General features: G+C 71.9%; 55 protein-coding genes (2 of these 55 only partly in view). 31 read left to right on the forward strand and 24 right to left on the reverse strand.

The genetic code is table 11. The features are described 5' to 3' along the window. Positions 1-134 carry the end of a sugar nucleotide-binding protein gene (locus Q0283_RS05035; RefSeq protein WP_298043441.1) on the forward strand. The gene continues 751 nt to the left of window position 1, outside the view, so the window shows 134 of its 885 coding nt (coding positions 752-885); its start codon lies off the left edge, out of view; the stop codon is at positions 132-134. 102 nt (positions 135-236) lie between these two features. Here Q0283_RS05035 and Q0283_RS05040 read toward each other — a convergent pair whose 3' ends face one another. Next, positions 237-896: a GntR family transcriptional regulator gene (locus tag Q0283_RS05040; RefSeq protein ID WP_298043443.1), complete on the reverse strand. Its 660-nt coding sequence runs from the start codon at positions 894-896 to the stop codon at positions 237-239. Between the two features lie 246 nt (positions 897-1,142). Then, the gene (locus Q0283_RS05045) at positions 1,143-2,480 is read right to left on the reverse strand and encodes an MFS transporter (protein ID WP_298043445.1); all 1,338 of its coding nucleotides are present in this window, start codon (positions 2,478-2,480) and stop codon (positions 1,143-1,145) included. Positions 2,481-2,669: 189 nt separating this feature from the next. Here Q0283_RS05045 and Q0283_RS05050 point away from each other — a divergent pair, with 189 nt between their 5' ends. Beyond that, positions 2,670-3,533: a transketolase gene (locus tag Q0283_RS05050; RefSeq protein WP_298043447.1), complete on the forward strand. Its 864-nt coding sequence runs from the start codon at positions 2,670-2,672 to the stop codon at positions 3,531-3,533. Then, entirely contained in the window at positions 3,530-4,561 is a 1,032-nt protein-coding gene (locus tag Q0283_RS05055) for a transketolase family protein (protein ID WP_298043449.1), read from the forward strand. Before Q0283_RS05050 ends, Q0283_RS05055 begins: the two co-directional genes overlap by 4 nt. A gap of 209 nt (positions 4,562-4,770) precedes the next feature. On the opposite strand, the gene Q0283_RS05060 is transcribed toward Q0283_RS05055, so the two are convergent. Continuing rightward, positions 4,771-5,544, reverse strand: a complete 774-nt coding sequence (locus tag Q0283_RS05060; protein WP_298043451.1) for an SDR family NAD(P)-dependent oxidoreductase — start codon at positions 5,542-5,544, stop codon at positions 4,771-4,773. Between the two features lie 77 nt (positions 5,545-5,621). After that, positions 5,622-6,446: a sugar phosphate isomerase/epimerase gene (locus Q0283_RS05065; protein WP_298043453.1), complete on the reverse strand. Its 825-nt coding sequence runs from the start codon at positions 6,444-6,446 to the stop codon at positions 5,622-5,624. Positions 6,447-6,922: 476 nt separating this feature from the next. On the opposite strand from Q0283_RS05065, the gene Q0283_RS05070 reads away from it, so the two are divergent. Further along, positions 6,923-7,981 (forward strand): M20/M25/M40 family metallo-hydrolase, encoded by a 1,059-nt coding sequence (locus tag Q0283_RS05070; RefSeq protein ID WP_298043455.1) that lies wholly within the window; start codon positions 6,923-6,925, stop codon positions 7,979-7,981. A 158-nt stretch (positions 7,982-8,139) separates the two neighbouring features. Beyond that, the gene (locus Q0283_RS05075) at positions 8,140-9,054 is read left to right on the forward strand and encodes a hypothetical protein (RefSeq protein WP_298043456.1); all 915 of its coding nucleotides are present in this window, start codon (positions 8,140-8,142) and stop codon (positions 9,052-9,054) included. Positions 9,055-9,201: 147 nt separating this feature from the next. Here the strand turns inward: Q0283_RS05075 and Q0283_RS05080 are convergent, their stop codons facing one another. The 3 genes from Q0283_RS05080 to Q0283_RS05090 all read right to left on the reverse strand — a co-directional run bounded on the left by Q0283_RS05080 (position 9,202) and on the right by Q0283_RS05090 (position 11,775). Continuing rightward, a complete protein-coding gene (locus tag Q0283_RS05080) occupies positions 9,202-10,407 on the reverse strand; it encodes a cytochrome P450 (RefSeq protein ID WP_183529771.1) in 1,206 nt (401 codons plus the stop codon). A gap of 92 nt (positions 10,408-10,499) precedes the next feature. Beyond that, positions 10,500-11,132 carry a GNAT family N-acetyltransferase gene (locus Q0283_RS05085; RefSeq protein WP_298043459.1) on the reverse strand — a complete coding sequence of 211 codons (633 nt, stop codon included), beginning with the start codon at positions 11,130-11,132 and terminating at the stop codon, positions 10,500-10,502. A 64-nt stretch (positions 11,133-11,196) separates the two neighbouring features. Then, a complete protein-coding gene (locus Q0283_RS05090) occupies positions 11,197-11,775 on the reverse strand; it encodes an NADPH-dependent FMN reductase (RefSeq protein ID WP_298043461.1) in 579 nt (192 codons plus the stop codon). A 210-nt stretch (positions 11,776-11,985) separates the two neighbouring features. Between Q0283_RS05090 and Q0283_RS05095 the strand changes: the two genes are divergently transcribed. From Q0283_RS05095 to Q0283_RS05105, 3 genes are read left to right on the forward strand one after another with little or no spacing between them, the layout of a single operon-like run. Further along, positions 11,986-12,702, forward strand: a complete 717-nt coding sequence (locus Q0283_RS05095) for a Pr6Pr family membrane protein (RefSeq protein ID WP_183529767.1) — start codon at positions 11,986-11,988, stop codon at positions 12,700-12,702. A 6-nt stretch (positions 12,703-12,708) separates the two neighbouring features. Beyond that, positions 12,709-13,905 (forward strand): glycosyltransferase, encoded by a 1,197-nt coding sequence (locus tag Q0283_RS05100; RefSeq protein WP_183529765.1) that lies wholly within the window; start codon positions 12,709-12,711, stop codon positions 13,903-13,905. A 47-nt stretch (positions 13,906-13,952) separates the two neighbouring features. After that, positions 13,953-15,035, forward strand: coding sequence for a glycosyl transferase (locus Q0283_RS05105; protein WP_183529763.1), 1,083 nt, complete (start codon positions 13,953-13,955; stop codon positions 15,033-15,035). A 54-nt stretch (positions 15,036-15,089) separates the two neighbouring features. On the opposite strand, the gene Q0283_RS05110 is transcribed toward Q0283_RS05105, so the two are convergent. The 4 genes from Q0283_RS05110 to Q0283_RS05125 form a co-directional block, all read right to left on the reverse strand. Beyond that, positions 15,090-16,136, reverse strand: coding sequence for an NAD(P)-dependent alcohol dehydrogenase (locus tag Q0283_RS05110; RefSeq protein ID WP_298043465.1), 1,047 nt, complete (start codon positions 16,134-16,136; stop codon positions 15,090-15,092). Positions 16,137-16,259: 123 nt separating this feature from the next. After that, positions 16,260-16,721 (reverse strand): MerR family transcriptional regulator, encoded by a 462-nt coding sequence (locus Q0283_RS05115; RefSeq protein WP_183529759.1) that lies wholly within the window; start codon positions 16,719-16,721, stop codon positions 16,260-16,262. 47 nt (positions 16,722-16,768) lie between these two features. Beyond that, a complete protein-coding gene (locus Q0283_RS05120) occupies positions 16,769-17,650 on the reverse strand; it encodes a glycosyltransferase family 2 protein (RefSeq protein WP_255459758.1) in 882 nt (293 codons plus the stop codon). Continuing rightward, positions 17,650-18,780: a glycosyltransferase family 1 protein gene (locus Q0283_RS05125; RefSeq protein ID WP_255459757.1), complete on the reverse strand. Its 1,131-nt coding sequence runs from the start codon at positions 18,778-18,780 to the stop codon at positions 17,650-17,652. The genes Q0283_RS05120 and Q0283_RS05125 overlap by 1 nt, the downstream gene beginning before the upstream one ends. Before the next feature lie 151 nt (positions 18,781-18,931). Here Q0283_RS05125 and Q0283_RS05130 point away from each other — a divergent pair, with 151 nt between their 5' ends. From Q0283_RS05130 to Q0283_RS05140, 3 genes are read left to right on the forward strand one after another with little or no spacing between them, the layout of a single operon-like run. Further along, positions 18,932-19,903 carry a WcbI family polysaccharide biosynthesis putative acetyltransferase gene (locus tag Q0283_RS05130; RefSeq protein ID WP_183529757.1) on the forward strand — a complete coding sequence of 324 codons (972 nt, stop codon included), beginning with the start codon at positions 18,932-18,934 and terminating at the stop codon, positions 19,901-19,903. Then, entirely contained in the window at positions 19,900-21,045 is a 1,146-nt protein-coding gene (locus tag Q0283_RS05135) for a hypothetical protein (RefSeq protein WP_255459756.1), read from the forward strand. Before Q0283_RS05130 ends, Q0283_RS05135 begins: the two co-directional genes overlap by 4 nt. Continuing rightward, positions 21,042-22,499 carry a glycosyltransferase gene (locus tag Q0283_RS05140; protein ID WP_298043470.1) on the forward strand — a complete coding sequence of 486 codons (1,458 nt, stop codon included), beginning with the start codon at positions 21,042-21,044 and terminating at the stop codon, positions 22,497-22,499. The genes Q0283_RS05135 and Q0283_RS05140 overlap by 4 nt, the downstream gene beginning before the upstream one ends. 67 nt (positions 22,500-22,566) lie before the next feature. On the opposite strand, the gene Q0283_RS05145 is transcribed toward Q0283_RS05140, so the two are convergent. Next, positions 22,567-22,932, reverse strand: coding sequence for a YciI family protein (locus Q0283_RS05145; RefSeq protein WP_183529755.1), 366 nt, complete (start codon positions 22,930-22,932; stop codon positions 22,567-22,569). Positions 22,933-23,039: 107 nt separating this feature from the next. Then, positions 23,040-23,699 (reverse strand): SDR family oxidoreductase, encoded by a 660-nt coding sequence (locus tag Q0283_RS05150; RefSeq protein ID WP_183529753.1) that lies wholly within the window; start codon positions 23,697-23,699, stop codon positions 23,040-23,042. Positions 23,700-23,798: 99 nt separating this feature from the next. On the opposite strand from Q0283_RS05150, the gene Q0283_RS05155 reads away from it, so the two are divergent. Beyond that, entirely contained in the window at positions 23,799-24,443 is a 645-nt protein-coding gene (locus Q0283_RS05155; protein WP_183529751.1) for a CueP family metal-binding protein, read from the forward strand. On the opposite strand, the gene Q0283_RS05160 is transcribed toward Q0283_RS05155, so the two are convergent. After that, positions 24,436-25,074, reverse strand: coding sequence for a GNAT family N-acetyltransferase (locus Q0283_RS05160; protein WP_183529749.1), 639 nt, complete (start codon positions 25,072-25,074; stop codon positions 24,436-24,438). The two genes, Q0283_RS05155 and Q0283_RS05160, sit on opposite strands and share 8 nt — an antisense overlap. Further along, entirely contained in the window at positions 25,074-25,991 is a 918-nt protein-coding gene (gene ygiD, locus Q0283_RS05165; RefSeq protein ID WP_221243825.1) for a 4,5-DOPA dioxygenase extradiol, read from the reverse strand. Before ygiD ends, Q0283_RS05160 begins: the two co-directional genes overlap by 1 nt. A 239-nt stretch (positions 25,992-26,230) precedes the next feature. Here ygiD and Q0283_RS05170 point away from each other — a divergent pair, with 239 nt between their 5' ends. From Q0283_RS05170 to Q0283_RS05215, 10 genes are all read left to right on the forward strand, one after another. Beyond that, positions 26,231-27,811 carry a PucR family transcriptional regulator gene (locus Q0283_RS05170; RefSeq protein ID WP_183529747.1) on the forward strand — a complete coding sequence of 527 codons (1,581 nt, stop codon included), beginning with the start codon at positions 26,231-26,233 and terminating at the stop codon, positions 27,809-27,811. A 138-nt stretch (positions 27,812-27,949) separates the two neighbouring features. After that, on the forward strand, positions 27,950-29,332 hold the full coding sequence (gabT, locus tag Q0283_RS05175; RefSeq protein WP_183529745.1) for a 4-aminobutyrate--2-oxoglutarate transaminase: 1,383 nt from the start codon (positions 27,950-27,952) through the stop codon (positions 29,330-29,332). 559 nt (positions 29,333-29,891) lie between these two features. Next, entirely contained in the window at positions 29,892-31,523 is a 1,632-nt protein-coding gene (locus Q0283_RS05180; RefSeq protein WP_183529744.1) for an APC family permease, read from the forward strand. A gap of 25 nt (positions 31,524-31,548) precedes the next feature. Then, on the forward strand, positions 31,549-32,787 hold the full coding sequence (locus tag Q0283_RS05185) for a cytochrome P450 (protein WP_183529742.1): 1,239 nt from the start codon (positions 31,549-31,551) through the stop codon (positions 32,785-32,787). A 36-nt stretch (positions 32,788-32,823) separates the two neighbouring features. Continuing rightward, positions 32,824-33,084, forward strand: a complete 261-nt coding sequence (locus Q0283_RS05190; protein WP_255459755.1) for a ferredoxin — start codon at positions 32,824-32,826, stop codon at positions 33,082-33,084. A gap of 3 nt (positions 33,085-33,087) precedes the next feature. Then, positions 33,088-34,368, forward strand: a complete 1,281-nt coding sequence (locus Q0283_RS05195) for an NAD(P)/FAD-dependent oxidoreductase (RefSeq protein WP_221243824.1) — start codon at positions 33,088-33,090, stop codon at positions 34,366-34,368. 46 nt (positions 34,369-34,414) lie between these two features. Further along, positions 34,415-35,896, forward strand: coding sequence for a glutamine synthetase family protein (locus Q0283_RS05200; RefSeq protein WP_298043476.1), 1,482 nt, complete (start codon positions 34,415-34,417; stop codon positions 35,894-35,896). Beyond that, positions 35,893-36,666, forward strand: a complete 774-nt coding sequence (locus Q0283_RS05205; RefSeq protein WP_298043477.1) for an ABC transporter substrate-binding protein — start codon at positions 35,893-35,895, stop codon at positions 36,664-36,666. Before Q0283_RS05200 ends, Q0283_RS05205 begins: the two co-directional genes overlap by 4 nt. After that, a complete protein-coding gene (locus Q0283_RS05210; protein ID WP_298043478.1) occupies positions 36,663-37,490 on the forward strand; it encodes a gamma-glutamyl-gamma-aminobutyrate hydrolase family protein in 828 nt (275 codons plus the stop codon). The genes Q0283_RS05205 and Q0283_RS05210 overlap by 4 nt, the downstream gene beginning before the upstream one ends. Continuing rightward, positions 37,487-38,293 carry a gamma-glutamyl-gamma-aminobutyrate hydrolase family protein gene (locus Q0283_RS05215; protein WP_298043479.1) on the forward strand — a complete coding sequence of 269 codons (807 nt, stop codon included), beginning with the start codon at positions 37,487-37,489 and terminating at the stop codon, positions 38,291-38,293. Before Q0283_RS05210 ends, Q0283_RS05215 begins: the two co-directional genes overlap by 4 nt. 13 nt (positions 38,294-38,306) lie before the next feature. Here the strand turns inward: Q0283_RS05215 and Q0283_RS05220 are convergent, their stop codons facing one another. After that, entirely contained in the window at positions 38,307-39,041 is a 735-nt protein-coding gene (locus Q0283_RS05220; protein WP_298043480.1) for a hypothetical protein, read from the reverse strand. Next, entirely contained in the window at positions 39,028-39,861 is an 834-nt protein-coding gene (locus tag Q0283_RS05225) for a FadR/GntR family transcriptional regulator (RefSeq protein ID WP_298043481.1), read from the reverse strand. Before Q0283_RS05225 ends, Q0283_RS05220 begins: the two co-directional genes overlap by 14 nt. Before the next feature lie 423 nt (positions 39,862-40,284). On the opposite strand from Q0283_RS05225, the gene Q0283_RS05230 reads away from it, so the two are divergent. Continuing rightward, positions 40,285-41,667 carry an NAD-dependent succinate-semialdehyde dehydrogenase gene (locus tag Q0283_RS05230; protein WP_298043482.1) on the forward strand — a complete coding sequence of 461 codons (1,383 nt, stop codon included), beginning with the start codon at positions 40,285-40,287 and terminating at the stop codon, positions 41,665-41,667. Between the two features lie 231 nt (positions 41,668-41,898). Further along, positions 41,899-42,198 carry a DUF4193 domain-containing protein gene (locus tag Q0283_RS05235; RefSeq protein ID WP_298043483.1) on the forward strand — a complete coding sequence of 100 codons (300 nt, stop codon included), beginning with the start codon at positions 41,899-41,901 and terminating at the stop codon, positions 42,196-42,198. A gap of 27 nt (positions 42,199-42,225) precedes the next feature. Here Q0283_RS05235 and Q0283_RS05240 read toward each other — a convergent pair whose 3' ends face one another. Further along, complete coding sequence (locus Q0283_RS05240) at positions 42,226-42,717, reverse strand: hypothetical protein (RefSeq protein ID WP_298043484.1); 492 nt, start codon at positions 42,715-42,717, stop codon at positions 42,226-42,228. 298 nt (positions 42,718-43,015) lie between these two features. Further along, positions 43,016-44,461, reverse strand: a complete 1,446-nt coding sequence (locus tag Q0283_RS05245; RefSeq protein ID WP_298043485.1) for a hypothetical protein — start codon at positions 44,459-44,461, stop codon at positions 43,016-43,018. 248 nt (positions 44,462-44,709) lie between these two features. Here Q0283_RS05245 and Q0283_RS05250 point away from each other — a divergent pair, with 248 nt between their 5' ends. Next, positions 44,710-46,053: a GntP family permease gene (locus tag Q0283_RS05250; RefSeq protein ID WP_183529725.1), complete on the forward strand. Its 1,344-nt coding sequence runs from the start codon at positions 44,710-44,712 to the stop codon at positions 46,051-46,053. A gap of 107 nt (positions 46,054-46,160) precedes the next feature. Here Q0283_RS05250 and Q0283_RS05255 read toward each other — a convergent pair whose 3' ends face one another. Next, on the reverse strand, positions 46,161-46,742 hold the full coding sequence (locus Q0283_RS05255; RefSeq protein ID WP_298043486.1) for a TetR/AcrR family transcriptional regulator: 582 nt from the start codon (positions 46,740-46,742) through the stop codon (positions 46,161-46,163). Positions 46,743-46,863: 121 nt separating this feature from the next. Here Q0283_RS05255 and Q0283_RS05260 point away from each other — a divergent pair, with 121 nt between their 5' ends. Both Q0283_RS05260 and Q0283_RS05265 read left to right on the forward strand, forming a co-directional pair. Continuing rightward, a complete protein-coding gene (locus tag Q0283_RS05260) occupies positions 46,864-47,607 on the forward strand; it encodes an MFS transporter (protein ID WP_298043488.1) in 744 nt (247 codons plus the stop codon). Continuing rightward, on the forward strand, positions 47,604-48,137 hold the full coding sequence (locus Q0283_RS05265) for a hypothetical protein (protein WP_298043490.1): 534 nt from the start codon (positions 47,604-47,606) through the stop codon (positions 48,135-48,137). The genes Q0283_RS05260 and Q0283_RS05265 overlap by 4 nt, the downstream gene beginning before the upstream one ends. Here the strand turns inward: Q0283_RS05265 and Q0283_RS05270 are convergent. The 4 genes from Q0283_RS05270 to Q0283_RS05285 all read right to left on the reverse strand — a co-directional run bounded on the left by Q0283_RS05270 (position 48,047) and on the right by Q0283_RS05285 (position 52,323). Continuing rightward, positions 48,047-48,946 carry an ABC transporter ATP-binding protein gene (locus tag Q0283_RS05270; RefSeq protein ID WP_298043492.1) on the reverse strand — a complete coding sequence of 300 codons (900 nt, stop codon included), beginning with the start codon at positions 48,944-48,946 and terminating at the stop codon, positions 48,047-48,049. The two genes, Q0283_RS05265 and Q0283_RS05270, sit on opposite strands and share 91 nt — an antisense overlap. Then, entirely contained in the window at positions 48,947-50,092 is a 1,146-nt protein-coding gene (locus Q0283_RS05275) for an iron chelate uptake ABC transporter family permease subunit (RefSeq protein ID WP_298043494.1), read from the reverse strand. Next, on the reverse strand, positions 50,089-51,093 hold the full coding sequence (locus Q0283_RS05280) for an iron ABC transporter permease (protein WP_298043496.1): 1,005 nt from the start codon (positions 51,091-51,093) through the stop codon (positions 50,089-50,091). The genes Q0283_RS05275 and Q0283_RS05280 overlap by 4 nt, the downstream gene beginning before the upstream one ends. A 117-nt stretch (positions 51,094-51,210) precedes the next feature. After that, positions 51,211-52,323 (reverse strand): iron-siderophore ABC transporter substrate-binding protein, encoded by a 1,113-nt coding sequence (locus Q0283_RS05285; RefSeq protein WP_298043498.1) that lies wholly within the window; start codon positions 52,321-52,323, stop codon positions 51,211-51,213. Positions 52,324-52,658: 335 nt separating this feature from the next. Between Q0283_RS05285 and Q0283_RS05290 the strand changes: the two genes are divergently transcribed. The 4 genes from Q0283_RS05290 to Q0283_RS05305 all read left to right on the forward strand — a co-directional run. Then, complete coding sequence (locus tag Q0283_RS05290; protein WP_298043500.1) at positions 52,659-53,372, forward strand: ubiquinone/menaquinone biosynthesis methyltransferase; 714 nt, start codon at positions 52,659-52,661, stop codon at positions 53,370-53,372. Between the two features lie 150 nt (positions 53,373-53,522). After that, positions 53,523-54,191 (forward strand): dienelactone hydrolase family protein, encoded by a 669-nt coding sequence (locus Q0283_RS05295; RefSeq protein ID WP_298043502.1) that lies wholly within the window; start codon positions 53,523-53,525, stop codon positions 54,189-54,191. Next, complete coding sequence (locus Q0283_RS05300) at positions 54,188-54,811, forward strand: hypothetical protein (protein WP_183529715.1); 624 nt, start codon at positions 54,188-54,190, stop codon at positions 54,809-54,811. The genes Q0283_RS05295 and Q0283_RS05300 overlap by 4 nt, the downstream gene beginning before the upstream one ends. Before the next feature lie 13 nt (positions 54,812-54,824). Continuing rightward, on the forward strand, positions 54,825-55,583 hold the 5' portion of the coding sequence (locus tag Q0283_RS05305) for a ZIP family metal transporter (protein WP_298043504.1). 33 nt of this gene lie beyond the right edge of the window; the window shows 759 of its 792 coding nt (coding positions 1-759); it begins with the start codon at positions 54,825-54,827; its stop codon lies off the right edge, out of view.

Here is a 55,583-nt window from a genome sequence, read left to right on the forward strand (position 1 = left end):
TCCTCAGCGGCGCCCGCCTCCTCGGTCTGCTGGGCGCCTTGTCGTACCCGACCTTCGAGACCGGATACGCCCACCTCATAGCCACCCGCCCCGACGGGGCGGTTTCCCGGCCCCAGGACGGCTTCGATCGCTGAACGGCCTGTGGCCGTGGTCGCCTCCGCGACCTGAGCGACCACGGCTGACGCAGGGGGAGAGCAGCCCCCGGAGGGGGATGTCCCTCTCTCCCGGGCTGGGTGTCAGGAGACGAGGTTGGTGGCCGCTTCGGCCATGTGCGCGAAGACGACCTCCGACGCCTCGGCGGGATTGCCGGTGGTGATGGCATCGACGAGGGCGGCGTGGCGGTCTACCTTCATGTTCCCCACCGCCTTGTCCATGCCCGCCCACATGAACGACATGCGGATGGAGCCTTCCAGCGACTTCCAGGTGTGCAGGAGGGTGCTGTTCCTGCTGAGCTGGCACAGGGTGCGGTGGAAGTCGAGGTCCGCCTCGATGCGTTCCTCCAGCGAGTCGTCGGCGGTGTCCTCCATGTGCTGGACCGCCTTGCGGAGGACCGCGACAGCCTCGTCGCGGTCGTCGCTCTCGGCCAGGGTGCGGACTGCCAGGGCTTCCAGGGCGGCGCGCACCGAGAAGATGTCCTGGATCTCCTTGGTGTCGAGGGTCCGAACGGACAGCCTTCCGCGCGGTCCGGCCTCGACGAGTCCTTCCTGCTGGAGTTGGCGCATCGCCTCACGGAGGGTGCCGCGGCTGATCTGCAGCTGCTCCGACAGCTCGGTCTCGACAAGGTGCGTGTCGGGAGGAAGCTCTCCGGAGGTGATGGCACGGCGCAGGGCGGTCAGGGCCTGTTGACGCAGGTTCGTCTTCGCCAGTCCTGCAAGGCCTGCTGTCTGGATGCTCATGTGTGGTCCTTGGCTGGGGGCGCGGGAGGGGACGTATTGTTCCGATCATACGAGCCCGTCGACTGTTGACCGAGGGATGGCGGATGGCGGGGGCCGAAAGACGCCCCCGCGGGGGCGGTCTCTGGGATGTTCCCGGGGTCGTCGGCGGAGGAACGGGAGGAGGCCAACCCCGTGCAGTGGGCTGGCCTCCTCCAGGCCTCCTCGGATCCGGGCCGTGACGGCGCTCCGCCGGACCCGGGGAAAAGGTCAGGCGTGCGCCGGGGCCGGTTGGGTGGCGGCGGCTTCCTCGGCCAGGCGGCGCTCCGTCGGTCCCCAGGTCTCCCGGGTGACCAGGGCGGCGATGAGACCGATGACGGCGTAGGTGGAGAACAGCAGGGCCGGGCCCATCCATCCCAGCCAGATGTACAGCAGGGTGGTGATGAAGGGGGTGAAGCCGGAGACCATGGCCGAGATCTGGTAGGCCAGGGACGCCCCGGAGGAGCGGGTCTGTGCCTGGAAGAGCTCGGGGAACCACGGTCCCTGGACCCCGGCCAGGGAGTTCTGGCAGACCGCGTAGGCGATGACGATGGTCACGAGGATGAGGATGAACATCCCGGTGTTGGCCATCAGGAACATGGGAATGCCGAAGGCGGCGGCGAAGGCGCAGGCGGCAATGTAGACCGGGCGCCGGCCGACCCGGTCGGTGAGCCGGGCCCATCCCATGGTGGCGAAGATGCCGATGCCGGCGGCCACGCAGAGGGCCGTGAGGGTCTCGACGTTGGTGGCCAGTTCGTTGGTGTGCAGGTAGGAGATCATGTAGGTCACCGACACCGCGTAACCGGCCGTCTCGGCCACACGCAGGGCGATGCCGCGCACGATATTGCGCCAGTCGTCCTTGATGACCTGGAGGATCGGATTCTTGACGATCGCCCCGTGCTCCTTGACGTCGTCGAACACCGGGGACTCCGGGACCTTGGCACGGATGATCAACCCGACCGCCACGAGCACGATGGAGGCCAGGAAGGGGATGCGCCAGGCCAGGCTGCCCTCGAGGTTGGCGCTGGCCAGGAAGACCAGGTTGGCCAGCAGCAGTCCGACCGGGAAACCGGCCTGGACGATGCCGGTGAACTTGCCCTTGGCCTTCCAGGGGGCGTGTTCATAGCTCATCAGGATGGCCCCGCCCCATTCGGCACCGAAGGCCAGGCCCTGGATGACGCGAACCACCACCAGCAGGATGGGGGCCAGGATGCCGATCTGGGCGTAGGTGGGCAGCAGGCCGATGAGGAAGGTGGCCAGGCCCATGACGATGAGCGAGGTGACCAGCACCGGCTTGCGGCCGACCTTGTCGCCGAGGTAGCCGCCGATGATGCCGCCCAGCGGGCGGGCCGCGAACCCGACGCCCAGGGTGGCGAAGGACGCCAGGGTGGCGGTGACCGGGTCAGCGCCGGGGAAGAAGGCGGGGCCGAAGTACAGGGCGGCGGCGGTGCCGAAACCGATGAAGTCGTAGGTCTCGATGACCGCGCCCACGCCGGAACCCACGGCAACGCGCTTGGCGTCCTGGGTGCCGTGGACCGGCCCGCGCATCTGGAGCGTCTCAGTGCTCATCTCTGATCCTTAGTCTGTTGACTGTTAACAACGAATACGACTAGTGTGAGGGACACCACAGTCACTGTCAACAGTCAGCAATGGGTGGATCCGTTCTTCTGGCGGGGCGACACTCCTTCCCGGAGAACGGGGGATCGTGACGACCGGACCGTGGCGAACCTGTTCCCGAAACCACATGAGGTGAGTCTGATGCCATCGACAACCGAAGGCGTAGTAGTCGACGCCGAACGCCTGCAAAGGCTGAAGGAAGCGGCCTATCGCATCCGCACCAACGCGCTGGTCCAGGGCGAGGTCCAGGGGCAGGGCTACATCGGCCAGGCCCTCGACATCGCCGACGTGCTCGCGGTGCTCTACACCGACCAGTTGAGGCTGCGGCCGGAGGACCCCGAGTGGGAGGACCGGGACCGCTGCCTGCTGTCCATCGGTCACTACGCGATCGCCCTGTACGCGGCCCTGGCCGAGGCGAAGTTCTTCCCCCTGGAGGAGCTCGAGACCTACGCCACCGACGATTCGCGACTGCCCATGTCGGCCATGGCCTCCTACACCCCCGGGGTGGAGATCTCCGGTGGGTCCCTGGGTCATGGACTGACCATCGCCAACGGCGTCGCACTGGGCCTGAAGCGCAAGGCCAATCCGGCATTCGTCTACAACATCCTCTCCGACGGGGAACTCAACGAGGGCTCCACCTGGGAGGCGGCCGCGGTCGCGGCGCACCACCGTCTCGACAACCTGATCGCCATCGTGGACTTCAACGACCAGCAGGCCGACGGCAAGTCGTCCCAGATGCTGGGCATGGATCCGGTCGAGGCCAAGTTCGCATCGTTCGGCTGGATCGCCCGCCGCGTGGACGGCAACGACATCGCCACCGTCCTCACCACTCTGGAGGACCTGCGCACCGTGGACGCGGCCCAGCCGCGGGTGCTGATCGCCGACACCAAACTCGGTAAGGGCGTGGACTTCCTGGAGAACCGCGAAAAGCTGCACTTCATGACCGTCGCCCCCGAGGAATGGACGATGGCCCACGATCGACTGAAGGAGTCGTCCCAGTCATGAACACCACCACCCACACCACCCCCGTGAAGAAGCGACTCACCTCGGATGCGATGAGCGCCTCCTTGGCCAGGGAGGGCCAGCGGGTCACGGCCGCCCCCTTGGGTCATGCCCTGGTCGAGCTGGCCCAGCGCGATGACCGCGTCGTCGGACTCTCGGCCGACCTGGCCAAGTACACGGACCTGCACATCCTGCGCGATGCGATGCCGGACCGGTTCTACCAGGTCGGCATGGCCGAGCAGGCCCTGCTGGGCATGGCGGCCGGGCTGGCCATGGAGGGGTTCGTCCCCTTCGCCTCCACCTATTCGGTCTTCGCCACCCGCCGGGCCTATGACTTCCTGTGCCTGGACATCGCCGAGGCCAACCTCAACGTCAACATGGTCTGTGCCCTGCCCGGGTTGACCACCGGCTACGGGCCCTCCCATCAGGCCACCGAGGACGTGGCCATCCTGCGCGGGATGCCGAACCTGACCATCGTGGACCCCTGCGACGCGGTGGACATCGAGCAGGCCGTCCCGCAACTGGCGGCCCACGACGGGCCCACCTACACGCGCATCCTGCGCGGCAAGGTGCCCCGGGTCCTGGACGAGTACGACTACACCTTCGAACTCGGCAAGGCCAAGATGATCCGCGACGGCGCCGAGGTGTTGCTGATCTCCACCGGCCTGATGACCGAACGCGCCCTCGAGGCCGCCAAGGCACTGGCCGCGGACAAGGTGGACGTGGCCGTGCTGCACGTGCCCACCCTCAAGCCCCTCGACGAGTCCACCATCCTGCGCGAAATCGCCCAGGACCGCCTCGTGCTCACCTGCGAGAACCACACCATCATCGGCGGGCTGTTCGACGCCGTCGCCCACGCGGCGATCCGCGACGGCGTCTTCCGGCGCATCACCCCGATCGGTCTGCCCGACGAGTTCCTCGACGCCGGCGCGCTGCCCACCCTGAACGACCGCTACGGGGTCTCCACCACCAAGATCGTCGAGAAGGTCAAGTCCCTACTCAGCCCCGGCCACACGGACCGCGTGGACTGATCCCCACGGCACGCTAAGGGGGGCAGGCCGGGACACCCAGGACCTGCCCCCTCTGGTGTGCCCTGTGCGGAGGCTGGCCCAATCTCGGCGGGGCCGCACCGCCCCGCCCGGCCGTTCGGTCACATCCGGAGGCACGACGACGGCGCCCGGCCCCCGAGCGGTCGGGGAACCGGGCGCCGTGGCGCGCATGGGTGATACCTGGCGGGGCGTCAGTGCATGTGGCTGCCCCCGTTGACGTCCAGGGTCACGCCGGTGAGGTACCCGGAGTCCTCGGAGGCCAGGAAGGTGATGGCCGCCGCCACCTCCTCCGTGGTCGCGGTGCGTCCCACGGGCACGTCGGCGGCGATGGCCGCCTCCTGTTCAGGGGTGCTGCCCACCCGGATGTTGGTGTCCACCGCGCCGGGGGTGACGGCGTTGACGGTCACCCCGGACGGGCCCAGTTCCCTGGCCAGGGCCTTGGTGAAGCCCAGGATCGCGGCCTTGGCGGCGGAGTAGGGAACCTTGCCGAAGACCCCACCGCCGCGCTGGGCCGACACCGAGGACATGTTCACCACCCGGCCCCACCCGTTCTCGATCATCTCCGGCAGGAAGGCCTTGGTGACCAGGTAGGTGCCGGTCGCGTTGACGTCCATGACCTTGTGCCACAGCTCGACGGTGGTCTCCAGGAACGGCACCGGGGAGGTGATGCCCGCGATGTTGACCACCGCTCCGACCGGCGGCAGGACTCCCGCCGCCGCCTGGGCCGCGACAGCCTCGCGGGCCGCGGTCACCGAGGCCTCGTCGGCCACGTCGACGGCGTGACCGAAGGCCGGCACGCCACAGTCCTTCGCGATGTCCCGGGCCACCTGGTCGGCCTTCGGCCCGTCCAGGTCGAGGATCACCACCGCCCAGCCCTCCCGGGCGAAGCGGCAGGCCGTGGTGAGTCCGATGCCCTTGTCCGAGGTGGCCCCGGTGATGACGGCTGTGCGCTGGATGGTGGACATGATGCTCCTTGGATGGATCTGAACGAATCTGGATAGGAAAGGGTCGGTGCTGCCGGGCGATAGCACCCGGGAAGGGGTCATAGCAGGGAGGAGATGAAGCGCGCGGCGTCGGCAGCGGCCTTGGGGCGCTGGTCGTGCGTCACGTCACGGGTCTCGAGTTCCAGGGCGAAGTGGCCGCGGTACCCGGCCGCGGTCAAGACGGTCAGGCCGCCGGCGAAGTCCACCTCACCTCGGCCGATGCTCAGGTGGATGTCGCCGGTGTCCGCATCCCGGAGGTGCACGTGGGCGATCCGGTCGTGGAAGGTCTCGACGAACTCGACCGGATCAGCGCCGGAGGCCACGATGTGACTGAAGTCCATCACCACGCCCACGGGGGAATCGGCCAGGCGCGCGGTCAGTGCGCGGGCGCGGTCCAGGTTGCAGCACAGGCGGAAGAAGTGCAACGACTCGGTCCAGAGCTCGACACCGTGGCGGGCGGCCTCGTCGCCGGCGCGGATCAACTCCCCGGCGACCAGGTCGAGATCCTCCTCGAGGCTGCGGAACGGCTCATGGCTCAGGGCCCCGCAGGGCAGGACCAGGGCGCGGGCCCCGACCGCGGCGGTGAGCTGGAGGAGCCGCTGGAGATGCGCCATGCGGGCTCCCCGCTGGTCGTCATCCAGGACGGCGTTGAGGTCACCGATGTCGCCGTTCACCGAACGGACCCGCAGGCCCGCGTCCCGGATCGTACCGCTGATCTGGTTGACGGTTGCCTCGTCCAGGACGAAGGGGACGTGGTCACACACGCCGGGCAGGGCGCCCAGGTCGATCTCCTCGAAACCGGCTGCGCGGATGGTGGCCAGGGCATCTGGCAGTGCTTGATGTCGGAAACTGATGGAGGAACAACCCAGGCGGGGCGAGAACATCGACGGTGATCCTCAATGGTCGGCGGTGTGTGCCAGATCACCATAACAATGCTGACTGTTGACAGTCAACGACTGCATCGGCGTTCCGTGGTTCAGGACCTCGCGCCCTGTCCGCGAAGAAGGCCCGGGCGCCGGAAGCGCACTGCGAGGATCCCGTCCCGTGGTTTACGCTTCATCTGACCACCGCAGTCGATTTCACCTGGTCCTGGCACCGCAGGGCCGGCAGGGTCCCCTGGAGGTGGCCGTGGGTCGGGCCGTCGACGGCACTCGGCAAGCCGCGATCGAGTCGCCCGCCAGCGTCACCCTCCAGGCAGCCGGGGCCGGTCCGGACCAAGGGTGTCCGGGCCCTGGCGCGGAGCCCCCTGGCCTGCGGACGGGACACGCGACGCGTTCCCCGGAGCAGCGCCCCCCGCGGCGGACTCCGAGGGGGCAGTGCGCTCCCGGGCCGAATTTGTCACGATGCCGATTGAGGATAGATGAGACGCAGACGAATCCCGAGAACACTGCTCGCGATCGGGGCGCTGGGGATCGTCGCGCTCCTGACGGCGCTGATCCTGCTGGCCGGCGATCGGCCGGGCGGTTCCGGCATGCGGACCGAAGAGGTCGCACCCCAGGCGCAGGTGACCTCGGCCTACGGGCATCTGGAGGAGTTCCAGGCCCTGGCGGACGAGCACGGCGACCGCGCCGCCGGCACCTCGGGTCACGAGGCGGCGGCCGAGTACGTCGAAGGGCAGCTGGCCCGTGCGGGGTATGAGACCACCCGTCAGTACTTCACCGTCGAGACCTGGGACGAGGAGGAGATCGAGACGTTCACCATCCTCGCCGAGACGAAGGGCGGGAACGACGACAACGTGATCATGCTCGGAGCCCACCTGGACGGAGTCCCCGGCAGCCCGGCGATCAACGACAACGCCTCGGGTGCGGCGGCACTGCTGGAGGTCGCGCGCAGGCTGGCCCAGCAGGGATCCGTAGAGAACACGGTGCGCTTCGCGTGGTGGGGGGCCGAGGAATACCGGGGGTTCCCCGGATCCAGCCACTACGTGGAGCAGTTGGACGAGGACGATGAACTCGAGACCATCGCCGCATACCTGAACTTCGACATGGTCGCCTCACCCAACGCCGTAGTCGCCCTCTACGACGCACGCGACGACGATTCCCGGCTCAACGTCCCCGAGGGTTCGATGGACCTCATGGAGGTCTTCACCGACTACTTCGACTCCCGCGACCAACCGTGGATCACCACGAGCTGGAACTACGAGTCCGACCAGGTCGCCTTCGCCGAGACGGACATCCCCGTGGCGGGCCTGTTCTCCGGCAGCAACGAGAGGAAGTCGTCCCGGGAGGCCCGGCTCTTCGGCGGGGAGGGCGGTGCTCCCCGCGATCCGAATTACCACCAGCCCGGTGACGACCTCGACAACGTCGATCCGGACACGCTGGACCTCATGACCGACGCGATCACCCACGCCGCCACCCGCCTCGCCCAGGACGGCGGCACCCAGGACTCCAGCGCCCTGGACTCCGGCGCCCAGGACTGAGCCGGACCTGCGGTGTCCCCGCCGGCGTCGGACCGGATCCCGGTCGGTGCCCGCAGACCGAGATCGCGCTGTGAAGAACAGGGTCGACAGGCTGTACGGAGTAAAGTCTCGAGGGCGCAACCGCCGTCCACCGTGTTCCGACCAGCTGAAGGGGCGTCATGTACACGCACTTGTTCAAGACGGTCCACCAGGCCTACTTCCAGGACCACGTCCAGGCCGTCCCCCGGGACCGCCTCGGAGCGATGGACCCCTCCGACGTCCGCGCCCTGATCCGGATCGTCGGTGAGGTGGTGCGGACCCAGATGCGCGAGCACGGACCGTCGACCCGGCGCGTGCGCACGGTCAACGCCGAGCTGGAGCGGGCCGAGTCCTCCCTGATCCTCATCGACGGGAAGGTCGTCGGGTCCCTCGACCAGGACGTCGCCGAGGACTACGGAAGGTTCACCAGCCGGTTGATGCACGAACTGGCGCCGGTGCTGAGCGGCACCGGGATGCACGTCATCAGCCCGGAGGGAGAGGACGTCAACGACGGCACCGGATGGAGTCACTTCCTCGGAATCGCCGCCTGGCGCAGCGTCGATGACACCAGGCTGGCGCCCTTCCTCGACACCGAGACCGCCCGGTGCTGCCACTGCCGGGTCCCGGGCGACGCCGACGCCTGGGCCTCCCCGGTCCACGTCGCCAATGAGGTGACTGCGGACCTGGCCGCGGTGCTGCGCCAGATGTGGGAGGAGGAACAGCTCCTCGCCACCCAGCCGCGCGAACCGGTGGAAGCGGTGGCGGTGCCGGAGGCCGAGGTGCCGCGTGGCCCGGTGGGCAGCGCGGGCGAACCCCTCCAGTACGTCAACGCCGCCATGATCGCCGCCGCGCTCAACGTCTCCCGGGCCGGCGTGCGGTACCTGTCGGGGTTCCCGGACCCCGCCGTCACCCTGGCCGGGCCGCGGGTCTCCCAGCAGGGCTGGGACCGTGCCGCGGTGGAACGCTGGGCCGAGGCGCACGGACGGACGGTCGACTGGCCGGACGCGCCGGAGCAGACCCCCGCGGACCTGCAGCCCGCCCTCTGGACGTTCTGACCGCGCACCCGGCGGCGTCCGTCCTCCTGGTCGCGTGTGCTCCCGGCCGCGTGCCCTCCCGCACGGTGTCCGGTCAGGTGTCCGGTCCGGGTTCCAGCGTGTCCCCCGGTGCGTCGGAGGAGCGCCGCGAACCGCGTCGGCCGGCGATCACCAGGTCACCGGCAGTGCGCGCAGTCCGAAGACCACGTGGGACGAGCGGAACTCGACCTCCTCGAACGGGACGGCCAGGGCCAGCCGCGGGAACCGACGCAGCAGGGCCGGGAACGCGATCCGCATCTCCATCCGGGCCAGCGGTGCCCCGATGCAGTGGTGCACGCCGTGTCCGAAGGCCAGGTGCCCCGGGGCGCCCCGGGTGATGTCCAGCCGGTCCGGGTCATCGACCAGGGCCGGATCGCGGTTGGCGGCGGGCAGTGCGCACACCACCAGTTCGCCCTCGGGGATGGTGTGGCCGGCGATCTCGACCTCGGTGGTCGTGGTCCGGGGGATGCCGGCATGCACGATGCTCAGCCACCGCAAGAGCTCCTCCACCGCCGGGCCGACCATCGCGGGGTCCTCGCGCACCAGCGCCAACTGCTCGGGGTGGCGCAGCAGAGCCAGGGACCCCAGCCCCAGCATGTTGGAGGTGGTCTCGTGGCCGGCGATCAGCAGCAGGCTGGCGAGGCCGACCAGCTCGTCCGTGCTCAACTCGTCAGCGTGCTCACGCACGAGCATGCCGAGCAGGTCCTCGCCCGGTGCGGCCTGGGCGCGGGCGACCAGCTGCGCCATGTACTCGCGACCCTCCCGGGAGAGCGCAAGGAGTTCCTCGGGCGGGGTGGAGATGTCCAGCTCCCGTTCGGTGCGGTGCTGGAACTCCGCGCGGTCCTCGAAGGGCACGCCGAGGAGCTCGCAGATCACCAGCGACGGAATGGGCAGGGCGAAACCGGCGACGAGGTCCGCCGGCGCTCCGGCCTCCTCCAGCGCGTCGAGGTGCTGTCCCACGATCTCGATGATCCGTGGCTCGAGCCGGCGCATGCGGCGTGCGGTGAACTCGGGAGTGAGCATGTGCCGCAACCGGGTGTGTTCCGGCGGGTCGTGGGCCAGCAGCTGACCGGCCTGCATCTGGGCCTGCTCCTCGGGGCTCAGGGGGCGGCCCCCCGGCAGCTCGAACGAACGCTGGTCGGCGTTGCTGAATTGGACGGGATCGGACAGCACGGCGCGGACGTCCTCGTACCGCGTGACCAGGTATCCGGAGATCCCCAGCCCCGTGTCGACCTTGCGCACGGCACCGTCGTCCCGGAGCCTGCCGAGGTCCTCGACCGGATCGAATTGTTCTCGCCGCATGTGCAGCGGCGTCACTGCCGGGGACTCAGCCATCCCGCGCCACCTTCTGCTCTGCCTGGCGCATACGCTACCCACCCCTGCGGCGGCCGAACAGGGTGCGGTGACCGGCAGATCGACCCCGTCCGTCAGCGGGGACCGGACTGGGACCGGGGCGGGCCCCCGGCCGTCACGGGCCCCGGCCATTCCGGGGCGAGCATCCCGTAGACGAGGGTGTCCGTCCACTCGTCCTTGATCAGCCAGTCCTGCCGCAGCAGCCCCTCGCGGCGGAAGCCCAGGCGCTCGCAGAGCCTGGCCGAGGCGGCGTTGCGGGCGTCCATCCGCACGCGCACCCGGTGCATGCCGTAGTGGCCGAAGGCCAGGTCCAGCACCGCGCGGGCGGCCTCGGTGGCCAGCCCGCGTCCACCGGCGTCCGGGTCGAACACCCAGCTGGCCTCTCCCAGGGACAGCGAGTCGTCCACGGCCCACAGCGTGATGTCCCCCACGACGGCGTCACCGCCTTCCGTGTCCCGCTCCACGGCCACCAGGCAGACCGCGAACCCGGCCGCGGTGATGTGTAACCGCCCCCGGCGCCGGCCGACCTCGTCGCGGGCCCTCGCCGCGTCCCACGGGCCGTCCAGCAGGTAGCGGGTGGTGTCCTCCCGTCCGTAATAGCGCAGCAGCCCGCCGGCGTCGGCGTCGCGGAGGTACCGCAGCTCGAGGCGCTCGGTGCGCAGCGGCACGGGGGGCGGCGGGGCCGGCGTCGGGCGCGCGGGTGTCACGGCCGGCTGCTCACGCGGGGCCGCGACCGGGTGCCCGGTCCCGGGCGGCACGGGGCGAGGGTGCTCACGGGCCGGTGGCGGCCCGGTCACCGGCGAGGGCGCGGGTGAGGTCCACGAGGCGGCGCAGGACCTTCTCGAGGGAGCGGTCGTGGTGGTCGGTGAGGGCCAGCTCGCCATCGGGGAAGTCCATGCGGCGGACCAGGTTCACGGAGTCGCCCACCACGTGCATGTTGTAGGCAGCGGTGGTGATCCGCCAGGCCTCGTTGGCCCGCACGCCGCCCAGGCCGCCGTAGGCCACGATCGCCAGGGTCTTGTCCATCCACTGCCTCGAGAGCAGGTCGTAGGCGTTCTTGAACGCACCCGGGATGTTCCGGTTGTACTCGGGGCTGATGAAGACGAACCCGTCGCACTCGGCCACGGCGTCGCGCCAGCGGTGCACCTCGGCCGGACCGTCCTCGGCCTGCGCCCAGTTCTCGTCGGTCATCACCGGCAGGTCGAAGTCCCGCAGGTCCAGGACCGTCCACTCGACGCCTCCCGGGACGGAGGAGGTGTCCAGGGCGCGGGCGCGGTCGGCCACCCAGGCCCCCACGGACGCGCCGAGACGTCCTGGGCGTACCGATCCGATGACGATGCCGATCCTCATGCCGGGTCCTCCTGCGTGACTGGGGCGGATGTGCTGGCGGTGGGGGGGTTCCAGTATCCAGACTAGGGGGTGTGGGTCCGGTGAGCGGTCCGGCCCGTCCGACGTCGAAAGGCACATCATGGAACCCATCCGGCAGCAGTGGGGCGGCACCGGTGCGCTGATCGACGACCCGGTCGGCACCATCATCCGCCCGCACCGGGACTGATCGCGGTGACCGTGGTCTCCGGCACCGGATCCGCGCGGAGCTCGCGACGGGCACCGGGGTGGTGGGCCGACGCGGGGCGGGTGGTGTTCCTGCTGGCCGCGCTGCTGTCCTTCACCGGCAACGGGCTGAGCTTCTACATCGGGTCCTGGAAGGACTCCGCCCTGCCGGTGCATGCCGGCTTCGCGGGTGGCTTCGCCGGCGGCTGGGAGCACGTGGTGAACCAGCCGACCTACTTCACCTTCCTGTCCAACTTCCTGGTCGGCCTCACCTCGCTGTTGCTGGCCATCCGGCCGCACCGGACGTCGGACCTCTTCCACGCTGCGCGGATCGCCGGGGTGGTGTGCATCGTCATCACCGGGGTGGTGTTCAACGTGCTGCTGCGGGATGCCGACCCGATGACCCGGGTGGAGCAGGTCAATGACACCATCCAGCACGTCATCACCCCCCTGCTCACGCCGCTGGTCTGGCTGCTGCTGGACCGGAGGGGGCAGGTGACGTGGCGGCGGATCGGCCTGGCGTCGCTGATCCCGCTGGCCTGGCTGGCGTTCACGCTGCTGCGTGGGCCGTGGCTGGACTGGTACCCCTACAGCATCATGGACGTGCCCCGGATGGGATATTCTGGTGTGTCTGTCTACCTGGCGGCCATCCTGGCGTTCTTCTTCGCGGTGGCGGCGCTGATGTGGGTACTGGACCGGCTGGTGATCACCGGGAAACGGAGGTAGGGCCCTGTGAGGATCGCCGTCCTGGCGCACATGCACTACGCGATCCGGCCGCCGTACGCCGGCGGCCTGGAGATGCACACGGACCTGACCGTGGACCACCTCGTCCGGCTCGGCCACGAGGTGACGGTCTTCGCCAAGGAGGGCACCCGCACGGCCGGCACCGTGGTGCCGCTGGTCGCGGAGGACTTCGATCCCACGGTACGCACGGAACAGGACGTGGTGCGCCGCCGCGCGGTCCTGGTCGCCGCCATGTCCGAGGCCTGCCGGCAGGTCCGCGACGGAGACTTCCACGTGGTGCTGAACAACTCGCTGTCCCCGGTGCCCCTGCTCGAGTTGCGCGAGGCCCCGATGGTCACCGTGCTGCACACCCCCGCCACGCTCACCGAGGTCCTCGCCGTCCTCGACGACCCCGCCTGGACACCCCCGCCGAACCATCGCTGGCTGTCCGTCTCGGCGGCCAACGCGCTGGCCTGGAACCACCGGCTGCCGCGGATCGCGGTGGTCGCCAACGGCATCGAGCACTCCCGGTGGCACAGCACCGTCCGGCCCGTGCCGGGACGGGCCGTCTGGTCCGGGCGGATCACGGGGGAGAAGGGCCTGCACCTGGCCATCGAGGCGGCCCGGATCGCCGGGCTCGAGCTGCACTTCGCCGGCCCGATCTCCGACCGGGACTACTACCGCGACGCCGTGGAGCCGTTGCTGGGCGAGGACACCGTCTACCGCGGGCACCTGGGCCACGGTCAGCTGCCGGACCTGCTGGCCTCCGGGGAGGTCTACCTCGCCAGCCCCCTGTGGGCCGAGCCGTTCGGCCTGGCCACGGTCGAGGCCATGGCGATGGGCACGCCGGTGGCCGCCTTCCTGACGGGTGCCCTCGGGGAGATCGTGGGTCCCCGGGCCGGGGACCTGGCCATGCACCACTCGGCGGAGGCGCTCGCGGACGCGGCCCGGGTGGCGCGTACCAGGGACCGGGGGCTCGTGCACCGCTGGTCCCGCCGGTTCAGCGCCGACCGGATGGTGGCGTCCTACCTCGGCTTCCTGCACGAGGCCGCCGAGCGTGCCGGCACCCTGCCGGCCCTCAGTCCCGGCTGGACCCCCTACGGGGACCAGCTGACCGCGCAGGTGCGGGACTCGATCGATGCCCCGCCGACCGGCCCCGACGACGACGGCTCGCCGGCCCTGCAGTCCGTCCAGACGGTGCAGTGAGCCCGGTCCCCGCATGAGCCCTGTCCCCGCATGAAACCGGTCTGCTCGTGAGCACCTCCCCGTCCCGCCCCCGGGTCCTCTACTACGCCCACGACCACGGCCTCGGCCACCTCCACCACGCCGCCCGCGCCGCCGGGACCGGGGCCTTCGACCTGACCGTGGCCACCTCCGCGGCCCGCGCCGCCGAGGTGCTGCCGGCCGCCACCGGGCTGCGGATGCTGCCCTCCGACGTCGTGCCCGGGCATCGCCAGCCGTCCGGATCCCGGCTGCACTACACCCCCACCGGTCCGGTCATCCGGGACCGGTTCGCCGCCCTGCTCGAGGCGGCCCGCACGGTGCGGCCGGACGTCGCGGTGGTGGACGTGTCCGTGGAGACCGCCCTGTTCCTGCGCCTGGCCGGCTACCCGGTGATCCACCGGCGCATGCACGGAGACCGGACGGACCCGGGCCACGAGCTCGTCTACGCCGAGTCAGACCACCTGATCGCGCACTACGGCGCCGGACTGGAGGAGCCGGGCTGGCGCCGGCGGTTCGGGGCGAAGACCACGTTCCTCGGTGCCCCGGACACCTCCGGCCGGCTCGGCCGGCGGGCCGGCCCGCGCGCCGGTGCCCCCTCGGCCGCCCGGACCACGAGGCCGGAGATCGCCGTGGTGACCGGCACCGGAGGCGGTGGGGTCCGGCTGGCCGACCTCGCGCGTGCCGCGGGCCAGGTGCCCGGCGCCCGTTGGCACGTCTACGGGCCGGTGCGCGGCGCGGACGGCGCCGTGCCGCCGAACATGGTGCTGCACGGCTGGACCGACGACGTCGCCGGCCGGATGCGCGCGGCGGACCTGGCGGTGGTCTCAGCCGGGTACAGCGCCGTGGCCGACGCGACGGGATCGGCCCGGCCCGTGGTGCTGGCCCCGGAGGAGCGCCCCTTCGACGAGCAGGACCACTTCGCCGCCGCCGCCCAGGCCGCGGCCGGGGTGCCCTGGTGCCGGTGGGGGGACGAGTCCGCGGACTGGGTCGGCGCCGTGGAGACGGCCCTGCGGGACCCGGCCTCGGCGGACCGGCTGGCGGCGGAGGTCCTCACGGAACCGGGGGAGTACCGGCACCGCTGGGAGGCCGCGGTGGGGCAGGTCCTCGGCTGACACGCGCGGCCACGGGGGTGCGGCGGCCGGGAGCCCGCCACACCCCACCGGCGGCTAGCTGAGGGTGGCCGTGTCGATGACGAAGCGGTACCGCACGTCCGAGGCGAGGACACGGTCGTAGGCCTCGTTGACCTGGTCGGCGGAGATGACCTCGATCTCGGCGCCGATGCCGTGCTCGGCGCAGAAGTCGAGCATCTGCTGGGTCTCGGCGATGCCCCCGATCATCGATCCGGCGAAGGAACGCCGGCCGCCGATGAGCGCCCCCGCGTTCACCGGCAGCGGCTCGGCCGGGGCCCCGACGTTGACCATGGTCCCGCCCACGGTCAGCAGGCCCAGGTGGGCACTGACGTCGATCGGGGCGCTGACGGTGTTGATGATCAGGTCGAACGAACCGGCCAGATCCGTGAACGTCTCCTCGTCGCTGGTCGCGTGGTAGTGGTCCGCACCCAGGCGCAGCCCGTCCTCCTGCTTCCTGAGCGACTGGGACAGGACGGTGACCTCGGCGCCCATCGCGTGCGCGATCTTGACGGCCATGTGCCCGAGGCCGCCGAGCCCGACGACGGCGACCTTCTTGCCGGGACCAGCGCCCCAGCGGTGCAGGGGCGAGAACGTGGTGATCCCGGCACAGAGCAGTGGGGCCGCGACATCGAGCTCGATGCCCTCCGGGATCCCCAGCACGAAGTCCTCGGTGACGACGATGTGGGAGGAGTACCCACCCTGGGTGATGGTCCCGTCGCGGTCGGTGACACCATAGGTGCCCACCATGCCGTCGAGGCAGTACTGCTCATCACCGGCCGTGCAGTTCGTGCACCGTCCGCAGGAATTGACCATGCAGCCCACCCCGACCCGGTCGCCGACGGCGTGCCTGGTCACCTCGGGTCCGACCTCCGTGACGATGCCGGCGATCTCGTGGCCCGGGACCAGGGGGTAGGACTGCGGTCCCCATTCGCCGCGCACCGTGTGGATGTCGGAATGGCAGATCCCGGCGTACTTGATATCGATCAGCACGTCATGGGCACCGACGGCGCGGCGTTCGATGGTGGTGGGGACGAGGTCCGCGGCCGCGGCGGGGGCGGCGTACGCAAGGGCGGTGGTGGTCATGGGTTTCTCCTTGTGGGGTTCGTGTGGTGCCCGGGGGTGGCCAGGCGATGGTCTCGGCGGGTCGGCCGGGTGGGCAGGTGGAATCAGCGGACCCCGGGATCCGCGGACTGAGGGTCGTGGTGTCTAGCCCCTCCCGGGCTTCTTGAGGTCGTCGGCCAACGCGCGCGCCTCGTCCAGGAGCCGCTCGGCCCTGGACCGGTCACCGGCCTGGATGGCCTGCCAGTACTCGATCTTCACTCCGACGTACCGGCTCCGGAGGGCGACGGCTCGTGCCTCGGCCTCCAACCGCTCCCGCTGCGCCTGCAGCAAGGCGATCTGCTCGGGTGCCGCAGCCGGCCCGAGCCGGCCGTTGGCCAGGTAGCGGCGCATGTCCGCCACCGACATGCCCGTCGCACTCAGGCATGACACCCAGGTGAGCAGGTCCAGGTCCTCCTCGGTGTAGACGCGGTGCTTGCTGCTGGCACCCCGGCCGATCGGGGAGATCACTCCGATGGACTCGTAGTAGCGCAACGTGCTGGCCGGCAGTCCCGTCAGCGCCGCCGCTTCCCTGATCGAGTACGTGTGCCTGATGCCGGGTGCGCTCACCCCGTCAACGATAGGAACTTCAAGTGCTTGAAGACAAGGAGCCCGAGTCAGAAGGCCGCGGCCGGTTGCCGCGTTGCCTCGACCTCCGCGTCCGTGGGCGTCCGCAGCACGGCCAGTCGGTCGCCCTCGGGGTCCCAGTCGACCAGCCCGAGGTCGCGGAACTGTCCGAGCCAGCCCTCCATCGGCCAGCTGCCGTGGACCTGAAGGAACCGGCGGGCATTGACGAGGATGTCGGCGAAGTGGTGCAGCGGGGGCCGGTGGACGCCGTGGTGCTGGTGGAACACGGTGGCCCGGGAGGACCGCAGGGCCAGGCCGGCGTCGCGGGCGCGGAACGCGATGTCGGTGTCCTCGGCGCCGTAACCGCTGAAGGCCTCGTCGAAGCCGCCGAGCCGGTCGAGGTCCGCCGAGCGCACCGCCAGGACGAGTGTCCACACCAGGTGCCAGTCGTCCGTCGGTCCCTCGCCCAGGTGCGCCCGTGCCGGGTGGGACACGGAGAGCTCGCGCAACCGGTCGTCGTCGGGAAGCCCGGTGGCGGCGCCAGACTCCTGCACCCACTCGGGGACCAGGTAGCGCGGGGTGCCCATGACGAGCGTTCCCGGATGGGCCCGGACCGTCTCTGTCAGGGTTCCGACGGCGGCGGCGGACGGGATGCAGTCCACGTCCAGGAACACCAGGACCTCACCACCGGCCAACCGGGCCGCCCGGTTGCGGGCCGCGGCCAGCGGGAGCGTGCCGGGGGCGTCCACGTGCGAGGTCACCACCGGCAGGTCCGTGGCCGGCACCACGCCGTCGGGCTGGTTCATGAACACGACCACGACCTCGTCCGGGCGCGGGGTGGCGCGTTCCAGCCCGGCGATCACGCGGGCCAGGTGCTCGTCCCGGCCGCCGGTGATCACCAGGACGGAGGTGGTCGTCGTCGGGCCCGCCATCAGGCGCCCACGGTCTGCCGTGACCTGGCCGCGGCCAGGGCGCGGGCATAGAGGCGTTCGTGCTCGGCGGCCACCGCCTCGCGCTGGGCCCGCCGCGCCGATCGGTCGGCCGGCCGGATCGCGTCGCGGCGGTCGAGCAGGGCCAGCACGGCATCGGCCAGGGCGGCGGCATCGCCGGGGGCGAAGGTCTCGATCGCGGGGGAGGTGGCCTGGCCGGCGAAGCACCCGAGGTCCGGTACGGCCACCGGCACGCCGAGGTCCCGGCACATCTCCAGCCAGCCCGAGTGGGTGCCGAAGGCGTAGGGCAGCACGGTCACGTCCAGGGAGCGCAGGTCGGCGTGCAGTGCGTCGTCCCCGAGCCGGCCGTGCTCCCAGAGGTCGAAGCCGTACGCGGCGCACTCGGCCCGCAACCGCCCCAGAGCCTCGGCGTCCTGGGGGTCCTCGCGGACGTCCACGCGCACGCGGGCCGCCACCCCGCGCCCCCGCAGCCGGCGCACGGCCCCGGCCACACCGGGCAGGGCCGAGAAGGGATCGACGTTGGCCCGCAGGTCCTTGGCGTTCACCCCGATCACGATCTCCCGGTCCGCGGCCGCGGACCCGGGGCCGGCCCACCGGGCGCGTCGGCGTCCGGGGCGGTCGGCGGCCCGGGCGGGAATCCGGTCCAGGGGCACGATGTGCGGATGGGGCACCACGGTGGCCGCCCGGTCCCAGCGCGCCAGGATCTCCGCGGCCGCCGGACGGGTCAGCGTGAGGACCTCGTCGGCCGCCGGGATGAGGACGTCCAGCTGGGCCAGGTGCCGGGAGCGGTCGGTGAAGTGGGGGTTGTGCAGGTCGTGCACCGTGACCACCAGGGCGGAGCCGGCCGCGCGCAGCACGTAGACCACCTGCTGCAACTGCTCCGGGGTGTAGGAGTCGAAGCCGAAGTGCACGTGCAGGACGTCCGGCACGTTCTCGCGGAGCCAGTCGGCGTCCAGCGCGCGGGGCGGCCACCACTGGCCGGCCGGGGCTCCGGGGACGGGCGGGTCGGGACGGAGGGCGTAGACGGGCGGGCGGTCGGGCGGCAGCACGTGACGGCAGTAGGGGTGGTCGGACGGCACCATCTGCACCGTGTAGTGATCGCTGGGTGCCACCCGTCTCCTCTCGCGGTCCTGCCCGGGCCGACAGGGCACGGATCACCAGCATACTGTTGGAGGATCACGACGACGGCGGCACGGGCCGGCCGACCGGACGGCACCCGCGTGCCGCACCGGGGAGGGCCGGGACGGCCGGTGAGGGGAAGCCATGGGGGAAGACCAGGTCCCGGCGGACGCCGGGCGGGCGGAACACTACGCCGAGTTCTACGGCGTGCGGGAACTGCCCGGGCCGGAGGTCCTCGTGGTCCTGGGCAACTGCCAGTCCGAGGCGCTGCGGCAGCTCATCTCCTCCGGCCCCACGTCCTCGGCGGTGCCACCGAGCGTGCGGATCCCGCCGGTGTTCGAGCTCACCGCACAGGACCTGCCGCGCCTGCACCGCGTGCTGTCCAGGACCTCCGTGCTGGTGGCCCAGCCCGTGCGGGAGGACTACCGGGGTCTGCCCCTGGGCACCGGCCAGCTCGCGGAGCACCTGCCGGACGCGGCCACGACGGTGCGGATCCCGGCCCTCTATGACAGCTCCCTCTTCCCCTGGATGGTCACCATCCGGCACCCCGACCGGCCGGACGAGGACCCGCCCGTGGTGCCGTACCACGACCTGCGGACCCTTGCCGAGGCGGCCGCCGAGCTCGACGGCGGCTCGCGTGCCCCCGAGGAGCCGGCGCCGGTCCGCCTGCCCCTGGCCCCGGAACGGATCCGAGGACTGGCGCAGGCGTCCCTCGACCGGTTGCGCGAGCGCGAACGGGCCCACGCGACCCTGTCGGTGGCCGACCGGATCGCGGGACTGGCGGTGCCGGCCTTCCACACCATCAACCATCCCGCCAACGAGGTGCTCGCCCTGCTGGCCTCCGCGGTGCGGGCGGACCTGGGCGCCGACCCCGCCGTCACCGTGCCCGCCAGGACCCTGCTGGGCGACGTCCTGGCTCCGCTGGAACCACAGGTCCTGGCGGCCCTGGAGGTGACGGGACCGTCGCGGTCCGGCTGGACGATCCACGGGGACGAGGTGAGCGACGCGCTCGTGCGCTCGGCCCACCTGGACTGGTACCGGGAGAATCCCGAGGCGGTGCGGGCCGGCGTCGAACGCCACCGGCGGCTGCTGGCGGACCTGGGGCTGGGAGCATGAGCGGGCCGGAGGCACCGGACCGGACCGGGGGCCGGGACGGCGGGCGGCCGCATCGACCCCCGACGTACGTGGTGGTCGGGCCGGAACGGCACGGGGTCGTGCAGCACGCCCTGTCGATGGCGGAGGCCCTGCACGGGATCGGCGTGGACGTGCCTGTGGTCCGCCTGCCCGATGCCGCCGCGCTGAAGGACTGGTTCGCGCACGGGGGTGACCACGGCGGGCCCGTCCACCTCGACGTCACCGATGCCCTCTTCGGGGCCACCGCGAGCGAGGCCGCGGACGCGCTGACCGGCAGCCTGCCGGCCCGGACCACGTTCACCCTCCACGACGTGCCACAACCGGCCGAGGGTGCCGGCAGGTTCGCCCGGCGGGCGGTCGCCTACGCGGCCCTGGCGCGGTTCTCGTCCGGCACCGTCGTCTCCAGCCGGCACGAGCTCGCCCTGCTGGCCGCGCTGGAGGCCGGTGACGGACAGGACTGGCCCGGTGTCACGGCGGTGATCCCGCTGCCGGTGGAGGACCGCCGCGGGACGGCGACGGCGAGCAGCCCCCGGGAACCGGTGAACGGGCCCCTCGAGGGCCTGGGCGAGGACGTCGTCCTGCTCGGCTTCCTCTATCCGGGCAAGGGACACCTCGAGGCCGTGGACGCCCTGGCGCTGCTGCACCGCCGGGGCGTGCCGGCCCCGCACCGGGTCACCGCGCTCGGTGCGGTCTCGAGCGGCCACGAGGGCCTCGTGGACGAGCTGCAGGACCGCGCGCGGGCGGCCGGCGTGGGGTTCCGGGTCACGGGCTTCGTTCCCGAGGAGGACCTGGACGCCGCCCTGAGATCGGCCGGCATCCCGGTGGCCGCGCACCACAACGTCTCCGCCTCGGGATCCCTGGCGGCCTGGATGTCCGTGGGGCGGCGCCCCGTGGTGCCGGCCTCCCGGTACACGCGGGAGATGGAACGGCTCCGTCCGGGCACGCTGCACCTCGTGGACCCCGGAACCGCGGATTCGTCCCTGGTGGAGGCGCTCGCGGAGGGCATCGCGGACGCCGCGGCACGGCCGCAGCAGACCTGGGTGGACCCCGGGACCACCCTGGCCCCCGGGCCCGAGGACTGCGCCCGGGCCCTGGCCGCCTTCTGGCAGCGGGTGCACTCGTGAACCGTCCCGCGCGGACGCCGGTCCCGGGCAACCGCTGGGACCTGCTGCCGGACGCCGGCGGGGACCCGGCGCAAGGGGACGAGGGGATCCCGGAGGTGTCCGTCGTGGTGCCGTACTACCGGGACCAGGCCGGACTGGACCTGCTGCTGGCCGCCCTGGCCCGGCAGGACCTGCCCGCCTCCCGGGTGCAGGTGGTGATCGCCGACGACGGTTCGCCGGAGCCCCCGCGCCTGCCGGACCGGTTCCCGCTCGACGTGCAAGTGGTCCGCCAGCCCGACGCCGGCTTCCGCGCCTCCGCGGCCCGCGCGCTGGGCGCCTCGGTCGCCGAGGGGGAGGTGCTGGCCTTCCTGGACGGGGACATGATCCCGGACCGGGACTACCTGCGCCGGGCGCTCCGGTTGCCGTCGCGCTCGCCGGAGGCCGTCGTCGTCGGACGCCGCCGGCACCTGGACCCGGCACTGCTCCAGACCGGCTGGCAGCCGGGGGATCCCGTGCCGCAGGACCGCGTGCTGGAGGACCCGCAGTGGCTCGAGCGGGCCTACGCGGGCTCCCGCGACCTGCTGGACGCCGACTCCACCGCCTACCGGTTCGTCATCTCCGCGGTGCTCACCGTCTCCCGCCGGATCCACGACGAGGCCGGTGGCTTCGATCCGTCCTTCGTCGGCTACGGCGGGGAGGACTGGGAGTTCGCCCACCGGTTGTGGCGCACCGGGGCACTGCTGGCCCACGAACCCGCCGCGGTGGCCTGGCACGCCGGTCCGGACTTCGCCGGCCGCGAGGACCCGATCGCGGCCCGCCGGGTAAAGAACCGCGAGGCGCTCGTGCTGGCCGGCCGGATCTCCGCGCCGACCGCGCGCGGCTGGTCGCTCGGCCTGCGGGGCCGGACGCGCCTCGCCCTGGTGCTGGTGATGCCCGGCGGCCGCGTCGGGGCCGGTGCGGACGCCCGCGGCACCGTGGGGGCGGACGGGTCCGATGAGGCGGGCGGCGACGGGGGCGCGGCCGCCGTCGTGCTGTGTGCCGATGCGCTGTTGCAGGCCTTCCCGGGCGCCTCGCTGACGCTGGTCGGGGGCGTGCCGGACGGGGCGGGGGTCCTGGTGCAGGACCCCCGGGTGTCCGTGGCGCGCGAGGTGATGGAGCCGGGAGCGGGGGAGGAACCGGACTGGCTGCTCACCGTGACCTGCCCGGTCCGTCCCGCGCGGGGAACCGGGCGCCCGGATCCCGCCGCCGTGCAGGAGCGGCTGCTGGCGGCCGAGCGGGCCGGCCGGGACCGGATCGAGGTCACCGGGCCGGCCGGCGTCGTGGCCACCCTGGTCAGTTCGCGGGCGCGCTGGCGCCGCCGGCGATGGGGGGCCGAGGACCCGACCCCGACCACCGTGGTGGACCTGGCCGGACTGGGCTGGGAGCCGACGGGCGAGTCCCCGGACCTGGAGGCCTGGTGGGGCGGCTGGGGCTGAGCACCGGCAGCACGAGGGCCGGGCTCCGACCGGGCGGGTAGCGGGACCGGAAGGCGCGGGGGCGCGCTCAGCCCTGGAGCTGGCGTACCTCGACCCGCTGGCCGCAGGCTGCGGAGGCCCGGGCCGCGAGGTCGTGGACCTGTTCCGCCACCGCGACCTCCACGACCCACAGTCCGCCCAGGTGCTCCGAGGCCTCGGCAAGGGGACCCGGCGTCACGGTGGGCTCGGCGCCCTCGGTCCCGGCCACCACGAAGGACTCCTCGGGGGCCGTCAGGCCGCAGGCGAAGACCCACGCCCCCTCGGCCTGGAGGAACTCGTTGAACTCGCTGACCGCCTGGAACGCCGCGTGCATGGCCTCCTCGGAGTCATAGGGGCCGAGGGGCCGCAGCTGGGTGCCGGGGGCATGCCAGACGGAGATCATGAACTGGGGCATGGGGGTGCTCCTGGATCGGGGAGGTCCACTGTGGCGGGTGGACGGGAGTTGTCCCTCAGGATGTCACCGGCGCGCGGCCGTTGTCTCCGGTGGAGGGCCTGCGGGCCTCACGCCTGGGCGAAGACCGCGGTGACGGGCTCCTCGCCGTCCACGTACTCGAGCTGCTTGCCGATCGAGTTCCCGGTGGACAGGGCCACGCGGATGGTCTCCGCGACGTTTCCACGGGAGGTGTCCCGCAGCTCGCCGACGGTGGAGGCGGTGGCCCGTCGGATGCGCCCGGTCGGCTCGTCCGTGGTGAGGGCACCGGGGCCGAGGATGGTCCAGTCCAGCGCCGAGTTCCGCAGGTGCTCGTCGGCGGCCGCCTTGGCCGTGGCGTACGGGTAGAAGGAGTCGTCCTCCGGGATGCCGTGGTCCGGGCGGGCGCCGAGGTAGGACACCATGACGTACCGCGTCACGCCGGCCTGCTGGGCGGCATCCATCGAGCGGATGGCCGCGTCCCGGTCCACCGCGTAGGTGCGCTCCGGATCGCCACCGCCGGCCCCGGCGGCCCAGACGATTCCATCGTGCCCGGCGAAGGCCCGGGCGAGCTCGTCCTGGGAGGCGGTCTCGACGTCGAGCACCAGCGGCGTGGCGCCGGCCGCCTCGATGTCCGCGGCGTGGTCGGGGTTGCGGATGACCGAGGTGACCTCGTGGCCCTCCCGGGCCAGCAGGGGAGCGGTGCGCAGGGCCACCTTGCCGTGTCCGCCGATGATCAGGTACTTCGCCATGGTGTTCTCCTTCGCTCAGGGGTGTGCGTGCCGTGGTGCCCACTGTTCCATCACCCGCCGGAGGCCTCCAAAGGATTCGGCCGGGGGCAGAATAGGGGTATGCCTGCTGCCCTTCCCTCGTTGCGTACCACCTCCCGGGTCCTGGCGGCCGCCGCGGCACTGCTGCTCCTGGCGGGCTGCTCGGCTCCCGACGCCGGCCCCGGGACCACGTCCGCCACCTCCCCGGCGGCCGCGCCGGCCGCGCCCGGTGTGGCGACGGACCCCGCGGGGGCCGAGGCCCTGCTGGACGAGTACGGCATCGACGGCGGGAGCGTGGAGGAGGTCGTGGAGGCGCTGGACGCCACGCACGCGGACCGGGACAAGGGCCTCGCGGCCTCGGTGACCGCCGGCCAGGTGGTGCTGGCCGACGAGGACCGCCAGGCGGCCCTGGACGTGCCGCAGGACCGGTTCTACCTGGCGGTCGCGCCGTACGAGACCACCACCCACGACTGCTTCCACCACAGCCTGTCCGGTTGCCAGGGCGAGCTCGTGGACACCCCCGTGCACGTGACCGTCACCGGCGCGGACGGCACCGTCCTGGTGGACGAGGAGCGCACCACCTACGCCAACGGCTTCGTCGGCCTCTGGCTGCCGGCGAACATCGAGGGGACCATCGAGGTCCGCGCGCAGGGCGGGACCGCGACGGCGGACATCGCCACCGGCGCCGACGACCCGACCTGCCTGACCACCCTCCGGCTCACCTGAACCACTCCCTGGACAGCATCCCCATGACGTGGCAGTCGACCCACTGCCCGTCGAACCGCAGGGCCTCGCGCAGCGTGCCCTCGTGGGTGAAACCGGCCTTCTCGTAGACGTGCCGGGCCCGCGGGTTGAAGTCGTAGACCTCCAGGCCCACCCGGTGCAGGTGCTGGGCCTCGAAGGCGTGCCGGAGGGTCAGCCGGACCGCCTCGGTGCCGAGTCCGCGGTCCCGGGCCCCGGAGATCCAGATCCGGAAACCGCAGGAGAGGTTGTCCTCGTCGAGCTCGTTGAGCACCGACTCCCCGACGATCCGTCCGGAGGACCGCTCCCGGATGGCCCAGACGATGCGGTCCCGCGCGTGCGACCAGCGATCGTAAACCTCCTCGAGCTGTGCCACGCTCCACGGCGAGGCGGCCGCGGGTCCGGTGGCGGAGGAATGCACCGAACCGGTGAGCCGCCCGACCTCGGGATCGGACAACAGCCCGTGCAGGGTGGCGGCGTGCTCGCGGACGGCTGGCACCAGGCGCACGAGCTCACCCTCGAGGGCGGTCTTGACGGAGAAGTCCGGAGCGCGGGTACCGCTGGGCGGCGCGGTGACCGCGGCAGGGGCTGCGCCGTCGTCGGGGACGGGGTCCATCAGATGTTCGAGCCGTCCGGTGGCAGGTCGGCCGGCGGCTGGGAGGAGCCGCCGCCGTCCGGCGACGGCGGGCAGTTCAGCCCCAGCGTGTAGGCCGTCATGGACAGCGAGCCGTAGGAGTAGCCGTCCACCAGCACGTCCAGGCCCGGTTGCGCGGTGTCACCGGTGCCGCTGGTGCCACCTGTGCCCGCGGCGCCCGCGAGCCCGGCCAGGTACAGGGACGGGATGAAGTGGTCCGGGGTGGGCACCGCGTGGTTCCAGTCCGCGTGGGCGTCCAGGGTGGGCATCTCGGTGGGATCGGTCAGCAGGCGTTCCTTGGCGTCCTCGTTGAACCGGTGCGCCCAGTCGAAGCCGTCGTCGGTGCGCCTCCAGTCCATGCTGCGCAGGTTGTGCACGATGTTCCCGCTGGTGATGATCAGGATGCCCTGTTCGCGCAGCGGGGCCAGGTCGGCCCCGAGCCGCAGGTGGTAGTCCAGGGGCTTGTCCGCGTTGATGCTCATCTGGACCACGGGGATGGAGGCGTCCGGGAAGGCGTGGGTGAGCACGGACCAGGTGCCGTGGTCGATGCCCCAGCTGTCCACGTCCGCGCCGACCCACGTGGGGTGGACGGTGTCACTGATCTCCTCGACGAGCCCCGGCAGGCCGGGGGCGGGGTACTGGACGTCGAAGAGCTCCTGCGGGAAGCCGTAGAAGTCGTGGATGGTGCGCGGGTCCGGCATGGCGGTGACCGCGGTGGCGTTGATGTACCAGTGCGCGCTGACCACCAGGATGGCCCGCGGGGTGGGCACGGCCTCACCGAAGGCCTTCCACGCGGAGGTGTAGCGGTTGGTCTCCAGGGCGTTCATGGGATTGCCGTGGCCGAAGAAGGCGGCGGGCATGACCGTGGGCGTCGCCGGGTCGGTGGTCGTCTGGCTCATGGGGCCTCCGGGGTTCGGGGGATGACCTGCGGGTGGTCGCGGCCTGCTGCGGTCATCGTCCCCCGTGCCACCGGGCCGGGGCAAGGCCGGTGGACACGCACCGGCGGACCTGCGGGGAGGACCACTGGAGGGGGCACTAGCATCGGGCCAGGACGGTCCGTCGTCACCGTGACGACCGGTGACCGCCCCCGTGGCTCCGGGGGCCCGGACGATCGAGGACGAGCAGGGAGGAAGCGGCATTGATAACCGTCGAGAAGGTGCTGCGCCTCGGGGAGCTGGGCCTGGAGACCCTGGTCGAGGGGGTCATGAACCGCGCGGTGGCCTGGGTCGCCACGACCGAGCTGACGGACCCCACCCCGTACCTCAGCGGCGGGGAGATCGTCCTGTTCACCGGGATCACCAGTCCCACCGACGGCCCGTCCTGGAGCAGTTACGTCCGGCGGCTCGACGACCGGGGCGTCGTCGCCCTCGGGATGGGGGTGGGACAGCGGCTGACGTGGCCGGAGGTGCCCGAGGACCTCATCGAGGCGGCCCGGGGCACGGGACTGACGCTCTTCGCGGTGCCGGAGAAGACGACCTTCCTGCAGGTCATCCGGGCGGTGGCGGAACTGCGCGCGGCCGAGGAGCGCGCCGCACTGGAGACCAGCCTGGCCCATCAGCGCGCCCTGACCCGGGCGGCCACGGCCGTCGACGGCTCCACCCAGGTCCTCAGGACCCTCGCCACGCTGCTGCCCGGGGCGTGGGCGGCCGTCTGCACCGCGGACGGGGACGTCCAGGAGCGCTCCGCACCCGCCATCCCGCCCCTGCCGACCGACCGCCCCCTCGCGCAGCTCATCGGTCGCCTGCGCGACGGCGGGCTGCGGGGAGCCCTCCGGGAGACGGGTCCGGACGGCACCGTGGTCATCCACCCGCTGGGCGTCCACGGCGATCCCCAGGGATACCTCGTCGTCGTCCTGCCCCACCCCCTCGACCAGGCGCAGTCGGGCACCATCTCGACCACGGTGGCCCTGCTCTCCCTGCACGCCGAGCGGACCGCGGAACGGCAGCTCTCCCGCCGCCGGATCCGCGCCGGTGCGGTCGCACTGCTGCTTGGCGGTGACCTCCGCGCCGGCGACGCCCTGCTCTCGGTGGCCGGTGACGAGGGCTGGGGCCGAGGGGCGCGCGGGATCCGCGTCTGCGTCCTGCGCGGGGCTCCCGAGCTCATCCGGGAGGCAGGCCGCCGGATCGAGGGCCATACCGACCGGACCGGTCACCGGATGCTCCTGGGGACCCCGGTGCCGCGCGACGACTCGGAGGAGGAGGCCCCCGTGCTGGTGGAGGACACCCCCGAGGACCTGTCGGTGCTGCACCAGGTGGTGGCCACCGCGGGCCTGCGGGCGGGGATCGGGGGCAGCGTGACCGTCGACGCCGCCGCCACCAGTCACACCCAGGCGCTCCACGTGCTGGAGCGCACCGCCGCGCAGCACCGCGTCGGTTCCTGGGACGACCTGGCCGCGGGAGGGATCGCCGGACTGCTGCCGGCGGAGGCCGCCCGGGCCTGGGCCCGCGAGCTCCTGGACCCGCTCACCGCGCAGGGTCCCACCGGGCAGCGACTGCTGGAGACCCTGCGCGTCTTCCTGGCCCACAACGGCAACCGGCGCCAGGCGGCCGAGGAGCTCGGTGTCCATCGGAACACCCTCCTGCACCAGCTGCAGTCCGCCGAGCGCGCGCTCCAGCGGTCCCTGGAGGACCCCCAGTTGCGTGCCGACCTCTGGATCGCGCTGCACGTGACCGAGGGACCGGGCCTTCGGTCCCGGCCGGGCCCGGGTCGTCCAGCCTGACGGGCGGTGGGACTATGCCACGTGCACACCACCGCCCGAGAGATTGTGCACTACGTCACGTGATCACTGTCTAGGCTCGCCCCAGGAGTCCGCCCTGCCCACCGCGGGGCGCCGTCACATCATGAAAGGCCGGTTGTCATGTCCCTGACCGTTTCCCCCTCCCTCCCGACCTTCGACGCGCGGCTGCCCCAGCGCCGCGAACTGCTCACCGAGGTCCCCGGCCCCCGCTCGCGCGAGCTGCAGGAGCGGCGCGATGCCGTGGTGCCGCGTGGCCTGGTCTCGAGCCTGCCGGTCTTCGCCGAGGACGTGGACGGCGGCGTGATCCGGGACGTGGACGGCAATTCCTTCATCGACCTCGGCTCGGGCATCGCGGTGACCAGCGTCGGCGCGTCCTCACCGGCGGTGGCGGCGGCCGTGGGGGCACAGGCCGGCCGCTTCACCCACACCTGCTTCATGGTGACCCCGTACGAGGGTTACATCAGGGTGGCCGAGGAACTGGCGCGGTTGACCCCCGGGGACCATGCCAAGCGGACGGCCCTGTTCAACTCCGGGGCCGAGGCCGTGGAGAACGCCGTGAAGATCGCCCGCCTGGCCACCGGTCGCCAGGCCGTGGTCGCCTTCGACCACGCCTACCACGGGCGCACCAACCTCACCATGGGCCTGACCGCCAAGACCATGCCCTACAAGACGCACTTCGGCCCCTTCGCCCCGGAGATCTACCGGATGCCCATGAGCTACCCGTACCGCGAGGAGAACCCCGGACTGACCGGCCCGGAGGCGGCGCGTCGGGCCATCACTCAGATCGAGAAGCAGATCGGGGCGGAGTCCACCGCGGCGATCATCATCGAACCGATCCAGGGCGAGGGCGGTTTCATCGTTCCCGCCGAGGGGTTCCTGCCCACGCTGGCGGCCTGGGCCCGGGAGAACGGCGTGGTCTTCATCGCCGACGAGGTCCAGGCCGGCTTCTGCCGCACCGGGGCCTGGTTCGCCTCTGAGCACGAGGGCGTGGTGCCCGACCTGATCACCATGGCCAAGGGCATCGCCGGCGGCATGCCGCTCTCCGCGGTCACCGGCCGGGCCGAGCTGTTTGACGCCGTCCACCCCGGCGGGCTCGGCGGCACCTACGGCGGCAACCCGGTGGCCTGCGCCGCCGCGCTGGCGACCCTCGAGACCATGCGAGAACTGGACCTCTCCGCCCGGGCGCGGGCCATCGAGGCGATCGTCGTCGGCCGGCTGAGTGCACTGGCGGAGGAACTGGGCGGTGCGCAGGGCCCGATCGGTGACGTCCGGGGCCGCGGGGCGATGCTCGCGATCGAACTGGTGAAGCCCGGCACCACCGACCCCGATCCCGAGTCCACGAAGGCCGTGGCCGCCGCCTGCCTGGCCGAGGGCGTGCTGATCCTGACCTGTGGCACCTATGGCAACGTCATCCGCCTCCTGCCGCCCCTGGTCATCGACGAGCAGCTGTTGCAGGACGGCCTCGAGGTCCTGGAGGCCGCGCTCCGCGGCGCCAGCCGCTGAGTTCCCGTCGCCCCGTCACCCGCCGCCTCCGAGAGGACCGCGGCGGGTGACGGGGGCGAGGGCAGACTGACCCGCATCCTGCGGGCTCCACCGAGGGGGTTGTGCCGGGCGCATCATGCGCCGGGCACAACCCCCTCGGCGTTCCCGGGGCGGTGGCCCCGGTTGGATACGCAGTAGCACTCAGGGTGTCCCGTCGAGGAGAAAAATCACCCCTTGCGTAAACATCTAAGACTGTTAGTATTTCCCCATGGTTCGGAATGTGGCTCGCATCACATTTCGCCCGGCAACCGGACAGGCTGTGAGGAAACACCGCTTCAGACCCGCCTCGTTGCTGGGATTCCCGGCCTCTTGGACACTGCCCGCCACACGTGGGCGGTGACCTCTTAACCGGGAGGAAACACGCAGACCTCTAGTAGAAACACACCTTTGGTTTATTGAATCCACGCACCTCCACCGGCGGGTACGCCGTCGACGAGGTCATCCGGGGAAGCGCGAATCCCCGCGCCCTGCAGCTTTTCACCGTCTCAGCCGTCCAACGGCTCCAGGCAAAGGACTGAACATGGATCATTCTCCCGCAGGATCCGCACCGACACTGCCGGTCGCCGACGAACCCCAGGAGTACCGCAGCGAGTTCAAGCGCGAAATGGGCTTCTGGGGCAACCTGGCCCTCGGGTTCACCTACCTCTCTCCCGTCGTGGGTGTCTACACCACGATCGGTGCGGCCATCGCGATCTCCGGTGCACCGGCCTTCTGGTGGCTCGTCATCGCCGGCTTCGGCCAGCTCCTGGTCGCCATGGTCTTCGGGGAGGTGGTCTCCCAGTACCCGATCGCCGGTGGTATCTACCCCTGGAACCGCAAGCTCTGGGGCCGCAAGTGGGGATGGATGAGCGGCTGGGTCTACGCCGTCGCCATCTGTGCCACGATCGCCTCGGTCGCCTACGGCGCGGGCCCCTTCCTCGGCAGCCTGCTCGAGGTGGAGATGTCCCCGCTGGCCAACGTCATGCTCGCCCTGGGCATCCTGGTGATCGCCACGCTCATCAACTACGGCGGCACGAAGCTGCTGTCCAAGGTGGCGTTCTTCGGTTTCGTCGCCGAGATCGTCGCGACCGTCGTGATCGGGGCCTGGCTGCTCATCGGCGCCCGCAAGCACGACCTGTCCGTGCTGTTCACCGACTTCCGGCCGGCCGACCTGCAGGGGGACGCGCCCTTCGCGATGGCCTTCATCGGCGCGGCCATCATGGGCATCTACCTGTACTACGGCTTCGAGGCCAACGGGGACGTCGCCGAGGAGGTCGTGGACCCGGGCCGGGTCATCCCCAAGGCCATGCGCATGACCGTCTACATCGGCGGCATCGCCTCGATGTTCATCGCGCTGGGCCTCATCCTCGCCATCCCGGACTTCCGCGCCGTGATGGACGGCACCGCCACGGATCCCATCGGCGAGCTGTTCCTCAGTGTCTTCGGCGCGCAGGGATTCAAGATCGTGCTCGTGGTCGTCCTGGTCTCCTACCTCTCCTGCACCATCTCCCTGCAGGCAGCGGCCTCGAGACTGCTGTTCTCGATGGGCCGGGACCGGCAGCTGCCGGGTTCCGCGCTGCTGCGCCGGTTCAGCGAGCGCCGCGCCGTCCCGCCGTACTCGCTGGCGGCCGCCGGACTCCTTCCGGCCGCGTTCGTGGTGATCTCACTGCTGAGTGCGGATGCCCTCCTCGCCATCGTGTCCTTCGCCGCCCTCGGCATCTACCTGGCCTTCGCCTCCGTGGTCGCCGCCTACCTCCGTGCCCGGTTCAAGGGCTGGCAGCCCAGCGGTCACTTCCGGATGGGTCTCTGGGGCATCGTGGTCGGCTGCGTCGCCCTGGCCTATCAGCTGTTCGCGATGTTCACCCTCGTCCAGCCGATCCCCGGTGCCGTCTGGTACGAGGCCTGGCTGGTGGCCCTGGTCGCCATCGTCGTCCTGGTCGTGGGCCTGGTCTACATGACCTCGGCCCGGCCCTACCTCAACGAGCCCGCCAGCCTGGCGGACGGCCGGGACTACGCCGAACCGATCTCGCCGACGGAGGAGATCGTCGACATGGCGGTCCGCATCGACGGCGGCACGCCCCATCCCTATCCGCACCGCGATTCTCCCCGGGACGGACTCCACGCCGGCGCGCAGGCGTTGGCACCCGATTCGCTGACCCCCGACCCGTCCTGAGACCGGCACCCGAAAGGACCACCCCATGACCCTCACCACCGCCCACGACGTCCCGTACCTGGACATGTCGGACCCGCACTTCGCCATGGCCTCGGAGGCCGTCCGCGACGCCCGGGACGCGAACTGGTACGCCCGGACCAACTACGGCCTGGCCGTCCTGTCCTACGAGGACGTCTCGTCGCTGATGAAGAGCCCGAAGCTGATCCAGGGCTCGGCGGCCTGGCCGGAGCACAACGGCGTGCACAGCGGCGTCTTCCACGACTGGTGGAAGCGCAACCTGCTGGTCCTGGAGGGGGAGGACCACCACCGCATCCGCCGGCTGGCCAACCCGGCCTTCTCCCCGCGCAAGATCGCCGCTCTCGGGGATCGCTTCGAGTCGCTGGCCAACGAGCTGATCGACGGCTGGATCGAGGACGGCCAGGTCGAGTTCGTGGAGGGCTTCGCCGCCCCCTTCGCCACGCGGGTGCTGTGCATCATGCTCGGGATCGACGAATCCGAGTGGGGGACCATCAACCGCCTGGCCTCCACCGTGGGGGCCGCCCTCGGCGTGACGATCAAGGAGGAGATCGACGAGGTCGATGCCGCCCTGGTCGAGCTGCAGGAGTACGCGGAACGCCTGATCTCGGACCGCCAGCAGAACCCGAAGGACGACTTCGTCACCCGGCTCGTGGAGGCCAACCGCGAGGGCGACCGGCTGACCGACCCGGAACTGCGCAACCTGCTGGTGCTGCTGATCTTCGGCGGCATGGACACGACCCGGAACCAGCTCGGGCTGGCGATGCAGTCCTTCATCCGTCAGCCGCACCAGTGGGAACTGCTCGCCGAGCGGCCCCGGGAACTGGCCAAGGCCGCCGTCGAGGAGTCCCTGCGCGTCAACCCCACCACCCGCTGGGTGACCCGTGAGGTGGCCGAGGCCTTCGAGCACAAGGGGCTGGTCTTCGAACAGGGCACCACGGTGCACATGTTCACCTACGCCTCGGGCACCGACCCGGAGAAGTTCGCCAACCCCGAGCGCATCGACCTGGAGGCCGAACACGCGCCCCACTACGCGTTCGGTGGGGGCGTGCACCACTGCCTGGGCCACTTCGTCGCCCGCTCCGACATGCAGGCCGCCCTGCCGGCACTGGCCACCCGGCTGACCAACCTGAGCGTGGTGCCGGGCGGGGACGAGTGGATGCCGGACTCCGGCAACACCGGTCCCGTCCGCCTGACCATCGCCTTCGACCGCCGTGCCACCACGGCCGACGGGCAGCAGACGGCCTGAGCCCGACGCACCGGACACCCCCAGAGGAACAGATCCATGAGCACGACACACGTTGACAGCAGCCGCGAGGCGGCACGCGCCCCCCGAGACGAGGAGCAGAGCATGAAGGTCTGGGTCGACCGCACCCTGTGCGAGAACCACGGGCAGTGCGCCATCGCCGCACCGAACACGTTCGAGATGGACGAGGAGGGCATCCTCCAGTACACCGAGGGCTTTCCCGCGGGCGAACTGGAGTACATCGAGGACGCCATGGACGTCTGCCCGGTCCAGGCGATCTTCCTCAAAGGGGACCAGTGAGCCGTGAGTGAGCACCAGGAACCGCGCATCGTCGTCGTCGGGGCCTCCATGGGAGGGCTCCGGGCCGCCGAGCAGCTCCGCGCCGCCGGTTGGGACGGGGCCATCACCGTGGTCGGCGAGGAGGTCCACCCTCCCTACAACCGGCCACCCCTCTCCAAGGAGCTGCTGGCGCATCCCGGCTCGCCCGAGGACGCACTGGCGACGGTAGCACTGCGCCAGCGTCCGACCATGGAGACGGTGGACTGGCGGCTGGGCGTCCGGGTGGTGGCCAGTGACCTCCAGGGCCAGACGGTGACCCTGGCCTCGGGGGAGCAGCTGGCCTATGACGGCCTCGTGATCGCCAGCGGCATCCGGCCCCGCCGGCTGCACGTCCCCGGACCCACGGTCGGTCGCCACGTGGTGCGGACCCTCGAGGACGCCCTCGGCCTCCACCGGCAGATGCGCCCCGGAGCCCGCGTCGTGGTCGTCGGCTGCGGGTTCATCGGCTGCGAGGTCGCGGCCACGGCCCGCGAGCTGGGATGCGAGGTCCACCTCGTGGAGGGATCCCGTGGCCCGATGCACCGGGTCCTCGGCGAAGAGGTCTCCGTCATCATGCGCGACTGGCTGGTCGGCCGGGGGATCCAGATCGTCACCGGGCACTCGGTGGAGGAATACCTCACCGCCGAGGGCATCCAGGACGACGGTGGCCCGGCCCTCGCGGCCGGGGTGCGCCTGGCGGACGGGACCGAGATCCAGGGGGACGTCGTGGTCGAGGCCGTGGGCTCGGTGCCGAACACCGAGTGGCTGGAGGGCAACGGACTGGACCTGACCGACGGCGTCGTCGTGGACGATCGCCTGCGCGTGGCCGGGGCGGGGCACACCGTCGCACTCGGGGACATCGCCCGGTACCAGGACCCGTGGGCCGAGGGCGAGATGCGCCGGGTCGAGCACTGGCAGGGTGCCATCGACATGGCCAAGACGGCGGCCAGGACGCTCGTCGCGGACCTCACCGGTTCCGAACCGCCGGCAGCCTACGCGGCCGTCCCCAGCTTCTGGAGCGACCAGTTCGGCATCCGCATCCAGGGCATCGGCGCACCCCACCGGGCCACGGGCCTGGCGGTGCTCGAGGGATCACTCGACGCCGTCGAGGACGGCGTGGTCATCCGCTACGACCGTGACGGCCTCGCGGTGGGTGTCGTGACGATCGGCCTGCCGGCCGGGCGTCTCGTGCACTTCCGCAAGCTGCTCGGGCAGCCCACCCCGATATCCGACCGGACGGCCGAGACCGTCGGCGTCGCCTCCTGACCCCTGCGGTGCCCGTCCGGGCTCCGCTGAACAGATCGGAAAGACCATGACTGACACCATCGACCGCACCGTGGGCGTCGAGCCCCACCTGGACCTGCTGGACCACACCGCCAGGACCAACGGCTGCAACCTCACCGAGCTCTACCAGGAGCGCGTGGGCACCCTGCTCCAGGACAACGACGCCTTCGCCCGGCACCAGCAGGCGAACCTGGCCGAGGAGACGGTGGCCCGGATCACCGAGCAGATCGAACGGTCCGGGGTGAAGTACCTCTACTACATGCTCCCCACCCTGCACTCCCGGACGGTGGCCAAGATGGTCCCGGCCAAGCACATCGTGCGCAACCTGGAGAAGGGCATCAGCTTCCATCGCACGGCGTTGTCCGACCTGCAGACCGACATCTTCGGCAACCTGATCGGCGGTGGGGTCGAGGCCAAGGAGTTCGTCGCCCTGCCCCAGGCCGAGACCTTCCAGCAACTGCCCTGGGACCCCGAGATCGGCCGGATCTTCTGCGCGGCCTACGAGCCGCCGCACCTGCCGGTCGTGGGGGGGCGCCCGCTCGCCGTGGACGCGCGGGCGAACATGCACCGCACCCACCAGCTGCTGAAGGACACCTTCGGGCTGACCATGAAGTCCGGCACCGAACCGGAGATGACCTGGCGCGGGGACACCATCAAGCCCGTGCTGGTCCCCGGCCACAGCCCCGCCTACCAGGTCGAGAACCTGGAGACCATGCGTCCGATCTACAAGCGGATCGAGGAGTACGCCGATGCGCTCGGCTTCGACATGATCGAGGGCGACTACGAGGACCAGGGACAGATCGAGCTCAACTGGAACTTCGACGACATCGAGCTGACCGCCGACCGGCTGGTGACCTACCGGCAGATCTGCTCCCAGGTGGCGCGCGAATTCGACGTCGAGGCCAGCTTCATGCCCAAGCCGTACCTGGGCTCCATGGGCAACGGCTGCCACCACAACATCAGCCTGTGGGACCAGGAGGGTGAGAACACCTTCATCATCGACGGCGTCCAGGAACTGCACATGTCCCAGTTGGGGCGGTGGGCCATCGGGGGCATCCTGAAGCACGCGCCGGGCATGATGCTCGTGATGGCCAGCACGGTCAACTCCTACAAGCGCTTCTGGGACCCGGGCCAGTTCGCCCCGGCGCGGGCCGACTGGGGCCTGGACGACCGCGCCAGCCTCGTGCGCATCTCGGCCAACGGCCGCGCCGAGGTCCGCGTGCCGGACGCGGCCGTCAACCCCTACCTGTCCCATGCCCTGCTGGTCGCCTCGATCGCGGACGGCATCGGCAACCGGATCGAGCCGCCGGCGCCGGGCGTGCGGGGCGAGGCCCTGCCGTTGTCCCTCGGTGAGGCGATCGAGGCGTTCCGCGCCGATGAGTACATCCAGCGCAGCCTGCCGCAGGACCTGGTCCAGTTGCTCCTGGACACCAAGTCCGACGAGTGGGCCCGCTATTGCGGCGCGGTCACCGAGTGGGAGTACCAGCAGTACTGGCAGGCGATCCCGTGAGCCGGACGACTCACCAGGACGCCGTGGCGGTAGCGTCGGCGGGCGCCCTGGAGCGGGGAGTGCTCCGCCTGGCCTGTATCGACTCGGAGGCGCACCCGTTGTTCGACCTCTCACCGGACGGAGGACGGACGAGGACCGGTTACGAACCGGACGCGGCGGCCCTGGTCGCCCAGGAGGCCGGGGTGTCGATCGAGTGGACGGTGCTGCCGTGGGACCAGATGCTCACGGCCGTACGGGACGGGCGTGCCGACGCCGTCTGGTGCGGCCAGGGGATCATCCCCTCCCGCCAGGAGCAGGTGGACTTCACGCGACCGTACGCCATCTTCAACGAGTCGGTGCTGGTGCGTGCAGACGACCCGGCGCAGGGCCCGGAGGACTTCTCCGGGCGCCGGGTCGCGGCGATCGAGGGCAGCGCCAACATGCGGCTCGCGGAGACCTTCCCCGGAGCGGTCCTGGTGCCGTTCGCCTCCACGGACGACGTGTTCGGTGACATGATCCGTGCCGTCCGGGACGGGAGCGTGGACGCGATGGTGGACGACGACGTCGTGACCGTGCCCCTGGGTGAGGACCCGGACTTCCGGATCGCCTTCACCGCACCCACCCGCAACCCCTGGGGGGTGGGCGTGGCCAAGGACCGGCCGGACCTGCTGCGGTTGCTGGACGAGGCGCTCGCGCGGGTCATCGCCTCGGGCCGCCTCGAGGCGGCCTGGGACCGGTGGATGCCGCACCTGCCCTTCCCCCAGCCGCTGCACGAGGGCAGGCCGTCATGAGCGGGCAGGTCCACCCCGACGAGGCGCGGCCTCCGCTCATTGCGGTGCCGGCCATGTGGTCCGACCAGATCCGGGGCCTGCGCTTCTCCGGTTCCGTGGTGGCCAACGCCGTGCTGGAGGCCATTGTCCGGGCCGGTGGCGAGCCCGTGCTGGTCTTCCCCGGCCGTGCCTTCAGCCGGTGGGACCTCATCGACGGCCTGGTGCTGCCGGGCGGTTCGGACATCCAGCCGGGGCGCTACGGTCAGCCGGCCGCCGAGGGGCTGACCCTGACCGACTTCCGCGGACAGGACGACGCCGACGCCCGGGCGATCGCCTGGGCCGAGCAGTCCGGGGTGCCCAGCCTGCTCATCTGCCGGGGCATGCAGCTGTGGAACGTGGAGCGCGGAGGCACCCTGGTGCAGCACTGGCCCACCGAGGCGCTGCAGCACACCGGCACCGTCCACGACATCGTGGTCGACCCGGCCAGCCGCCTGGGAACGGCCCTGGGCGGAGCCTCCGGGGTGGACGTGTCGAGCTACCACCACCAGGCGGTGGACCGCATCGGGGACGGGCTGGAGGTCGTCGCGCGTGCCCCCGACGGATGCGTGGAGGCGCTCGAGGACCGCAGCCTCGAGATCGTCGCGGTCCAGTGGCATCCCGAGGACCGCGCGCGGACGGTGCACACCGACCAGGCGCTGTTCGACTGGGTGGTGGAGGCCGCCCGCAACCGCCGCGATGCCAGGGCAATTCCCGGCCACGCCCGGGGGGCCGCGCCGACGCCGTATCGTCAGCATCAATCGACCCGGCCGCTCCGGCCCCGACGACAGGAGGACCCGGTCGCATGACCGCCACCGACGACCTGGTACTGAGGCCGCAGGACGTCCTGCCCTCGCCCCTGGAACTGCCGCACGCGGACGTGGACATCGCCGTGGTGGCCCAGCTGAACCTCCCGGGCCAGACGGAGGAGACGTACGGGCTGCTCCAGCGGTTCACCCGGCTCACGCTCGAGGAACTGCGCGACGCGGGGGCCCGGCCCGCGCTGGTCGACGTCAGCGCCGAGGAGGAGCCGGACTACGAGCTCATCCGCCGCGCGCACGGGGTCATCGTCCTGGGCGGTGGCGATGTGGATCCCGCGTTCTACGGCGTCCACGAACCGATCCCGAACGAGTTCGGCCGTGATCCCCGCTCGGACGAGCGGCAGCTGAGGATGATCCAGGGCGCCATCGAGGACGACGCGGCCCTGCTGGCGGTCTGCCGCGGCTCCCAGCTGCTGAACGTGGCGTGCGGGGGGACGCTGGTCCGGGACCTGCAGCCGGGGACGCTCCACCACGGTACCGAGGGCGCGCCCATGTTCCTCGACGAGCAGGTCGAGCTGGCGCGGGACACCCGACTGCATCAGGCCTACGGGCGTGAGCGGCTCACGGTACGCAGTGGCCACCACCAGGCCGTCGACCGCGTCGGGGACGGACTGCGGGTCGCGGCCCGGGCCCTGGACGGTGTCGTAGAGGCGACGGAGCGCGTGGACAACACGTGGATCGTCGGCGTGCAGTGGCACCCCGAGGACAGCGATGGCGCCGGAGACGACCGGTTGCTGCTCTTCAACGCCTTCCTGGATCAGGCGCGGGCCCGGTCCCGTTCCCGGGTCTGATCCCGCCGCGCCCTCAGGCGGACCGCTCCGCGCCCCACTGCACGGCCAGCGTCGGCACCCGGGTGGGCAGGCTCATCCGGGTGCCGGTCTCCGGGCCCTGCGGGAGCCGGTCGCCGGGCAGGTAGTGCGCGGAGTTCGAGCAGACGATCCTGTCCTCGGCGGTCACCAGGGCCACCGCGACGTCCAGTCCCCGGCAGCGGGACAGCACGATGCGCTCGAGGGTGCTGACCGGGATGTCCGCGCCGGCGACCCCCACGAACACCCCGCCGCCGGTGATGGGCACCGTGGCGGTGAGCACGTAGTCGTCCACGCCCAGGTAGTCCAGGTAGGGCCCTGCCAGCGTGGGGCCACCCGTTCTGCGCGGGGTCTCGAACCAGGGCAGTCGCATGAAGTCGTAGTACTCGGTCGAGTCGGTGTCGTAGACGAATCCGTACGGCTCGAACCCGCCCGCCTGGCTGCGCACCTGCCACTGGATGAGCTGCTCGGCGATGGCGATCCGGTCCGGGTCGAAGATGAAGCCCGCGCCATCGGCCATCCTCCGCCGCGACAGCAGGCCGATGGCCTGGTCCCGCATGGCCCGCAGCTGATCGTCGTCGAACGGGCCCACCCGGTCCGTGCCCCCGACGGGGCCGGGGGAGGCCACCGCGGCCCGTACGGCCTCCGCCATGTGCTCCAGGTCGGCGTACAGGTCGTCGAACTCGGTGGCCAGGGATTCACGCAGGGACCTGACATCGTCAAGCTCGGTCATGGGATCCGTCCTCCTGGGCTCCGCGCAGGGCAAGCGTCAGCTTCTGGTCGATCATGTGGAAGGTGTCCGCCGCGATCCGCCGGCCGGTCACCAGCGCCGCCGCCTCCGCGTCCCTGCGTTCGAGGGCGTCCGCGAGCTGTTGCAGGGGTTCCAGGGCCGTGCGGTGGTCGCCCGGGGAACCGACGGGCGCCCACAGCAGCTCACCGATCTCCAGCTGCAGTTGCAGCTCCAGTCCGAGCAGGCGCCGGGACTGCGCCATCACGGCCAGCTCCAGCCAGATGCGGCTGTCCGCGCGAGCCCTGGCCGCAGGGTCCTGTGCTGCGGCCAGCGCGCTGACCAGCCTGCGAAACCGCTCCAGGTCGCTCTCCACGGCCCGCGACGCCGCCAGCCGGGCGCTGGCGGTCGAGACGGCCGCCCGATGATCGCCGATGTCACGGAGCTCCACGACGGACAGGGCGGAGAGCCGCTCCCTCATCGCGCCGGTGGAGACCTCGGGCAGCGACACCACGAACGTGCCCCCATGCCTGCCCCGGCGGGTGTCCACCAGGCCCTCGGCGCGCAGGGTGGCCAGCGCGTCGCGCACCGTGGTGGGTGAGACGCCGAAGGACTCGGCCATCTCGAGCTCGCTGGGGAGGCGATCACCCTCCGTCAGCAGTCCCACGGACATGGAGTCCCGGAGCCGGTTGGCGATCGCCTCGGCACGGTCGACCTCAGGCAGGGCGCGGTAGATGTGGTCTCTCAAGGCAGTGCGGTCGGCGATCACGCGCACCGGAGCGGTCGGCGCGTGGGCCGGGTCCAGGCCACTCGACTCGGAAGCCAACCTGTTCCTCTCGGTAGACATGTCGACGGGGGTGCGGTCCGCCGCGGGAGTCCGAGGGCGACGGGTGGGTACCACCGAGGATAGGTCATGGGCGGAGCCCGCCTGCCGTGACCGGCCGTGCGCGCGCGGTGGGCGGGACGCCTCTGAACGTGGCAGAAGATCCGAGTAAAAGAATACTCGTAGAGGATAAGTTTCGTCGAGGGGCGAGCGAACGGCCGGAGCGACCCCCGGGGTCACAGCCCGCGCAGCTGGCGCATCATGGGTCGACGGGCACGGCGGTCGGGCTCCCCGGAGGCCGTTGATCCGGGCCCTATCTAAACACCATGAACAGATGTTATGTTGGGCGCACGCCGCCTGTGATGCCGGTCACGCGCGGCATTCCCGTGTGCAGCGCCCCAGCCTTCGATGAAACGGAGCCCCTCCATGCCGACCACCTATGAAACCCTCGACCCGTCATCCAACACGGTCGTCGCGCGCTTCGACGCCGCGGCCGATGACGAGGTGCAGGCGGCGCTCGAGGCAGCCCACGGGGGTTACCCGCGGTGGCGCGAGACCCCGTTGGGCGAGCGTGTGGCCATCCTGCATCGCGTGGCCGGGATCTATCGCGAGCGCGCCCAGGAGCTGGCCGAGCTGATCACCCTGGAGATGGGGAAGCAGATCGACCAGGCGCTGGGAGAGATCGCGGTGTCCGCGGACATCTTCGACTACTACGCCGCCAACGCCGAACAGTTCCTCGCACCACGCCGCCTTCCGGTGGGCACGGGCACGGCTGAGGTCCACCTGCAGCCGACGGGCGTGCTGCTGGGGATCATGCCCTGGAACTACCCGCACTACCAGGTCGCCCGCTTCGCCGCTCCCAACCTGGCGCTGGGCAACACCGTGCTGCTCAAGCACGCCGCCAACTGTCCGCAGTCCGCGCTCATCATCCAGGACATCCTCCGCGATGCGGGGCTGCCCCGCGAGTGCTACATCAACCTCTTCGCCACGCATGACCAGCTCTCCACCGTGATCGCGGACCCCCGGGTCCAGGGGATCTCACTGACGGGCAGCGAGAGGGCGGGAGCCATCGTGGCGGAGCAGGCGGGCCGCCACCTGAAGAAGGTCGTCCTGGAGCTCGGCGGGTCCGACCCCTTCATCGTCCTCGACGACGTCCGCCTGGAGGACACGATCGAGGCGGCGGCGAGCCGGCGGTTGGCGAACGCGGGTCAGGCCTGCACCTCGCCCAAGCGGTTCATCGTCGTCGAGGAGGTCTACGACCGGTTCGTCACCGGGCTCAAGGAGCGCTTCACCGATGTCCGCGTGGGGCACCCGGCGCAGCGTGACACGGGCCTCGGCCCGGTGTCATCCTCGGCGGCCCGGGATGAACTCGTGGAACAGATCGAGGACGCGGTCGCCCAGGGGGCCACACTCCACGTGGGCGGCGAGGCACGCGGGGAGGGGTTCTTCCTGACACCGGCCCTGCTCACCGACATCCCGCGGCAGAGCCGGTTGTGGCACGAGGAGGCCTTCGGGCCGGTGGCGTCCGTGTACAAGGTCGCCGACGCCGACGCTGCGGTCGAATTGGCCAATGACTCCCCCTATGGGCTGGGCGCGGCGGTCTTCGGTGCCGATCCGGTGCAGGCCCAGGACGTCGCCCGGCGCCTCGACGTCGGCATGGTCTTCATCAACAGCAACACCGAGTCAGAACCGCACCTGCCCTTCGGGGGAGTCAAGCGCTCGGGCTACGGTCGTGAGCTCGGCCCCCTGGGCATCGAGGAATTCGCCAACAGGAAGCTCATCCGGGTGTCCGATCCCCTGGCCGGCTGAGCCTGCCGCGGGCGGGGTCGGACACCTGTTCCCCGGGCCTGGACGACAGGCCGGACCCGACGTCCGGGTCCGGTCCGTCGATCTCCGTGCGTCCGGGGACGGGCGATGGTGGACGCCTGGGTGAAGCCGCCGGTCCGCTCGCGGAATATGTGAGCCCCTCCGGGTGTTTCAGGCGGGCGGTGTTAGAGCCAGCTCTCCTGGCCACCCCCTGCCGCATGTGAGGAGACCCCGATGGCCACCGATTACGACGCGCCACGCAAGAACGAGGACGAGCTGTCCGAGAGCTCGATCGAGGAACTGAAGAGCACCCGCACGGACACCCAGTCCGCGGCCGTCGACGTCGACGAGACGGAGGCCGCCGAGGGCTTCGAGCTGCCCGGCGCCGACCTGTCCGGCGAGGAACTGATGGTCCGGGTGCTGCCCGCCCAGGCCGATGAGTTCACCTGTGCCTCCTGCTTCCTGGTCCGCCACCGGTCCCAGGTCGCCAAGGAGAAGAACGGCATGCTCTACTGCACCGACTGCGAGGGCTGAGCGGCCCCGCTCACCCCGCCGCGGCACTCAGCGCGACCGGGACTCCAGTTCCTCCACGGCGTTGACGGCGGCGAACCGCGACGGACAGTGGTGGTAGGCGACCGTGCGGGGGACGTCCCAGGCATCGCCCCGGCCGGCCCGGCGTACCTCGTCATAGAACGAGGACAGCCAGAACCTGTGGGTCTGGCTCGCCGGGTTGTAGTCCCCCGTGCCGTCGTTCATCGCGCTCCCGCACACCTGGCTGCGCAGCTGGAAGGTATCGGTCTGCGTCAGGTCCAGGCCCGCGGCCTCCAGGTCTGCCTCCCAGTCCTGGGTGAACACCATGCCGCTGTCCCGGACCACGGTCAGGAACTCCCAGTCGGGATTCACGGTCCGGGTCCATTCCGGGGCGGGGGCGGCGGCGGTCACGGTGACCGTGGGCTGCGGCTGGGCCGTCGCGCTGCCCGTGGCGCACCCGGAAGCGGCCAGCACGGCGGATGCCAGGACGAGGACCATGACGGTGCGGTTGCTGGACTTCACGAACGCGGTTTCCTCTCGGACAGATGGGTGCCTGGCGCTCCGGTCGCATAATGGTTCCGTCCATCGCGGCGCCGATGGGCGAATGGGCAGCGGGGCACGACTGAAGACATGCGCAGACGCCGTCCTGACCTGGGCAAGGACGGCCCGTCGCGCCACCATGGCGCGCCGATCACCACGGTATGGAGGTGCCCGCACGGTCACACGCGTGCGGGGTACCCGACTGGCACGTGGGTATGCTCCAGGGGCCGAAGGTGCCCATGTCATCACCTGTCATCACCGGGGTTGTCCTGCCGGTGGGTCACGTCGGAGGGCCTGCCGCGCCGGAGTCCCGGGTGGGCGTGCTCGGCGCCGGCACTGCGTCGGGGTCCCGTCCACCCCCGGACCGGGTGGCGGTGGCCGGAGCCTCATCTTGATCGGCCGTGGCGGGCGCCGGTGCGGCAAGCACCTCGATGACCACGAGCGCGAGCAGCACGAGGAGCAGGACGGTCACGATGACGGCGGGGCTCGGCCGGTCCATGACGATGACGATGAACGCGCCCAGGGCGATGACACCGATCCGCAACGGGCGACGGTAGGAGGCCAGCGCGTGGCCCACGCGCTCCCCGGCCAGGCCTCCCGGGCGACCGGTCGCGGCGCGCAGGCCGTCGAACCCGGAGGCGATGCCCCTGCGCAGGGTGGTGGCGGCGACGGACGGGCCGGTCAGGTAGGCCGCCGTAGCGAGGACGAGCGCCAGCACGAACACGGCGCGCATGCTCGTCCGCAGGAACCGGACGACGGTGTCGAACGCCGCCGCCGCAGTCTCCCGGGGCAGCAGGTCCGGGGGGATGGATCCCAGGTACACCTCCCGGGCGATCAGCACCGCCGTCGCCAGCAGGAGCATCCCCGCCGCGACCCCCAGTCCCGCGCCGATCGCCGCGCGGCGGCGGCCGCGGGCGAGCAGGATGCCGCTCGCGAGCACGGCGAGGGTGACGAAGGGCAGGGCCGCGCCCAGCGCGTTCAGCACCGCGAAGGCGCGCTGGGCGGCGGGGAGGTTGGGCAGCTCGAAGAGGACGAAGGACGTGTGGACCTCCGGGATCCGTGCGGCCACCCCGATGCCGCGGTCGACCAGGCGCTCTTTGACGACCTCGACGAACGGTGCGATGTCGAGCGCCACCTGGCCGTCGGTGATCTCCACACCCTCACGGGTCTGGCCGGTGAGGGTGGCGACGAGCTGGGCGTGCACGGCCCGGTTCGCTTCCGCCCACACGGTGGCGAACCGGTCAGAGGAGACGACCCGCAGGACCTGGTCCTGCAGGAAGGTCTGGACGCCCTCGGTCATCGGCACGGCCAGTCCGGTGATGCGGTCTTCAACCCGGGGCGGCAGGTCGGTGCGAGCGGTCAGGGACTCCAGCGCGGTCTGGGTCACTCCTGGGACATCGAGTTCCTCGAAGACCCGCGCGGTGATCGTCCGGGACAGTGCCTGTTGCAGGGCCGGGTCCTCGATGAGGGGTCCGACGGTCTCGACGTAGGCGTCCGTGTCGGTGACCTGGGTGTCGAGCCAGGTCGCCACGACCGACAGCGGCGCGAGGATGGAGCCCAGGATGATGAGGATCGTGGCGCCGATCGTGCGGAGCCGGGACGTCCAGCCGGCGCCCGGCCGGGTGGCCGTCCCGGTGCTGGACTCCTGGGCGGCCCGCAGCGCCGCGACCTCGGCGCGGAGCCGGATCAACTCCTCACGGTCGGACGCCGACTGCTCGGTGCTCATCGCCCCTCCCCGGATCGTCATGGGCGGCACGCCGGCCCGTCACGCATTCCCTGTGCCGCTCGGTTCCTGGAGGACAGTGTGCGCTCCGCGGCGGAACGGCCACGGTCCTGTCACCCTCTCCGGGGGAGGCCGTCCAACGACGCCGTGGTCCACGCCTTGACACTGACACCGCCGCAGACAGAAGGTGTGCTCCTCGTGCGGGTGACGACGCAGGACTCCGTCGCTCGGCCTTTCGATAGGAGCACGTCATGGTCATCCTGCATACCGTGATCGCGATCGTCGTGATCGTCGTGCTGATCATCTGGCTGAAGGTCGACCCGGTGATCTCCCTGGTCATCGGCTCGCTGTACCTCGGCCTGGCGACCGGCGTGGGTTTCACCGCCACGATCGAGGCGATCGCCAGCGGTTTCGGCGAGATCATGGCGGAGGTCGGGCTGCTGATCGGCTTCGGCGTGCTCATCGGCGCGCTGCTCCATGCGATGGGTGCCTTCCAGAAGATGGTGACCCTGCTGGTCAACGGCGTCGGGGCGCGGCGGCTCCCGTACGCGTTGACCGCGGCGATGTCGACGATCTTCCCGTCCATCTACGTGGACGTGCAGGTGGTCCTGGCCGCGCCGGTGGCGCGGTCGACCGGCCCCTACATCGGCCCGATCGGACTGCCGCTCATGGCCGGTGCGCTGGGAACCGGGATCTTCGCCGGGTACGTCTTCGTGGTCCCCGGCCTGGCGGCCGTCTCCATCGCCGGACTGATGGGTATCCCGCTCGGCACCTGGCTCCTCTACGGCTTCGTGCTCGGCCCGCTGACCGCGATCGCGACGACCCTGGTCTTCCGGCAGCTGCTGCGCGGAGGGTACTGGAAGCAGCCCAGGGACGAGAGGGTCGACGCGGCCATGGTCGAGCTGGAGACCACCGAACTCGTCACGGAGGACAGCCGGACGCCCCCGCTGTTCGTCAGCCTGCTGCCCATCCTCGTGCCGCTGCTGCTGATCGCCTTCGGCGCCTTCGCCGAGCTGTTCGGGTTCTCGAACGACGTCATCGCCTTCCTCGGCAACGCCAACCTGGCGCTCTTCATCGGCCTGCTCGGTGCCTACCTGCTCTGCCGCCGCGTCCTCGGGGCGGACGGGACGGGGGCGGCGATGAGCGAGGGATTCCACACCACCGGTGAGATCCTGCTCATCACCGGCATCGGTGGGTCCCTGGGTGCGGTCATCGGGGAGACCGGACTGGACACGATCATGGCGGGGCTCTTCACCGCCGAGGCCGGGGCGCCGGCCATCCTCAGCATCCTGCTGGCCTGGTGCATCGCCGCGGCGCTTCACCTGGCGATCGGTTCCGTCTCGGTCGCCGCGATCACCGCCGCCGGGATCATCGGCCCGGTCCTCGGCTCGATCGACGTCTCACCGATCGTCATCGGCCTCGCCATCGCCTCGGGTTCCATGTTCGCCCTCCAGGTCAACAGCAACTTCTTCTGGATGTTCAAGGCGCTGCTCGGGCTGTCCACGCAGGGCACCTTCAAGACGCTGACGATGGTCACCTCGATCGCCTCGGTCGTCTCCCTGCCCCTGGTCATGGCGGTGGCGCTGTTCGCCTGAGCACCGGCCGGTCCGCGACTCAGGCCGTGGCAGCGCGTGACGACCGGGAGCAGGCCACCGCCCAGGTGCCGCGCCGGAAGGCTGCCGCCGCCGTTCCCGGGACCCGTTCACTCCGGCCCGGGGCCACCGAGGAGCTGCGCGGCCAGGCTGCGGGCGCGGGCGAGCCGGGCCTGTGAACCGTCGAGCCCGCGATGCGCCACCGCCCCCTCCAGCAGCAGGAACAGGTGCTCGGCCAGCTGGCCCGGCTGGGAGACGCCCGGGTCCTCGGCGACGAGCTCCTCGAGCCGCTCTCGGACCAGCCACTTGTGGCGGCGCACGACCTCGTAGGCCGGGTGGGATCCCGGCAGCTCGGCGGCCGCGTTCAGGAACGCGCAGCCCCGGTCGGACGTCGGGGCGTCGTCGAGATAGGAGTCGAACACCGTGAGGGCCCTCGGCCGGGGAGCCGCCTCGATGCGCTGCGCCCACAACGACCACCACTGGTCGTGCCTGCGCTCCAGGTAGGCGGCCACGAGCGTGTCCTTGGAACCGAAGCGGTCATAGAGGGTGCGCTTGGTCACGCCTGATGCGGCGGCGATCGTGTCCACGCCCACCGCGTGGATCCCGTGCCGGTAGAAGAGCTCGGACGCGGTGTCGAGGATGCGGAGGGCGCCCGGCGTGAGCCGCACCTGCGGATGTTCGGCTGTGCCCACGGTCCCTCCCTTGACTTCACCGATCAGTATACCTAGTGTCGTGACACCTTCACCGATCTGTGAACAACACGGGGGCTCGCCACCACGGTCCCTCACCCCTCCGACCAGGCGAGGACTCCACATGAGCTCCCACACCCTGAAGCCCCGGTCCGGCGTCGGCCCCTCCCTGCTCTCGCCCACCCGTGCCCTGGCACTGGCCGCGGCCGGGATGAGCCTCATCGCCGTCTGTTACGGTCTGGCCCGGTTCGCCTACGGCCTGTTCGTGCCGGCCTTCCGGGAGAGCTTCGCCCTGGACGCCTCCGCAACGGGGGTGATCGCCTCGGGCAGTTACGTCGCCTACTGCGCGGGCATCCTCACCGCCACACTGGCCACGCCGTGGTGGGGTGCCCGGCGAACGGCCGTCCTCGCCGGCGTGCTGGCCACGCTCGGCACCGCCCTGATCGCCCTGACGCCGGGGGTCGTGCTCCTCGTCGCGGGCGTGCTGCTCGCCGGAGCCAGTACCGGTCTCGCCTCGCCTCCGCTGGCCCACGCCATCGCCCGGCGGGTCCACCCCGGGGCGCGCAACCGCCTGCAGACGGTCGTGAACGCCGGCACGGGACTGGGCGTGCTCGTCTCCGGCCCGGTCGCCCTGCTGGCGGGCGAGCACTGGCGGGTCGCCTGGTGGGTCTTCGCGGGGGCGGCGGCCCTGGTCACCGCATGGGCCGCCGTGGCGGTCCCGTCCGGCCCCCCGCGGGGGTCCCGGTGCCGCGGCGGGCGCCGCCGGGAGGCGGGCGACCACCCGCGGGCGCCGCACACCTTCTCCTGGCGGCTGCGGTGGTGGGGGGCTCGAGTGCCGCCACCTGGACCTTCGGGCCGGACCTGTTGACGAGCGACGGCGGCCACGGCCAGGCGTTCGCCACGCTCGCGTGGATCGTCCTCGGGGCCTGCGGGCTGCTGGGGGCGGTCACGGGTGATGCCACGCAGCGCTTCGGACTGCGCACCGTCTGGGCGTGCTCCCTGGTGGCCCTGGGCGCCGCCACGGCCGTCCTCGCCGCCGCCCCGCAGGACCCGGTCGTCGCCCTCCTCGCCCACGAGGCCTTCGGCGGCGTCTACATCGTCCTGACGGGTGTCCTGCTCCTGTGGGGCGCCCAGGTCTTCGGGCGCGAACCGGCGCGGGGCGTCGGGCTGGCGTTCCTGTTCCTCGCCCTCGGGCAGGGCGGTGCCGCCCCGCTGCTCGGGGTCCTGGCCGACCAGGCCGGTCTGCCGGCGGCCTTCTGGGCGGCGTCGGGAATCGCCCTCCTCGGCCTCCTGGTCCCGGCCGGGGGTCAGGCCCCCAACCGGTCGGCCGGGGTGCGCGGCAGCACCACGGGGTGGCCCAGCAGCGGATCGGGCACGACGTCGGCGTCCAGTCCGTAGACCTCCTCCAGCAGGGCGGGGGTCAGGACCTGCCCCGGTGGGCCCGCCGCCACGACCTGGCCGTGGGCCATCGCCACGACGTGGTCGGCGCTGCGGGAGGCCAGGTTCAGTTCGTGCAGCACCGCGACCACGGTGGCCCGCTGCCCGGCCACCGTGGGGTCCGGCAGGGAGCGGACGAGGTCCATCAGCTCGACCTGGTGGGACAGGTCCAGGTAGCTCGTCGGCTCATCCAGCAGCACCACGGGGGTCTGCTGGGCCAGGACCAGGGCCAGCCAGGCGCGCTGCCGCTGCCCGCCGGAGAGCTCCGAGACGTCCGTCCCGGCCAGCTCCACGAGGTCGGCCAGCTCCAGGGCCCGGGCGATCGCCTCGGTGTCGGTGGACGTCCGGGCGCCGAACCAGCCGCGGTGCGGGTGCCGCCCGCGGTCCACCAGCTGTTCGACGGTCATCCCGTCCGGGGCCACCGGGGACTGGGGCAGCAGGGCCACGGTGCGCGCGTAGCTGCGCGCGGGCCAGTGCTCCGCGGACCGGCCGAGCACCTCGAGGGTGCCGGTCAGCCGCGGCAGCTGGCGGGTCAGTCCGCGCAGCAGGGTCGACTTGCCGCAACCGTTGGCGCCGATGATGGCCGTGGTCTGCCCGGTCGGCAGGTCCAGGTCCAGGGCCTGCCCGGGGCCGACCACCACGCGGTCGCCGTAGCCCAGGGTCACCCCGCGCAGGCGGATCGCGGGTGGGGGACCTCCCGGTGAGGGCGGGCCCGCCGTGGTCCCGTCCGTGGCCTCCGGCACCGCACGCGCTCCTGACTCCGTGTCCATTCAGCTCCTCCGTCCGGACCGCACCAGCAGCCACAGCATCAGCGGCGCACCGGCCGCTCCGGTCAGCACACCCGTCGGCAGCCGGGCCCCGCCGAAGGCCTCGGCGGCCAGGAAGTCCGCGGCCACCACGATCACCGCGCCGCACAGGGCGGCGGCCGGCAGGGACGGGCGCCCGCCGGTCAGCCCGCGGGCCACGGGGGTGGACAGCAGGGCCACGAAGGCCAGCGGGCCCGTGGCGGCGGTGGCCGCCGCGGCCAGCAGCGCGCCCACCGTCAGCGCCCCCAGTCCGGTCCGCCCGGGCCGGGACCCGAGCCCGTGGGCCAGTTCCCCGCCCAGGTCCGCCGGGGCCAGCCGGGCGTGCAGCATCCCCCCGGCCGGCAGCAGGACGACCAGCAGCACGGCCAGCACCACGATCCGCTCCCACGTCACGGCGTTCAGCGAGCCCGCCGTCCAGATGGCCGCGGACTGCAGGTCGTGCTGGTTCAGGGACAGCATCACCCCGGACAGCACGGCCTGGCACAGCGTGGCCACGGCGATGCCGGCCACGATGAACGTCGTCCCGCCCAGCGCGCCGGCGAGTCCACCGGACCCGGCGGAGGTGCCCCCGCCCAGGCGCCCGCCGGAGCGCCCGGCGGTCGAGAAGCCCAGCACCACCGCGGTCGCGGCCAGCCCGCCGACCAGGGCTGCCACCGCCATGCCGGCCCCGCTGCCGGACCCCGGGCCGAACGCCAGCATCCCGACGGCGGCCACGGCGGCCCCCTGGGTCACCCCCAGGATGTCCGGGCTCGCCAGCGGGTTGCGCAGGGTCCGGCGGAACAGGGCGCCGGCGGCGCCGAACCCGGCCCCGGCCAGGGCGCCGGCCACGGCCCGCGGCAGCTTCTCCTGCAGCACGATGAACGAGGCCCCGGGAATGGTCTCACCGCCCAGGATCGCGAGGAAGTCGGGGATGGTGACGGTGTACCCGCCGAGCAGCACGCGCACGCCCATCCCCAGCACCAGCGCGACGGCCAGGGCCAGCGTGACGGTCACGAGCCGGCGCCGGGACCCGGACTGCAGGGCGCGCACGGCGGCCAGCGCGTCCGGGGCCGCGGAGGAGCCCGGCCGCCCGGCCGCGGCCCGGGTGGCCTCACCCGTCGGGGCGCTCACAGGGACACCGCCCTGCGGCGCAGCAGCACCAGGAGCACGGGCACCCCGATCAGCACGGTGGTCACGCCCACGTGGATCTCCTGCGGGGCGATGACCACCCGGCCGGCCAGGTCGGCCGTCACGAGCAGGACGGCGCCCCACAGGGCACAGCCGACCACGAGCACGCGGGTGGAGGCCGGGCGGAACCGGCGCAGGGCGTGCGGGACGAGCAGGCCCACGAACACCACGGGCCCGGCCAGGGCGGTGGCCGCGGCGGTCAGCAGGACGGTCGCGCCCAGCAGCGTCATCCGCAGCCGCTCGGGACGGGAGCCCAGCCCGTGGGCGAGCTCGTCGCCGAGGGCCAGGGCGTCGAGACCGGGAGCGGCCACGAGGACCATGAGGATGCCGACCACGACGACCGGGGCCAGCCACGCCGCGTCCTCCAGGGAGGTCCGCGCCACCGAGCCGACCGTCCAGAACCGGAAGCGCTCCAGGACGGCGGGGGAGAGGATCAGCAGGGCGCTCGTGGCCGCGGTGCAACCGGCCGTGACGGCCGCCCCGGCCAGCACCAGGGACAGCGGGCCGGGGGCGGCACCGGTGCCGGCGCCCAGCCGGGAGGCCGCGGAGGCCACGGCGTAGACCACGACGGCGGCCAGCACCGTCCCGAGGATCGCCAGGACCACGGCGGTCCCCAGCCCGGACGGCAACCCCGCCCCGAGCCCGAGGGCCACGGCCAGCGAGGCGCCGGCCGTCAGGCCCAGCAGGCCCGGGTCGCCCAGCGGGTTGCGGGTGGCTCCCTGCAGGGCCACCCCGGAGACGGCCAGGGCGGCGCCGACCAGGATCGCGGTCACGGTGCGCGGGATGCGGGAGAGCACGGCGGCCGCGTCGATGTCCCCGGGGGCGGTGCCGGCCCCCGTGAGGAGGCCGGCCAGGGTGTCCACCGTGGTGGAGGGGTCCACGGAGCGGGCCCCGAGGGCCAGGGCGGCCAGGCACGCCAGCACCAGCACGACGGCGGGGGCCACCAGGAAGGTGACCGGCCGCCGTCGTGCCGGGCGGGGTGCAGGGGGTCGCGACACCCCGGCCGGGGCGGGGGAGGGCCGGCCGGCGCTCATGCCGCGCCCCGACGGGACGGGGGGTGGCTACTCAGGGGAGCCGCCCGCCTTCTGCGCGGCCTCGGTGATCTTCGGCAGGGCGTTCTCCAGCGCCCACGGGATGGACAGCGGGGAGGACGCCGAGATGGACAGGACCTCCTGCTCGTCGGTCTGCAGGACCAGGGTCCCGTCCTGGACCGCCGGGATCGAACCCAGCAGCGGGTCGTCGGCGATGGCCTGGCCCACGGACTCGTCCGCGGCGGAGGAGACGAAGATGTCCGAGTCGAGTTCGTCCGCCCGCTCCGGGGACCAGGTGATGTAGAACGCCTCCTGGGCGGCCTCGTCCTCGGCGACCACCGGTGCCAGGTCCATGCCGAGCGCGGAGAGGAACTTCGGGCGGTTGTCCGTGGCGGTGAACAGGTAGACCTGGTCCGCGGCGGCCGGGTCCACGGTGCCGTAGAGGAAGGTGGTGCCGGCCAGTTCCGGGTGGTCCTCGGCGGCGGCAGCCAGCTGTCCCTCCACGTCGGCCACGACCTGCTCGGCCTCGGCGTCCTTGCCCAGGGCCTCGCCGATGATCCGGGTGGAGTCCTGCCAGGGGGTGCCGAAGGCCGCGGTGCCCTTGGGATAGGCCACGACCGGGGCGATCTCGGAGAGCTTGTCGTACTGCTCCTGGTCGATGCCGGAGTAGGTCGCCAGGATCACGTCCGGTTCGGTGGCCGCGATCGCCTCGTAGTCGATCCCGTCCGACTCCGAGTACTGCTCGGGAGCCTCGGCGCCGAGCTCCTCCAGCTTGGCGTCGAACCAGTCCGTGGACTTGTTCTCGTTGCCGCCGTACTCCGTCGCGGCCACGCCCACCGGCACCACACCCAGGGCCAGCGAGATGTCCTGGTTCACCCAGGAGACGGTGGCCACGCGCTCGGGCTGGGCCGGGATCTCGGTCTCACCGAAGGCGTGCTCGATGGTGCGGGGGAAGGCCGCGTCGGCGCTGCCGGCATCGGCGGCCGTGGCGGCGGGCGAGGTCGGCTCGGACGAACCCCCCGCCGGGCCGGTGGAGCAGCCGGCGAGCAGGGTGGCGCCGAGGGCGAGGGAACCGAGGACCAGGGCGCGGCGCCGGGTGGTTCCGGCGCGCGGGGAGACGGGCGAGGTGGGGGAAGAGGACACGTCGGGTGGCCTTTCGAGAGTCACAGGAGGGCCTGCGGACGGACCGGCAACGGTGTGGAACCGGCGGGCGAGGACGGTGCCGGAGACCAGGTCAGGTCATTTGCCAACATCGCTATTGCCTATTTCCCGGAGGTTAGCCTAGCCTAACCACGTGGTGCAAGAAGCCGTGCGGGGCTTCGCCCACGTGGTCGGGTCCATGGTGGACGTGCCCAGTGACCGCGCCGGTCGCATTCCTCTTCCGGGGCCGGCGTGGTCACTGGCCACACCCGCGCCGCGAGGGACCGGGGCCGGCGTGCGTGCGGTGCGCGCGGGCCGGAGCGACTAGCGTGGAGCGGGTGAACACCCAGCATCCCGCCCGCGATGACCACGGCGCCCAGGTCTCCTCCATGTTCGACGGCATCGCCGGCCGCTACGACCTGATGAACCTCGTCATGACCTGGGGTCAGGAGCCGCGGTTCGTGCGCCGCACCGTGGAACGGGCCGAGCTGCCGGAGGCGCCCGTCGTGCTGGACCTGGCCACCGGCACCGGGGACATCGCCCTGGAGGTGCTGCGCTCCCACTACGGGGCCCGGATCACCGGGGCGGACTTCGCCCCCGAGATGATGGAGGTCGGCAAGGCCCGGCCCGGTGGTGACCAGATCACCTGGGTCGAGGCGGACGCCATGGACCTGCCGTTCGAGGATGCGTCCTTCGACGCCGTCACCCACGGGTACCTGCTGCGCAACGTGGCCGACATCCCCACCACGCTGGCGGAGCAGTTCCGGGTGCTGCGGCCCGGCGGGAGGATGGTGGCCCTGGAGACCTCCCCGGCACCGGAGAACATCATCAGGCCCTTCTCCACCGCGTACATCAAGCACGTGGTGCCCCGGTTGTCCCGGCTGATCACCGGCGACTCATCCGCCTACGAGTACCTCTCCGCCACCACCCGCGGCTTCAAGACCCCGGCCCAGATCCAGGACCTGCTCGAGGACGCCGGCTTCGTGGACGTGGGCCACGAGACCCACCTGTTCGGAACGATCGCGATCCACTGGGCGACCAAGCCGGCCTGAACCGCACCACCGGCCTGACGGGCCGCTGCCCGCCCCTACCCGGCGCCGGGCCGGGAGTCCTACGCTGACCGTGGACAGTCACCGGGCGGAGAGCCGCCGGTCCCTCGGGGACCCGGCCGCCCGGCGCCCCCACGGGAAGGGTCGGCAGCGATGACGGAAACCCCGGACAGGATGGACGCGGGCCGGGACGTGCTGATCCCGGCCGCGCACGCCGGGCTCGCAGGTCGCCTGCACCTGACGGCCCCGAACGCCCCCGTGGTCATCTTCGCCCACGGCAGCGGCAGCAGCCGGCACAGCACGCGCAACCGGTACGTCGCCTCCGTGCTGCAGGAGGCCGGCCTGGGAACCCTGCTGCTGGACCTGCTCACGGAGGAGGAGGCAGGGGACCGCCAGAACGTCTTCGACATCCCCCTGCTCGCCCAGCGCCTGACCCTGGCCGAGGCCTGGGTGCACCAGCACCCGGAGGCCAGATCCTCCCCGGTCGGGTTCTTCGGGGCCAGCACCGGTGCCGGTGCCGCGCTGTGGGCGGCGGCCGAACCCGGGACGCGGGTGGGCGCCGTCGTCTCGCGGGGCGGGCGGCCGGACCTGGCGGCGCCGCGGCTCGAGCAGGTCACGGCGCCCACGCTGCTGATCGTGGGCAGCCTGGACCACCAGGTGCTGGAGCTCAATGCCCGTGCCCAGACGCAACTGCACTGTGAGAACCGGCTGGAGGTGGTGGAGGGCGCCACCCACCTGTTCCCGGAGCGCGGCACGCTCGAGCAGGCCGCCCGGCTGGCCCGAGACTGGTTCGTACGACACCTGAGGAGCAGACCGTCATGAGCGAGCAGACACCGTCCGGATCCACCACGCCCCCTGACCGCCACGATGAGGCCGTCCCCACGGAGAAGCAGAAGTTCGGGGGGATCAAGTTCGGCGTGGCCTTCTTCGGATGGCTGGCGGCCACCGGTATGGCGGTGTTGCTCACCGCGCTGTTGTCGGCCCTCGGGATCGGGGTCGGGCTGACCGCCGAGACCGATCCCAACCAGGTTGCAGAGCAGGCCACGGAGACCGCGACGACGGTGGGTCTCGTGAGTGCGATCGTGCTGGCGCTGATCGTGTTCATCTCGTACTTCTGCGGCGGCTACGTGGCCGGGAGGATGGCCCGTTTCGACGGGGCCAAACAGGGCCTGGCCGTGTGGCTGTGGGCGATCGTCATCGCCGTCATCCTGGCGCTCGTGGGCCTGGTGGCCGGCAGCCAGTTCGACATGTTCGGCCAGTTCAGCGGCCTGGCGGGTGTGCCCGTCGACCCGGCAAGCCTGACTGCCGGCGGCATCATCGCCGTGGTCGTCGCCGCCGTGCTCGCCCTGGTCGGAGCGGTCCTGGGCGGACTCGTCGGGATGCGCTACCACCGCAGGGTGGACCGGTACGCCCTCGGCACCCCTCCCGTCCAGGGCACCTGAGTCCGGTCGAGCCGTGGCCGAGTCCCTGGTCTTCGGCGTCATCGCCTCCAGCGCGCTCATCATCGGCGCGCTGATCGGCGTGCGCTTCGACCTGCCCAAGCGCGTCCTGGCCATCCTGCTCTCCTTCGCCGCCGGCGCCCTGATCACCGCACTGACCTTTGAGCTGTTCGAGGATGCCTACGAGCGCGGGGGCATCTGGCGAGCGGTCATCGGCCTGTTCGTCGGTGCGGTGGTGTTCACGGTCCTGAGCGCGCTGCTCGACCGCTGGGCGCAACCCGGTCCCTCGTCCGAGGACGCCGAGCTGCGGCAGGGCAGCGCCAAGCTGGACACGGATGCCGCGGCGCAGGACAGGCCGCCCACGGCGGCCTCCGCCAGCGGAGCGGCGGGGCTCGCCCTCCTGGCGGCCGTGACCCTCGACGGTGTCCCGGAGAACGTGGCGCTGGGCGTCTCGCTCTCGGAGGGCACGGGCGGCATGGCCCTGCTCGCGGCCATCTTCGTCTCCAACCTCCCGGAGTCCCTGGTGGGGGCGGCCTCGATGCGGGAGCGGGGCATGCCCCGGGGCAGGGCCGTCCTGCTCTGGACGGTCTGCGCCGCACTGCTGGTCGTGGCCGTCGTGATCGGTGCGGGACCGCTGGCCAACACTGACCCGGAGACGATCTCCCTGCCCCTGGCCTTCGCCGCCGGGGCCGTCATCGCCTCGCTCGCGGACACCCTGATGCCGGAGGCCTACGAGCACGGCGGCCCGGCGGTGGCGGTGAGCACCACGGCCGGC

This window comes from uncultured Citricoccus sp., assembly GCF_937871995.1.
Lineage (GTDB): Bacteria > Actinomycetota > Actinomycetes > Actinomycetales > Micrococcaceae > Citricoccus.

What these genes read in the sequence shown, in the direction of transcription:
- Q0283_RS05040 (WP_298043443.1), bottom strand. Translation starts at nt 896, where the DNA reads ATGAGCATCCAGACAGCAGGCCTTGCAGGACTGGCGAAGACGAACCTG.
- Q0283_RS05045 (WP_298043445.1), bottom strand. Translation starts at nt 2,480, where the DNA reads ATGAGCACTGAGACGCTCCAGATGCGCGGGCCGGTCCACGGCACCCAG.
- Q0283_RS05050 (WP_298043447.1), top strand. Translation starts at nt 2,670, where the DNA reads ATGCCATCGACAACCGAAGGCGTAGTAGTCGACGCCGAACGCCTGCAA.
- Q0283_RS05055 (WP_298043449.1), top strand. Translation starts at nt 3,530, where the DNA reads ATGAACACCACCACCCACACCACCCCCGTGAAGAAGCGACTCACCTCG.
- Q0283_RS05060 (WP_298043451.1), bottom strand. Translation starts at nt 5,544, where the DNA reads ATGTCCACCATCCAGCGCACAGCCGTCATCACCGGGGCCACCTCGGAC.
- Q0283_RS05065 (WP_298043453.1), bottom strand. Translation starts at nt 6,446, where the DNA reads ATGTTCTCGCCCCGCCTGGGTTGTTCCTCCATCAGTTTCCGACATCAA.
- Q0283_RS05070 (WP_298043455.1), top strand. Translation starts at nt 6,923, where the DNA reads ATGAGACGCAGACGAATCCCGAGAACACTGCTCGCGATCGGGGCGCTG.
- Q0283_RS05075 (WP_298043456.1), top strand. Translation starts at nt 8,140, where the DNA reads ATGTACACGCACTTGTTCAAGACGGTCCACCAGGCCTACTTCCAGGAC.
- Q0283_RS05080 (WP_183529771.1), bottom strand. Translation starts at nt 10,407, where the DNA reads ATGGCTGAGTCCCCGGCAGTGACGCCGCTGCACATGCGGCGAGAACAA.
- Q0283_RS05090 (WP_298043461.1), bottom strand. Translation starts at nt 11,775, where the DNA reads ATGAGGATCGGCATCGTCATCGGATCGGTACGCCCAGGACGTCTCGGC.
- Q0283_RS05110 (WP_298043465.1), bottom strand. Translation starts at nt 16,136, where the DNA reads ATGACCACCACCGCCCTTGCGTACGCCGCCCCCGCCGCGGCCGCGGAC.
- Q0283_RS05120 (WP_255459758.1), bottom strand. Translation starts at nt 17,650, where the DNA reads ATGGCGGGCCCGACGACGACCACCTCCGTCCTGGTGATCACCGGCGGC.
- Q0283_RS05130 (WP_183529757.1), top strand. Translation starts at nt 18,932, where the DNA reads ATGGGGGAAGACCAGGTCCCGGCGGACGCCGGGCGGGCGGAACACTAC.
- Q0283_RS05135 (WP_255459756.1), top strand. Translation starts at nt 19,900, where the DNA reads ATGAGCGGGCCGGAGGCACCGGACCGGACCGGGGGCCGGGACGGCGGG.
- Q0283_RS05145 (WP_183529755.1), bottom strand. Translation starts at nt 22,932, where the DNA reads ATGCCCCAGTTCATGATCTCCGTCTGGCATGCCCCCGGCACCCAGCTG.
- Q0283_RS05150 (WP_183529753.1), bottom strand. Translation starts at nt 23,699, where the DNA reads ATGGCGAAGTACCTGATCATCGGCGGACACGGCAAGGTGGCCCTGCGC.
- Q0283_RS05155 (WP_183529751.1), top strand. Translation starts at nt 23,799, where the DNA reads ATGCCTGCTGCCCTTCCCTCGTTGCGTACCACCTCCCGGGTCCTGGCG.
- Q0283_RS05160 (WP_183529749.1), bottom strand. Translation starts at nt 25,074, where the DNA reads ATGGACCCCGTCCCCGACGACGGCGCAGCCCCTGCCGCGGTCACCGCG.
- ygiD (WP_221243825.1), bottom strand. Translation starts at nt 25,991, where the DNA reads ATGAGCCAGACGACCACCGACCCGGCGACGCCCACGGTCATGCCCGCC.
- gabT (WP_183529745.1), top strand. Translation starts at nt 27,950, where the DNA reads ATGTCCCTGACCGTTTCCCCCTCCCTCCCGACCTTCGACGCGCGGCTG.
- Q0283_RS05180 (WP_183529744.1), top strand. Translation starts at nt 29,892, where the DNA reads ATGGATCATTCTCCCGCAGGATCCGCACCGACACTGCCGGTCGCCGAC.
- Q0283_RS05185 (WP_183529742.1), top strand. Translation starts at nt 31,549, where the DNA reads ATGACCCTCACCACCGCCCACGACGTCCCGTACCTGGACATGTCGGAC.
- Q0283_RS05190 (WP_255459755.1), top strand. Translation starts at nt 32,824, where the DNA reads ATGAGCACGACACACGTTGACAGCAGCCGCGAGGCGGCACGCGCCCCC.
- Q0283_RS05200 (WP_298043476.1), top strand. Translation starts at nt 34,415, where the DNA reads ATGACTGACACCATCGACCGCACCGTGGGCGTCGAGCCCCACCTGGAC.
- Q0283_RS05210 (WP_298043478.1), top strand. Translation starts at nt 36,663, where the DNA reads ATGAGCGGGCAGGTCCACCCCGACGAGGCGCGGCCTCCGCTCATTGCG.
- Q0283_RS05215 (WP_298043479.1), top strand. Translation starts at nt 37,487, where the DNA reads ATGACCGCCACCGACGACCTGGTACTGAGGCCGCAGGACGTCCTGCCC.
- Q0283_RS05220 (WP_298043480.1), bottom strand. Translation starts at nt 39,041, where the DNA reads ATGACCGAGCTTGACGATGTCAGGTCCCTGCGTGAATCCCTGGCCACC.
- Q0283_RS05230 (WP_298043482.1), top strand. Translation starts at nt 40,285, where the DNA reads ATGCCGACCACCTATGAAACCCTCGACCCGTCATCCAACACGGTCGTC.
- Q0283_RS05235 (WP_298043483.1), top strand. Translation starts at nt 41,899, where the DNA reads ATGGCCACCGATTACGACGCGCCACGCAAGAACGAGGACGAGCTGTCC.
- Q0283_RS05245 (WP_298043485.1), bottom strand. Translation starts at nt 44,461, where the DNA reads ATGAGCACCGAGCAGTCGGCGTCCGACCGTGAGGAGTTGATCCGGCTC.
- Q0283_RS05250 (WP_183529725.1), top strand. Translation starts at nt 44,710, where the DNA reads ATGGTCATCCTGCATACCGTGATCGCGATCGTCGTGATCGTCGTGCTG.
- Q0283_RS05260 (WP_298043488.1), top strand. Translation starts at nt 46,864, where the DNA reads ATGAGCTCCCACACCCTGAAGCCCCGGTCCGGCGTCGGCCCCTCCCTG.
- Q0283_RS05270 (WP_298043492.1), bottom strand. Translation starts at nt 48,946, where the DNA reads ATGGACACGGAGTCAGGAGCGCGTGCGGTGCCGGAGGCCACGGACGGG.
- Q0283_RS05295 (WP_298043502.1), top strand. Translation starts at nt 53,523, where the DNA reads ATGACGGAAACCCCGGACAGGATGGACGCGGGCCGGGACGTGCTGATC.
- Q0283_RS05300 (WP_183529715.1), top strand. Translation starts at nt 54,188, where the DNA reads ATGAGCGAGCAGACACCGTCCGGATCCACCACGCCCCCTGACCGCCAC.